Source organism: Streptomyces amritsarensis (genome assembly GCF_001953875.1).
GTDB lineage: Bacteria > Actinomycetota > Actinomycetes > Streptomycetales > Streptomycetaceae > Streptomyces > Streptomyces amritsarensis.
The window spans coordinates 1-56,837 of record NZ_MQUR01000039.1 but is presented as its reverse complement, the minus strand read 5'-3'; the positions used below and the strand labels follow the sequence as shown (position 1 = coordinate 56,837).

Annotated in this window: 48 protein-coding genes and 3 pseudogenes (1 of these 51 running past the window's edge); 31 read left to right on the top strand and 20 right to left on the bottom strand. The window is 72.3% G+C overall.

Annotated elements, in window-relative coordinates; genetic code table 11:
* On the top strand, positions 1 to 865 hold the 3' portion of the coding sequence (locus AVW11_RS18085; RefSeq protein ID WP_076044720.1) for an MFS transporter. It extends 461 nt beyond the left edge of the window; only the last 865 of its 1,326 coding nucleotides appear in the window; its start codon lies beyond the left edge, outside the window; its stop codon occupies positions 863 to 865.
* Positions 866 to 873: 8 nt separating this feature from the next.
* Positions 874 to 1,890 carry a TolB family protein gene (locus AVW11_RS18080; RefSeq protein ID WP_076044718.1) on the top strand — a complete coding sequence of 339 codons (1,017 nt, stop codon included), beginning with the start codon at positions 874 to 876 and terminating at the stop codon, positions 1,888 to 1,890.
* Positions 1,891 to 2,043: 153 nt separating this feature from the next.
* Here the strand turns inward: AVW11_RS18080 and AVW11_RS36635 are convergent, their stop codons facing one another.
* The 4 genes from AVW11_RS36635 to AVW11_RS37740 all read right to left on the bottom strand — a co-directional run bounded on the left by AVW11_RS36635 (position 2,044) and on the right by AVW11_RS37740 (position 4,062).
* Positions 2,044 to 2,229, bottom strand: a complete 186-nt coding sequence (locus AVW11_RS36635) for an MDR/zinc-dependent alcohol dehydrogenase-like family protein (RefSeq protein ID WP_076044716.1) — start codon at positions 2,227 to 2,229, stop codon at positions 2,044 to 2,046.
* Positions 2,223 to 2,744 (bottom strand): alcohol dehydrogenase catalytic domain-containing protein, encoded by a 522-nt coding sequence (locus tag AVW11_RS38985; RefSeq protein ID WP_079250666.1) that lies wholly within the window; start codon positions 2,742 to 2,744, stop codon positions 2,223 to 2,225. Before AVW11_RS38985 ends, AVW11_RS36635 begins: the two co-directional genes overlap by 7 nt.
* A gap of 175 nt (positions 2,745 to 2,919) precedes the next feature.
* Positions 2,920 to 3,786: a hypothetical protein gene (locus AVW11_RS18060; RefSeq protein WP_143568862.1), complete on the bottom strand. Its 867-nt coding sequence runs from the start codon at positions 3,784 to 3,786 to the stop codon at positions 2,920 to 2,922.
* Positions 3,787 to 3,951: 165 nt separating this feature from the next.
* Positions 3,952 to 4,062, bottom strand: a complete 111-nt coding sequence (locus AVW11_RS37740) for a helix-turn-helix domain-containing protein (protein WP_338058863.1) — start codon at positions 4,060 to 4,062, stop codon at positions 3,952 to 3,954.
* Between the two features lie 1,483 nt (positions 4,063 to 5,545).
* On the opposite strand from AVW11_RS37740, the gene AVW11_RS18055 reads away from it, so the two are divergent.
* From AVW11_RS18055 to hypE, 15 genes and pseudogenes are all read left to right on the top strand, one after another.
* A complete protein-coding gene (locus AVW11_RS18055) occupies positions 5,546 to 7,333 on the top strand; it encodes an enoyl-CoA hydratase-related protein (protein WP_076044708.1) in 1,788 nt (595 codons plus the stop codon).
* Between the two features lie 78 nt (positions 7,334 to 7,411).
* A complete protein-coding gene (locus AVW11_RS18050) occupies positions 7,412 to 8,467 on the top strand; it encodes an NADH-quinone oxidoreductase subunit B family protein (RefSeq protein ID WP_030851972.1) in 1,056 nt (351 codons plus the stop codon).
* A 78-nt stretch (positions 8,468 to 8,545) separates the two neighbouring features.
* Entirely contained in the window at positions 8,546 to 10,330 is a 1,785-nt protein-coding gene (locus AVW11_RS18045; protein ID WP_030851975.1) for a nickel-dependent hydrogenase large subunit, read from the top strand.
* The gene (locus AVW11_RS18040) at positions 10,327 to 10,854 is read left to right on the top strand and encodes a hypothetical protein (protein WP_060177645.1); all 528 of its coding nucleotides are present in this window, start codon (positions 10,327 to 10,329) and stop codon (positions 10,852 to 10,854) included. Before AVW11_RS18045 ends, AVW11_RS18040 begins: the two co-directional genes overlap by 4 nt.
* Positions 10,851 to 11,513, top strand: coding sequence for a DUF5947 family protein (locus AVW11_RS18035; protein WP_060177646.1), 663 nt, complete (start codon positions 10,851 to 10,853; stop codon positions 11,511 to 11,513). Before AVW11_RS18040 ends, AVW11_RS18035 begins: the two co-directional genes overlap by 4 nt.
* Positions 11,510 to 12,229 carry a DUF6084 family protein gene (locus AVW11_RS18030; protein ID WP_060177647.1) on the top strand — a complete coding sequence of 240 codons (720 nt, stop codon included), beginning with the start codon at positions 11,510 to 11,512 and terminating at the stop codon, positions 12,227 to 12,229. The genes AVW11_RS18035 and AVW11_RS18030 overlap by 4 nt, the downstream gene beginning before the upstream one ends.
* A complete protein-coding gene (locus AVW11_RS18025) occupies positions 12,226 to 13,644 on the top strand; it encodes a hypothetical protein (protein WP_060177648.1) in 1,419 nt (472 codons plus the stop codon). The genes AVW11_RS18030 and AVW11_RS18025 overlap by 4 nt, the downstream gene beginning before the upstream one ends.
* Positions 13,641 to 14,213 (top strand): hydrogenase maturation protease, encoded by a 573-nt coding sequence (locus tag AVW11_RS18020; protein WP_060177649.1) that lies wholly within the window; start codon positions 13,641 to 13,643, stop codon positions 14,211 to 14,213. Before AVW11_RS18025 ends, AVW11_RS18020 begins: the two co-directional genes overlap by 4 nt.
* Positions 14,210 to 14,314, top strand: a complete 105-nt coding sequence (locus tag AVW11_RS39295; protein WP_381788019.1) for a DUF6893 family small protein — start codon at positions 14,210 to 14,212, stop codon at positions 14,312 to 14,314. Before AVW11_RS18020 ends, AVW11_RS39295 begins: the two co-directional genes overlap by 4 nt.
* 115 nt (positions 14,315 to 14,429) lie before the next feature.
* Positions 14,430 to 14,825 carry a hydrogenase maturation nickel metallochaperone HypA/HybF gene (locus AVW11_RS18015; protein ID WP_030851991.1) on the top strand — a complete coding sequence of 132 codons (396 nt, stop codon included), beginning with the start codon at positions 14,430 to 14,432 and terminating at the stop codon, positions 14,823 to 14,825.
* A 2-nt stretch (positions 14,826 to 14,827) separates the two neighbouring features.
* Positions 14,828 to 15,634: pseudogene (hypB, locus tag AVW11_RS18010) on the top strand (hydrogenase nickel incorporation protein HypB); the annotation flags it as partial.
* 233 nt (positions 15,635 to 15,867) lie between these two features.
* Positions 15,868 to 18,285 carry a carbamoyltransferase HypF gene (gene hypF / locus AVW11_RS18005; RefSeq protein ID WP_076044706.1) on the top strand — a complete coding sequence of 806 codons (2,418 nt, stop codon included), beginning with the start codon at positions 15,868 to 15,870 and terminating at the stop codon, positions 18,283 to 18,285.
* Positions 18,254 to 18,634: a HypC/HybG/HupF family hydrogenase formation chaperone gene (locus tag AVW11_RS18000; RefSeq protein WP_051700589.1), complete on the top strand. Its 381-nt coding sequence runs from the start codon at positions 18,254 to 18,256 to the stop codon at positions 18,632 to 18,634. Before hypF ends, AVW11_RS18000 begins: the two co-directional genes overlap by 32 nt.
* The gene (gene hypD, locus AVW11_RS17995) at positions 18,631 to 19,773 is read left to right on the top strand and encodes a hydrogenase formation protein HypD (protein WP_030852004.1); all 1,143 of its coding nucleotides are present in this window, start codon (positions 18,631 to 18,633) and stop codon (positions 19,771 to 19,773) included. Before AVW11_RS18000 ends, hypD begins: the two co-directional genes overlap by 4 nt.
* A gap of 70 nt (positions 19,774 to 19,843) precedes the next feature.
* On the top strand, positions 19,844 to 20,833 hold the full coding sequence (hypE, locus tag AVW11_RS17990; RefSeq protein ID WP_199838166.1) for a hydrogenase expression/formation protein HypE: 990 nt from the start codon (positions 19,844 to 19,846) through the stop codon (positions 20,831 to 20,833).
* Between the two features lie 533 nt (positions 20,834 to 21,366).
* On the opposite strand, the gene AVW11_RS17985 is transcribed toward hypE, so the two are convergent.
* Positions 21,367 to 21,588 carry a hypothetical protein gene (locus AVW11_RS17985; protein WP_076044704.1) on the bottom strand — a complete coding sequence of 74 codons (222 nt, stop codon included), beginning with the start codon at positions 21,586 to 21,588 and terminating at the stop codon, positions 21,367 to 21,369.
* A gap of 187 nt (positions 21,589 to 21,775) precedes the next feature.
* The gene (locus AVW11_RS38030; RefSeq protein WP_206281909.1) at positions 21,776 to 22,360 is read right to left on the bottom strand and encodes a hypothetical protein; all 585 of its coding nucleotides are present in this window, start codon (positions 22,358 to 22,360) and stop codon (positions 21,776 to 21,778) included.
* 136 nt (positions 22,361 to 22,496) lie between these two features.
* On the opposite strand from AVW11_RS38030, the pseudogene AVW11_RS17975 reads away from it, so the two are divergent.
* Positions 22,497 to 23,052 (top strand): annotated as a pseudogene (locus tag AVW11_RS17975) (TIGR03557 family F420-dependent LLM class oxidoreductase); the annotation flags it as partial.
* 54 nt (positions 23,053 to 23,106) lie between these two features.
* Here the strand turns inward: AVW11_RS17975 and AVW11_RS17970 are convergent.
* The gene (locus tag AVW11_RS17970) at positions 23,107 to 24,789 is read right to left on the bottom strand and encodes a M4 family metallopeptidase (RefSeq protein ID WP_076044700.1); all 1,683 of its coding nucleotides are present in this window, start codon (positions 24,787 to 24,789) and stop codon (positions 23,107 to 23,109) included.
* Positions 24,790 to 25,113: 324 nt separating this feature from the next.
* On the opposite strand from AVW11_RS17970, the gene AVW11_RS17965 reads away from it, so the two are divergent.
* Positions 25,114 to 27,051: a M20/M25/M40 family metallo-hydrolase gene (locus AVW11_RS17965; protein ID WP_076044698.1), complete on the top strand. Its 1,938-nt coding sequence runs from the start codon at positions 25,114 to 25,116 to the stop codon at positions 27,049 to 27,051.
* Positions 27,052 to 27,105: 54 nt separating this feature from the next.
* Here AVW11_RS17965 and AVW11_RS17960 read toward each other — a convergent pair whose 3' ends face one another.
* Entirely contained in the window at positions 27,106 to 28,695 is a 1,590-nt protein-coding gene (locus tag AVW11_RS17960; protein WP_060177657.1) for a hypothetical protein, read from the bottom strand.
* A 661-nt stretch (positions 28,696 to 29,356) separates the two neighbouring features.
* A pseudogene (locus AVW11_RS36620) lies at positions 29,357 to 29,464 on the bottom strand (AraC family transcriptional regulator); the annotation flags it as partial.
* Positions 29,465 to 29,567: 103 nt separating this feature from the next.
* On the opposite strand from AVW11_RS36620, the gene AVW11_RS17950 reads away from it, so the two are divergent.
* Both AVW11_RS17950 and AVW11_RS17945 read left to right on the top strand, forming a co-directional pair.
* Positions 29,568 to 29,918, top strand: coding sequence for a hypothetical protein (locus tag AVW11_RS17950; RefSeq protein WP_076044726.1), 351 nt, complete (start codon positions 29,568 to 29,570; stop codon positions 29,916 to 29,918).
* 70 nt (positions 29,919 to 29,988) lie between these two features.
* A complete protein-coding gene (locus AVW11_RS17945; protein WP_076044694.1) occupies positions 29,989 to 30,375 on the top strand; it encodes a DUF6223 family protein in 387 nt (128 codons plus the stop codon).
* Between the two features lie 39 nt (positions 30,376 to 30,414).
* Here AVW11_RS17945 and AVW11_RS17940 read toward each other — a convergent pair whose 3' ends face one another.
* From AVW11_RS17940 to AVW11_RS17920, 5 genes are all read right to left on the bottom strand, one after another.
* On the bottom strand, positions 30,415 to 30,627 hold the full coding sequence (locus AVW11_RS17940) for a hypothetical protein (protein ID WP_060177661.1): 213 nt from the start codon (positions 30,625 to 30,627) through the stop codon (positions 30,415 to 30,417).
* Positions 30,628 to 30,723: 96 nt separating this feature from the next.
* Positions 30,724 to 31,986, bottom strand: a complete 1,263-nt coding sequence (locus AVW11_RS17935; RefSeq protein WP_076044692.1) for a TIGR02679 family protein — start codon at positions 31,984 to 31,986, stop codon at positions 30,724 to 30,726.
* A complete protein-coding gene (locus AVW11_RS17930; protein ID WP_076044690.1) occupies positions 31,983 to 36,236 on the bottom strand; it encodes a TIGR02680 family protein in 4,254 nt (1,417 codons plus the stop codon). The genes AVW11_RS17935 and AVW11_RS17930 overlap by 4 nt, the downstream gene beginning before the upstream one ends.
* On the bottom strand, positions 36,233 to 37,558 hold the full coding sequence (locus tag AVW11_RS17925; protein ID WP_060177664.1) for a TIGR02678 family protein: 1,326 nt from the start codon (positions 37,556 to 37,558) through the stop codon (positions 36,233 to 36,235). Before AVW11_RS17925 ends, AVW11_RS17930 begins: the two co-directional genes overlap by 4 nt.
* Positions 37,555 to 39,180, bottom strand: a complete 1,626-nt coding sequence (locus AVW11_RS17920) for a TIGR02677 family protein (protein ID WP_076044688.1) — start codon at positions 39,178 to 39,180, stop codon at positions 37,555 to 37,557. Before AVW11_RS17920 ends, AVW11_RS17925 begins: the two co-directional genes overlap by 4 nt.
* Before the next feature lie 152 nt (positions 39,181 to 39,332).
* On the opposite strand from AVW11_RS17920, the gene AVW11_RS17915 reads away from it, so the two are divergent.
* The gene (locus AVW11_RS17915; RefSeq protein WP_076044686.1) at positions 39,333 to 40,451 is read left to right on the top strand and encodes a winged helix DNA-binding domain-containing protein; all 1,119 of its coding nucleotides are present in this window, start codon (positions 39,333 to 39,335) and stop codon (positions 40,449 to 40,451) included.
* Between the two features lie 118 nt (positions 40,452 to 40,569).
* On the top strand, positions 40,570 to 42,276 hold the full coding sequence (locus AVW11_RS17910) for an AMP-binding protein (RefSeq protein WP_076044684.1): 1,707 nt from the start codon (positions 40,570 to 40,572) through the stop codon (positions 42,274 to 42,276).
* Positions 42,277 to 42,418: 142 nt separating this feature from the next.
* Here AVW11_RS17910 and AVW11_RS17905 read toward each other — a convergent pair whose 3' ends face one another.
* Positions 42,419 to 42,907, bottom strand: coding sequence for a glutathione peroxidase (locus AVW11_RS17905; RefSeq protein ID WP_030852020.1), 489 nt, complete (start codon positions 42,905 to 42,907; stop codon positions 42,419 to 42,421).
* A gap of 53 nt (positions 42,908 to 42,960) precedes the next feature.
* Positions 42,961 to 43,827, bottom strand: a complete 867-nt coding sequence (locus AVW11_RS17900) for a hypothetical protein (protein ID WP_076044682.1) — start codon at positions 43,825 to 43,827, stop codon at positions 42,961 to 42,963.
* Positions 43,828 to 44,102: 275 nt separating this feature from the next.
* On the opposite strand from AVW11_RS17900, the gene gcl reads away from it, so the two are divergent.
* Positions 44,103 to 45,881 (top strand): glyoxylate carboligase, encoded by a 1,779-nt coding sequence (gene gcl / locus AVW11_RS17895; protein WP_030852025.1) that lies wholly within the window; start codon positions 44,103 to 44,105, stop codon positions 45,879 to 45,881.
* Positions 45,882 to 45,951: 70 nt separating this feature from the next.
* On the opposite strand, the gene AVW11_RS17890 is transcribed toward gcl, so the two are convergent.
* From AVW11_RS17890 to AVW11_RS17875, 4 genes are all read right to left on the bottom strand, one after another.
* On the bottom strand, positions 45,952 to 46,515 hold the full coding sequence (locus AVW11_RS17890) for a hypothetical protein (protein ID WP_076044680.1): 564 nt from the start codon (positions 46,513 to 46,515) through the stop codon (positions 45,952 to 45,954).
* Positions 46,516 to 47,233: 718 nt separating this feature from the next.
* Positions 47,234 to 48,691 carry a catalase gene (locus AVW11_RS17885; RefSeq protein ID WP_030852031.1) on the bottom strand — a complete coding sequence of 486 codons (1,458 nt, stop codon included), beginning with the start codon at positions 48,689 to 48,691 and terminating at the stop codon, positions 47,234 to 47,236.
* Positions 48,692 to 48,927: 236 nt separating this feature from the next.
* Positions 48,928 to 49,827: a 2-hydroxy-3-oxopropionate reductase gene (locus AVW11_RS17880; protein ID WP_060177671.1), complete on the bottom strand. Its 900-nt coding sequence runs from the start codon at positions 49,825 to 49,827 to the stop codon at positions 48,928 to 48,930.
* A gap of 74 nt (positions 49,828 to 49,901) precedes the next feature.
* Positions 49,902 to 50,735 carry a TIM barrel protein gene (locus tag AVW11_RS17875; RefSeq protein WP_076044678.1) on the bottom strand — a complete coding sequence of 278 codons (834 nt, stop codon included), beginning with the start codon at positions 50,733 to 50,735 and terminating at the stop codon, positions 49,902 to 49,904.
* Between the two features lie 125 nt (positions 50,736 to 50,860).
* On the opposite strand from AVW11_RS17875, the gene AVW11_RS17870 reads away from it, so the two are divergent.
* The 7 genes from AVW11_RS17870 (at position 50,861) to AVW11_RS17840 (ending at position 56,777) form a co-directional block, all read left to right on the top strand.
* On the top strand, positions 50,861 to 51,112 hold the full coding sequence (locus tag AVW11_RS17870; protein WP_076044676.1) for a thiamine-binding protein: 252 nt from the start codon (positions 50,861 to 50,863) through the stop codon (positions 51,110 to 51,112).
* Positions 51,109 to 51,492, top strand: coding sequence for a helix-turn-helix domain-containing protein (locus tag AVW11_RS17865; protein WP_060177672.1), 384 nt, complete (start codon positions 51,109 to 51,111; stop codon positions 51,490 to 51,492). The genes AVW11_RS17870 and AVW11_RS17865 overlap by 4 nt, the downstream gene beginning before the upstream one ends.
* A gap of 154 nt (positions 51,493 to 51,646) precedes the next feature.
* Positions 51,647 to 52,153, top strand: coding sequence for a 2-oxo-4-hydroxy-4-carboxy-5-ureidoimidazoline decarboxylase (uraD, locus tag AVW11_RS17860; protein WP_060177673.1), 507 nt, complete (start codon positions 51,647 to 51,649; stop codon positions 52,151 to 52,153).
* An 8-nt stretch (positions 52,154 to 52,161) separates the two neighbouring features.
* Positions 52,162 to 52,551, top strand: a complete 390-nt coding sequence (gene uraH / locus AVW11_RS17855; RefSeq protein ID WP_030852044.1) for a hydroxyisourate hydrolase — start codon at positions 52,162 to 52,164, stop codon at positions 52,549 to 52,551.
* Between the two features lies 1 nt (position 52,552).
* Positions 52,553 to 53,476 carry a factor-independent urate hydroxylase gene (gene pucL, locus AVW11_RS17850; protein WP_030852046.1) on the top strand — a complete coding sequence of 308 codons (924 nt, stop codon included), beginning with the start codon at positions 52,553 to 52,555 and terminating at the stop codon, positions 53,474 to 53,476.
* Positions 53,477 to 53,671: 195 nt separating this feature from the next.
* Complete coding sequence (locus AVW11_RS17845; protein WP_060177674.1) at positions 53,672 to 55,072, top strand: 8-oxoguanine deaminase; 1,401 nt, start codon at positions 53,672 to 53,674, stop codon at positions 55,070 to 55,072.
* Positions 55,073 to 55,385: 313 nt separating this feature from the next.
* Entirely contained in the window at positions 55,386 to 56,777 is a 1,392-nt protein-coding gene (locus AVW11_RS17840) for a nucleobase:cation symporter-2 family protein (protein WP_076044674.1), read from the top strand.
* Positions 56,778 to 56,837: the final 60 nt, after the last annotated feature.

The following is a 56,837-nucleotide window of genomic DNA, read 5'->3' as shown; positions in this document are numbered from 1 at the left end:
CCGGGCCTTCGGCGTCCACCGGGCCATGGACACCACGGGGGCGCTGCTGGGCCCGCTCGCCGCCTTCCTCATCCTCGGCGTCGCCGTCGACGGCTACGACGCCGTCTTCGGCGTCAGCGCCTGCGTCGCCGTGCTCGGCGTCGTGGTGCTCGTGCTGTTCGTCCCCTCCGGGGCGGGCGAGACCCCGCCCCGGCCGGCCGCGGCCCCGCCCGCCGCCCGCCCCACCCCCGTGCGCCTGCGCGACGCGGCGGCCCTGCTCCGCCTCCCGCGGCTGCGGGCCCTGGCGCTCTGCGCGGTCCTGCTCGGCCTCACCACCGTCAGCGACGCCTTCGTCTACCTGCTGCTCCAGCGCCGGACCGGCCTCGACGACCAGTGGTTCCCGCTGCTGCCGCTGGGGACCGCCGCCGTGTTCCTGCTGCTGGCCGTCCCGGCCGGCGCCCTCGCCGACCGGATCGGGCGCCGCACCGTCTTCCTGACGGGGCACGCCCTCCTGCTCGCCGCCTACGGGCTGCTGCTGTGGGCCCCCGCCTGGCCCGCGCTGCCCTACCTCGTGCTCGCCCTGCACGGCATGTTCTACGCCGCCACCGACGGGGTGCTGCCCGCCGCCGTCGCCGCGACCGTCCCCGAGTCCCTGCGCGCCACCGGCCTGGCCGTGGTCGGCACCGGCCAGGCGCTGGCCCGCTTCGGCTGCTCGCTGGCCTTCGGCGGGGCGTGGACCCTCTGGGGCACCGGCCCGGCACTCGCCGCGGCCGCGGCCGGCCTGCTCTGCTGCGCGGCCGTCGCCGGCTACGTGCTGCGGCCCTTGCCGCCCCCGGGCGCGGCACCTGCCGCACCCGCTCCGCCCGACCCGGCCCGACACCCGTGAGGAACCCGATGACACGCTCCCGCCGTCTGCTCGTCCTCGCGGTGGCGGTCCTGCTGCTCGGCGGCGCCGGCGCCACCCTGGTGCTGCGCGCCGCCGCCCGAGCCGACCGGCCGCAGACGGGTGGCCCGCAGACGAGCGCGGGGCCCGTCACCCTGACGGCCGGCCGGGACACACTGACCTTCCTCGGCAGCGGGCAGGGCCCGCACCGCGGGGCCCTCGCCTCCGTCCCGGCCGACGCGCCCGCGGGCACCCGTACGGTCTCCGACCTCACCTGCCAGCGCTTCCACGCCGCCGCGGGGACCGGCGTCTGCCTGCGCTCCAGCCCCGGCGCGCTCGCCCAGGACAACAAGGCGGTCATCGTCGACGCCGCGTTGCGCCAGGTGCGCAGCTTCCCCCTGGCGGGCACGCCCAGCCGGGCCCGCGTCTCGCCCAGCGGCCGCTTCGCCGCCTGGACGGTGTTCGTCTCCGGCGAGTCCTACGGCGCGGCCTTCTTCTCCACCCGCACCGCGATCCTGGACACCAGGACCTGGAAACTCGACGCCAACCTGGAGGAGTTCGCCATTTCCATGGACGGGCGGGACTACCGCGCCCAGGACGTGAACTTCTGGGGCGTGACCTTCGCCAAGGACGACGACACCTTCTACGCCACGCTCGCCACCGCCGGCGAGACCCACCTGGTCAAGGGCTCCGTCTCCCGGCGCTCCGTCACCACCCTCGCCAAGAACGTCGAATGCCCCTCCCTGTCCCCGGACGAGACGCGCATCGCCTACAAGAAACGGGTGCGTGCCGGGGCCTCGCTGTGGCGCGAACACGTCATGGATCTGGGGACGTTGCGGGACCACGCCCTCGCGGAGAGGCGCAGTGTGGACGACCAGGCCGCCTGGCTCGACGACGGCACGCTGGCCTACGGCCTGCCCGGCGACGGCGCCGCCGACCGCACGGACCTGTGGACCGTGCCCGCCGACGGCTCCGGCACCCCCCGGCTGCTGACCTCCGGGGCCTCCTCCCCGGCCCGTCTGGGCTGACGGACGACCGGGGAGGGGGTCAGGTCCGGTCCGCGAAGCTCCGTACCCGCTCGACGAGCGCGGCACTGTCCCGGATCCAGGCGCGGGCGGGGCCATGGCGTCGCCCTTGATGGCAACCGAGAGGACCGGCAGTTCCAGCTCCGCCAGCGCGGCCTATAGATGCTCCAGCTGGGCCTCCGTGCTCGCCGTGCCGAACACCGTGGCGCCGTGGTGCAGGGCCAGCTGCACGCACGCCGTGCCGGTCGCGCCGGCCGCGGCCTGGACGAGCACCCGGTCGCCCGGGTGCACCCGCGCCTGTCGTTCCAGGCAGGCGATGGCGGTGAGACCGCTGATCAGCACGGCGACCGCGTCGGCGGCGCCGCCCCCCCGGACAGCGGGGCCACCGTGTACGCGGCCGTCGTCACACGGGCCGCGTAACCCCCCTGCGGGGTCAGCGCGATGACCGCGTCGCCGGGCCGGAGGTGCTCCACCCCGTCGCCCACCGCGTGGACGACGCCGGCCACCTCGTGCCCGGGGACGAACGGGGGAGCCGACAGGAACGGATGGAAACCGGTGGTCGCCAGTACGTCGATGAAGTTCACGCCGACGGCCTGTACGTCGATGACCACCTCGCCCGGAGCGGGCCTGCGCACGGGCACCTCCCCGAACCGCGTGTCGAGCCCGGACGGGCCCCGGGCGATCGTGTGGCCGGGGACGGTGCTGTGCCGCTCCGCCTCCGCCAGCACGACCTCCTGCGCGCCGATCACGGGCGCCTCGGGGCGCGCGGCCGGCCCCTCCTGTCCCTCTTGTTCCTCGGGCCCCAGCAGAGCGTCCAGGTGCAGCCCCACCGCGTCCACCGTGCGGTGGTCGTACACCCACCCGCGCGCCCGCTGGGCGGCGGGCGGGGGTTTGTGGAGGATGCCGGGAACAACCTCGGTCGGGGCGATGTCCTCGACGTGGACAAGCTGTACGGTGCCGGGTTCATGGGTAGTCAGGATTGACGCGGAGGGGCACTTTGCTGCCAGGCGCGGGCGCAGTGCGGCAGCTGCGTCATCGGGGGGTCATGGCGTCGTCGTACTCGCCCAGGAACGTGCCGACCGCGAGGGCCACGGCCAGGGCCAGGATTGCGAGTCCGAACAGCAGGACGCCCAGGCCGAAGACCGTGTCCCAGAGCTTGCGTCCCCAGGAGTGGCAGACGACCGCGGTGGCCGGCTTCGCCGGGTGGTAGGCGATCGGAACCGTATCGGCGCTGCCCTTCACGTATATCCGGTGGCTGGTCCCGCTGGTGTCCATGTACGTGTGGTTCCCGGACCTGCCGAGCAGGTCGCTGGTGTCCGAGACACGGACCGCCTCGACGGTGATGCCGTAGCGCGGCAGGTACCAGGCCAGGTACGTCAGCCACAGTCCGCCGGCACCGACCGCGGCGACGGCCGTGCCGAAGGGGCCCGTGAGCAGCACCATCACCCCCAGGAACCAGGTGGCTGCGTTACCGCCGATGATGCCCATGGCCACGGCGAGCGCGGCGAACCCGAGGACGACGGCGATCGCCCCGCGCCTGGCCCGGCGCGCGCGCCGCTCGCGCACCGATTCGGCGACCGCTTCGACAGTGACCAGCGCCGAGCCGTCCACGGCCTCGGCGCCCTGCGGATGCCGGGGCAGGACGCTGGTGACGGCGGACGCGAAGACGCTCGCGGAGGCGGCGCTCACGCCGTCCAGCCGGTGCACGGCGGGCACCGCGCCCCCGGGAGCGGTGAGTTCCACAGCGACGGCCCGCCCCTCCGCGCGGATCCGTGCGATCGCCGCGAAGGGGATCCGCACCTCCTCGGCGCTCCCCCTCAGCACGAGGGTGTCGCCGTCACGCTGGAGGAGAGTGCCTCGGCTGCCCCGCAGGACCGGAAGGGGAGAGGAGTTGGGCATGCCCATGATCGTAGAGGCAGGAGCGAAGACGGTCCATGGCCGAAACCGGGGACGTGCGCCTGTGGCACGGACCTCGGGTCGGCGTGCGCACGCTGCGGCGAACCCGGACCGCGTGGGGGTGGTCCGGGGATGTGGCTGCCGTGTGTGTCAGCCCCGGCGATGCCGTCAGGGGTGAACATGCGGGGACGGGCCTCCCGCCCACTGAGGGTCCAGGCAGACCAGACCGATCTCGTTGAACCGGTGGATCACATCGCGGACGGTGTCGGACTTCGTCATCCGGACAGCCATCACCCACCTCGCCAAGCTCGGCCAGCCTTCGACACGCTGGTCGATACGCAAACTTGCCGCCTACCTGCGGAAAGTACGCAGGCGCGTCATCCGTACCGGTCCTGAGGCCTTACGCTGCCTGCTCCGGCGCCGCGGCATGACCTTCCAGCGCACCAAGACCTGGAAGGAATCCCCCGACCCCCACCGCGAAACCAAGCTCAACCGCATCGAGCAGGTGTTGGACCGCTTCCCCGACCGGGTCTTCGCCTTGGACGAGTTCGGCTCACCGGGGTTGCCGGTGCTCCGCGGTACCGCTGCGCTGGCTCGGAGGTGTGGACGGGGCTTCGGCGGCCGGGTGTGGGGCGGTGCTGATCGGCTCCCGCCGGGGTTGCTGGGGCTCTGCCCCGGATCCCGCTCCTCAATCGCCGGCGGGTCTGGTTCGGCTGCGCGTGCTCGGTGGTGCGGGGTGCGGCGATGCCGCTGGTCGGTGGTGTGGGGTGTGGTGCGGTGCCCCGCCGGAGTGTCTCCTCGGCTCGGCGCGTGCGGCCTTGTCGCGGCCAGGCGGCCTGGGTTGCGCGCTCGTCCTGCGGGGACACTCCGCCGTGTCCCCACCCCACGCCCCCGCTTCGACAAGCCCACGGCCCAGCGGTGCCGGCACCGCGAGGCCACGGCCCGGCCCGGACGCCCCCCGGAACCGGGCTCGCGCCTGGAGTGGGGACGGGGAGGGGTGTCCCCGCAGGACGAGCGCGCTACCACCGCTCACGGCCGTGACACCTCGCGGGCGCCGAGCCGAGGAGATACCCCTGCGGCACCGCGACCCGCCCGCACCGAGCCCGTATCCCGCCCGGCAGGCCGACCCGGGCCGGCCGGAGCATCGGCCTCGGGGCGACCCCGTCTCGCCCGCACCGTGAGGTCGCGGTCCGGCCGGGACGGCTCCCGGAACCGGGCTCGTACTGCTGGAGTGGGGACGGGGAGGGGTGTCCCCGCAGGACGAGCGCGCAACCACCGCTCACAACCGAGACACCTCGCGCGCGCCGAGCCGAGGAGATACCCCTGCCCGGCGCCGCGACCCGCCCGCACCGTGCCCGTATCCCGCCCGGCGGCACGACCCGGTCAGGCCGGAGCTTCGGCCTCGGGGCGGCCCCGCCCGGGCACGTATCCCGCCCCGCCCCGCCGCGCCGCGCCGCGCCGCGCCGCGCCCCGCCCCGCGACCGGCCCGCCCCGAGCCCGGATCCTGCCCCTGCGGCGAGGACGAGGGCCGGCCCGGCCGGGGTGCGGCCCCGGAGCAGGATCCCGCACCGCCCGGCCAGGGCAAGGGTGGGCCGAGCGGCCGTGCCCCCCTGCGCTTTCGGGTGACATCACCGCTCCGCTTCGGCCACCCCCCGCCCCGCGGGGACGAGCATCGCAGGCGGCCGGTCGTGCTCCGGTCACCAGCCGCCCAACAGGCCGGGCACCGGGACGCGGTGCCTGCGCGCCGCCGCCGGGAGACCACGTGTACGTCCTGCTCGTCGCGAGCGCGTTCAACAGCCTCACCCAGCGGGTCCACGCCGAGCTGCGCGACCACGGCCACCGGGTGGCGGTCGAACTGGCCCTGCCCGACGTCCCCCTGGCCGACACCGTGCGGCGCCACGACCCCGACCTCGTCCTCGCACCGATGCTCCGCACCGCCCTCCCCGAGGAGGTGTGGGCCGCGTACACCTGCCTCGTCGTCCACCCGGGACCGGTCGGCGACCGCGGTCCCTCCTCCCTCGACCACGCCGTCCAGGACGGCGAGACCCGCTGGGGGGTCACGGTCCTCCAGGCCAACGCCGAGATGGACGCCGGGGACGTCTGGGCCGCCGCCGAATGCCCGGTACCGCCCGTCGGCAAGAGCGACCTCTACCGCGGCGAGATCGCCGACGCGGCGCTGGAGGCCGTCCTGCTCGCCGTGGAGCGCTTCGCCTCCGGTACGTACGTCCCGCGCCCCCAGACCGGCGGCCGGGCCCGGCCGCTCGTGCGGCAGGGCGAGCGCCGGATCGACTGGCAGGCGGACGGCACCGAGCGCGTCCTGCGCGTCCTGCGCGCCGCCGACTCGCAGCCCGGCGTACGCGACCACCTGCTCGGCGCCGACTGGTTTCTGCACGGCGGACACCGCGAGGACAACCTGCGCGGCCGCCCCGGCGAACTCCTCGCCACCCGGGCCGGCGCGGTCTGCCGGGCCACGGCGGACGGGGCCGTGTGGATCCCCGAGCTGCGTGCCCCCCGGGTGCCGGGCGGGCCCGCCACGCCCCGGCTGCCCGCGACGCTCGCCCTCGCGAACCGGCCCGACCAGCCCGACCGGCCCGACTGGCTCGACCGGTCCGACCGACTGCCCCCGCTCCCGGAACTGCCCGCACCGCCCGACGCCGGCCCGTACCGCCCCGCCTGGTCCGACATCGGCTACCACGAGGAGGGCCAGGCCGGCTTCCTGTCGTTCTCCTTCCCCGGCGGCGCCATGAGCACCGCCCACTGCCGCCGCCTGCTCGACGCCTACCGGACGGCCTGCACCCGCCCCACCTCCGTCCTGGTCCTGGGCGGATGCCGCGACTTCTTCTCCAACGGCATCCACCTGGGCGTCATCGAGGCGGCCGCGGACCCCGCCGAGGAGTCCTGGGCCAACATCAACGCCATGGACGACCTCGTCGAGGCGGTGCTGACGACCACCGACCGCCTCGTGGTCGGGGCCCTCGGCGGCAACGCCGCCGCCGGCGGCGCCATGCTCGCCCTCGCCGCCGACGAGGTCTGGTGCCGCTCCGGCGTCGTCCTCAACCCCCACTACCGCCTGATGGGCCTGTACGGCTCGGAGTACTGGACGTACACCCTGCCCCGACGCGTCGGCCGCGCCCTCGCGGAGCGCCTCACCACCGAGGCCCTGCCCCTGAGTGCCGCCGCCGCGCAGCGGATCGGACTGGTCGACCGTACGGTGCCCGCCACGCCCGCGGACTTCCCCCGCGAGGCGCAGCGCCTCGCGGCCCGGCTCGCCGCCCTCCCGGCCACCGCGTCCCGGATCGCCGCGAAGAAGGCCGCACGCGAGCGCGACGAGGCGCGGCGCCCGCTGGCCGCCCACCGGGAGGCCGAGCTGGCGCGGATGCGGCGGACCTTCTTCGACCCGCACGCCCCCTACCACGCCCTGCGCCGCGCCTTCGTCCGCAAGGAACGCCCGGCCGCGACTGCGCCGCACCTGGCCCGCGCGGCCGCGGACCGGCGCGGCGTCACTGGACTGGCCGTACCAGACGAGGCGCCCGGCCCCGGCAGCTGTTAGCAAGAAATGTGGAGCCGAGGCAGACCGCCTCCACCGCCCCACCCCTCTCACCCGATCCCCTCCCCGAGGAGGCAGCGCATGGCCGCAGTGACGAAGGACCCGGTCGACGACCCCGTGATCCACATCCTCTGGATCAACGCGGGTCTGAGCTGCGACGGCGACTCCGTGTCCCTGACGGCGGCGATGCAGCCGAGCATCGAGGAGATCGTCACCGGCACCCTGCCGGGCCTCCCCAAAATCGCCGTGCACTGGCCCCTGATCGACTTCGAATGCGGTCCGGTCGGCGGCGCGGACACCTTCATCGAGTGGTTCTTCAAGGGCGAGCGCGGCGAGATCGACCCGTTCGTCCTCGTCGTGGAGGGCTCGATCCCCAACGAGTCGATCAAGCCCGAGGGCTACTGGTGCGGGTTCGGCGACGACCCGGAGACCGGGCAGCCCATCACCACCAGCGAGTGGATCGACCGGCTGGCGCCCAAGGCCCTCGCCGTCGTCGCCATCGGCACCTGCGCCACGTACGGCGGCATCCACGCCATGGAAGGCAACCCGACGGGCGCCATGGGCGTGCCCGACTACCTGGGCTGGGACTGGACCTCGCAGGCCGGCATCCCCATCGTGTGCGTGCCGGGCTGTCCGATCCAGCCGGACAACTTCTCGGAGACCCTGACCTACCTGCTCTACCAGGCGGCCGGCTCGGCCCCGATGATCCCCCTCGACGACAAGCTGCGCCCCACCTGGCTGTTCGGGGCGACCGTGCACGAGGGCTGCGACCGCGCCGGCTACTACGAGCAGGGCCAGTTCGCCAACACCTACGACTCCCCGAAGTGCCTGGTCAAGCTGGGCTGCTGGGGTCCCGTCGTGAAGTGCAACGTCCCCAAGCGCGGCTGGATGAACGGCATCGGCGGCTGCCCCAACGTCGGCGGCATCTGCATCGCCTGCACCATGCCCGGCTTCCCCGACAAGTTCATGCCCTTCATGGACGAGCCCCCCGGCGCGAAGGTCTCCGTCACCGCGAGCGGGGCGTACGGGGCGCTGATCCGCAAGCTCCGCTCGGTCACCGCCCACACCGTGGACGAGGAGCCGAAGTGGCGCCGGGCCGGCCGGAGCCTGACCACGGGCTACCGCCCGCCCTGGTGACGGCCCGCTCCGCCCGCACACCCGCAGACAACGCCCCGCACGCCCCGCACGTACCGAAGAAGGGTCACGGCAGCAACGATGGCACCGAACACGAAGACGGCCGGCGACGGCAGCGGCCTGGTGGAGATGGCCTGGGATCCGATCACCAGGATCGTGGGCAGCCTCGGCATCCACACGAAGATCGACTTCAAGCAGAAGCGGGTCGCGGAGTGCTACAGCACCTCGTCGGTCTTCCGCGGCTACAGCGTCTTCATGCGCGGCAAGGACCCCCGCGACGCACACTTCATCACCAGCCGCATCTGCGGGATCTGCGGTGACAACCACGCCACCTGCTCCGTCTACGCGCAGAACATGGCCTACGGGGTGAAGCCGCCGCACCTCGGCGAGTGGATCATCAACCTGGGCGAGTCCGCGGAGTACATGTTCGACCACAACATCTTCCAGGAGAACCTGGTCGGGGTCGACTACTGCGAGAAGATGGTCCGCGAGACCAACCCCGGCGTCCTGGAGCTGGCCGAGCGCACCGAGGCCCCGCACGCGGGCGAGCACGGCTACCGCACCATCGCGGACATCATGCGCTCCCTCAACCCCATCGAGGGCGAGTTCTACCGCGAGGCCCTCCAGGTCAGCCGCTACACGCGGGAGATGTTCTGCCTGATGGAGGGGCGGCACGTACACCCCTCAACGCTCTACCCGGGCGGCGTCGGCACCATCGCCTCCGTCCAGCTCTTCACGGACTACATGAGTCGCCTCATGCGCTATGTCGAGTTCATGAAGCGCGTCGTCCCGCTCCACGACGACCTCTTCGACTTCTTCTACGAGGCCCTGCCCGGCTACGAGGAGGTCGGCCGCCGCCGGGTGCTGCTGGGCTGCTGGGGCGCCCTCAACGACCCCGAGCACTGCGACTTCACCTACGCCAACATGACCGACTGGGGACGGAAGATGTTCGTCACCCCGGGCGTCGTCGTGGACGGCAAACTCGTCACCAACGACCTCACCGAGATCAACCTCGGCATCCGCATCCTGCTCGGCAGCTCGTACTACGACGACTGGGAGGGCAAGGAGCAGTTCGTCACGCACGACCCGCTCGGCAACCCGGTCGACCCCCGCCACCCGTGGAACCAGCACACCATCCCGGCCCCGCAGAAGCGCAACTTCGACGACAAGTACAGCTGGGTGATGTCGCCCCGCTGGTTCGACGGCAAGGACCACCTCGCCCTCGACACCGGCGGCGGCCCCATCGCCCGCCTGTGGTCCACGGCCCTGTCCGGCCTCGTCGACGTCGGCTACGTCAAGGCCACCGGGCACAGCGTCGTCATCAACCTGCCCCGCACGATGACCAAGCCCGAGACCCGCTTCGAGTGGAAGATCCCGAAGTGGAGCAACGCGCTGGAACGCAACCGCGCCCGCACCTACTTCCAGGCGTACGCCGCCGCCATCGCCCTGCACTGCGCCGAGAAGGGCCTCGCCGAGGTCCGCGCCGGACGCACCCAGACCTGGGAGAAGTTCGAGGTGCCCGACGAGTCCATCGGCGTCGGCTTCACCGAGGCCGTCCGCGGCGTCCTCTCGCACCACATGGTCATCCGCGACGGCAAGATCGCCAACTACCACCCCTACCCGCCGACGCCGTGGAACGCCAGCACCCGCGACACCTTCGGCACGCCCGGACCGTACGAGGACGCCGTGCAGAACACCCCGATCTTCGAGGAGAACACCCCGGAGAACTTCAAGGGCATCGACATCATGCGCGCCGTGCGCAGCTTCGACCCCTGCCTGCCCTGCGGCGTCCACATGTACGTCGGCGGCGGCAGGACCGTGAAGACGATGCACGTCCCCACCGGCCTGAGCGGACTGGGCGGATGAGCGCGGCGCTCGACGCCCGGGAGGCGGGCCGCCGCGTCGAGGAGGTCCTCGACCGGCTGGCCGCCACCGGCGACCGCGAGGCGTGCGAGGCCGCCGAGGAACTGGTGCGGGTGCTCATGGAGTTCTACGGCGCCGGGCTCGCCCGGATCGCGCAGAAGCTGGGCGACGGCCCGCTGGCCGCGGCCGCGGACGACGAGCTCGTGGCGAGCCTGCTCTCCCTGCACGGCCTGCACCCCGAGGACGTGCACACCCGGATCGGCCGCGCCCTGGCCGGCGCCCCCGACCCGGTGGAGCTGCTCGGCTTCGACGAGGCCACCGGTGTCCTGCGGCTGCGCCCCGCGGCCGCCCCCACCGGCTGCGGCTGCGGCCCCGGCGGAGCGGAAACCGCCCGGCGGACCCTGGAGGACGCCCTGACCTGCTTCGCCCCCGAGGTGACGAGCGTGGAGATGGAGCCCGCACCGGCTCAGCAGCCCGCGCTCCTGCAGATCGGCACCCGGCCGCACAGCCCGGCGCGGGTCTCGTGAGCGGGCCAGCCCTGCGCACGGGAGGCCCGCGCGGGCTGCGCCGGTTCGCCGGCCCGCGCCCGCCGAAGCCCGAGACCTGCGAGCTGTGCGGGGTGGCGGTGCCCCCGGACGGGCACCGCCACCTGGTGGAGACCGAGAAGCGGACACTGGTCTGCGCCTGCACCGCCTGCTCGCTGCTGTTCGACCGGCCCGGCACCCGGACCGGCCGCTACCGGGCGGTCCCCGACCGCTACCTGACCGACCCGGACCACCGGCTCGACGCCGGCGTGTGGGAACGGCTCCAGATCCCCGTCGGCGTCGCCTTCTTCTTCCGCAACGCCGCACTGGACCGGCTGGTCGCCCTCTACCCCAGCCCGGCCGGCGCGACCGAGAGCGAACTCGATCCGCAGACCTGGCAGCAGGTACTCGACGCCGGCCCGCTGGCCGCCCTGCTCGAACCCGACACCGAAGCCCTGCTCGTGCACCGCTGGGAAGGCCGCTCCGGCTGCTACCTCGTGCCGATCGACGCCTGCTACGAACTGGTCGGCCGGATGCGGATGCTGTGGCAGGGCTTCGACGGAGGAGCCGAGGCCCGGGCCGCGCTCGGCGCCTTCTTCGACGACGTCGAACGGCGGGCCCGGCCCGTGGCCCCCGCAGCACCCGCGGAGGACCGGTCATGACGGGCTTCGGCTTCACCTGCACCGGGGTGCGGGCCGACCCGTACGCCGCCGGCCCCACCCTCGTCTTCCGGCTCCGCGTGACCGCCGACCCGGACACCCGCGTGCACGCCCTGGCGCTGCGCTGCCAGATCCGCATCGAACCGGCCCGGCGCGGCTACGGCCCCGCCGAGGCGGCAGGCCTCGCCGACCTGTTCGGGGAACGCTCCCGCTGGGGCACCAGCCTCCAGCCCGTGCAGTTCGCCCAGGTGGCGGTCATGGTGCCCGGCTTCACCGGGGAGACCGAGACCGACCTGGTCGTACCCTGCACCTACGACATGGACATCGCCGCGACCCGGTACTTCGAGGCCCTCCAGGCCGGCGAAGTACCCCTGCTGATGCTGTTCTCCGGCACCGCCTTCACCGGCGACGCCGGCTTCCGCGTCGAGCCGGTGCCGTGGGACCGCGAAGCCGCGTACCGGATGCCCGTGGCGGTCTGGCGCGAGATGGTCGAGCAGCACTTCCCCGGCTGCGGCTGGCTCCGGCTGCCCCGCGACACCATGGCCGAGCTGCTCGCCTACCGCTCCCGCCACGCGCTCGCCTCCTGGGAGGCGACCGTACGCGCCCTGCTGGACTCCTCGGACTCCTCGGACGCGTCGGATGCGGCGCGGCCCGCCCCGCCCGGAGCCGTCCGGCCGGGTGCGCTGCGTCCGCGCCTCACCGAGAGGACGGCCCCGTGACCACGAGCACCGCCGCGGACGCCCGTTTCGCCGCCGCCCGGCAGGTGGCCGACGCCGTCCTCCTCGAGGGCTACGTGCTCTACCCGTACCGCGCCTCCGCCGCGAAGAACCGGATGCGCTGGCAGTTCGGGGTCCTCGTACCCCCGGCGTGGGGCCCGGCCCACGGCGAGCACGCCTTCCAGCGGACCGAGGTCCTGATGGAGCCGAAGGGCGACGCGACGCTCGCCCTGGAGCTGCGGTTCCTGCACGCGCAGCGGCGCACGGTCCAGCAGGCCCTGGCGGGCGGCGGGTTCACCGACGTCGACGAGCTGCACCTCTGCGACCGGGTCCTCGTCCCCTGGGACGAGGGAGCGGAGGAGCGGGTCGAACTGAGCGTCCCCGTCAGCGGGTTGGCCGGTGACGGCATCCGCGTGCCGTTCGCCCGCCCCGCCCGCGACGACGTCGAGGACGTCCTGGGCGCCGACGGGCGCACGGCGGGCCGCCTGGTGCGGCGCACCGAGGCGATCGAGGGCGTCCTGCGGCTGCGTGCCGTGGAACTCGACGGCGCCTACCGGGTGTTCCGGCTCACGGCGGTCGTGGAGAACACCAGCCCGTGGACCCCCGCGGACGGATCCGGCGCCGACCGGGAGGCGGCCCTGCCCCGCTCGCTGGTCGCCGCCCACCTCCTGCTGGGACTCGACTCCGGTTCCTTCCTGTCGATGACCGACCCGCCCGAATGGGCCCGGGAGGCCGTCGCCGCCTGCGAGAACCGCCACACCTGGCCGGTGCTCGCCGGCGAGGCCGGCCGCGCCGACGTGGTCCTGTCCTCCCCGATCATCCTGGAGGACCACCCGGCCATCGCCCCCGAGAGCGCGGGCGCCATGTACGACGCCACCGAGATCGACGAGATCCTCGCCCTGCGGACGGCGGCCCTGACCGATCAGGAGAAGCGCGAGGCGCGGGGCACCGACGCCCGGGCGGCAGCCGTCATCGACCTCGCCGACTCCCTGCCCCCCGAGGTGCTGGAACGGCTGCACGGCGCGGTGCGCTCCCTGCGGGAGGCCACCGGCCCGGACGGCCCGCGGGAGATCTCCGAGATCCCCGACGAGGAGGCGGTGTTCAGGCCGGACACCCCGTGGTGGGATCCGGCCGGCACCGCCGACCCGGCCCGCGACCGCGACCGCGTCACCGTCGACGGCGCCCCCGTGGGCCCCGGCAGCCGGGTCGTGCTCCGACCCGGACCGCGCCGCACCGACGCCCAGGACCTCTTCCTCCACGGCCGCACCGCGCACGTCGAGGCCGTCCTGCACGACGTCGACGGGGGAGTGCACCTCGCCGTCACCGTGGAGGACGACCCCGGCGCGGACATCCGCCGGGAACAGGGCCGCTTCCTCTACTTCCAGCCCGACGAGGTCACCCTGCCGGAGGACGCGTGAGCCCCAAGGTCCTGATCGCGGGCATCGGCAACGTCTTCCTCGGCGACGACGGCTTCGGCGTGGAGACCGTACGCGCCCTGTCCGCGCAGCCGCTGCCCGACGGGGTCGAGGTGGTCGACTTCGGCGTGCGCGGGGTCCACCTCGCCTACCAGCTCCTCGACGGCTACGACACGCTCGTCCTGGTCGACGCCACCGCCCGGGGCGGCGAACCGGGCACGCTCTACCTCATCGAGGCGGAAGCGGCAGCCGGCGCGGGTGCGGGTGCGTGCGCCGATGCCGGTACGCAGGCCGCCGGACCCGGCGAGGGGCCCGTACTCGACGGCCACCACATGTCGCCCGACACCGTCCTCGCCCTGCTGGACACCCTGTGCGCCGGAACGGGCGCCACCCCTCCGCGGCGCACGCTGGTCCTCGGCTGCGAACCGGCCTGCGTCGAGGAGGGCATCGGGCTGAGCGCGCCCGTGGCCGCCGCCGTCCCGGAGGCCGTGCGCATGGCCCTCGACCTGCTCGACCGCCCCTCTTCCGACGAAGTCGGCTCACCCGGCCGTGAACTGAGGAGAACCCCATGAAGAAGGCCGTCATCAGCGGGGCCGCGGTCGCCGCCCTCGCCGCCGTCGTGCTCCAGGTCTTTCCCGACCTCAGGCGCTACCTGCGCATGCGCAGGATGTGACGCCGCACGGCGCCGCGCCCCCGCCGAACGGCGTACGGGGGTGCGGCGCACCGGCGTGCCCGACCGCCCCGCCTCCGCCCCGCCGGTGTAATGAGCCCCGGCAGGAAGGAGTCCGATGCACGAGATGTCGATCGCCATGGCCGTCGTGGGCCAGGTGGAAGAAGCCGCCGGGGCGGCCGGCGCGCACGCCGTCACGTCCGTACGGCTCCGGGTGGGCGAGTTGGCGGGGGTGGTTCCCGACGCGCTGGCCTTCTGCTTCGAACTGGCCTGTGCCGGAACGGTTCTCGACGGAGCCGAGCTCGTCACCGAATCCGTGGCGGCCCGCGCCCGCTGCGCGACCTGCCCCGACACCTGGGCCGTGGGGATGCCCCCCGAGCTGTGCTGCCCCGGATGCGGCAGGGCCACGGACGTGGAACTGCTGTCGGGCCGCGAGCTGGAGATCCTCAGCGTCCGCTGGGAGGACGGCCCCGCCGGTGCCCGTACCCGCGAACCGATGCCCGAGGAGGCCTGAACATGTGCCGAGTGGTCGATCTGCGGCAGGCGGTACTCGCCAAGAACGACGACGCCGCCCGGGCCCTGCGCGCCGGACTCACCGCCCGCGGTACGACGGTGGTCAACCTGCTCTCCAGCCCCGGCAGCGGCAAGACGGCGCTCCTGGAGCGCGAACTGCTCCTGGCACGCGGCCGGTCGGTGCCGGTCGCCGCCCTCACCGCCGACCTGGCCACCGAGAACGACGCGCTGCGGCTGGCCCGTTCGGGCGTACCGGTCAAGCAGGTCCTCACGGACGGGCTGTGCCACCTGGAGGCCGCGATGCTCGGCCGGCACCTGGACGGCTGGCTGCCCGAGGACACCCGGATCCTCTTCGTGGAGAACGTGGGGAACCTGGTCTGCCCGGCAGGTTACGACCTGGGGGAGTCGCTGCGGGTGGTGCTCGCCTCGGTGACCGAGGGCGAGGACAAGCCGCTGAAGTACCCGACCGCCTTCGGGCTGGCGCAGCTGGTGGTCGTCACCAAGACCGACATCGCGCAGGCCGTCGAGTTCGACGAGGCGGCCTTCCGCGCCAACGTCGAACGGGTCAATCCCGGTGTGGAGATCGTCATGACCTCGGCCCGCGGGGGCGAGGGCCTCGGGATCCTGCTGGACCGGGCGCTGGCGGCCGGGAACGGGGCGGTGACGCACACCCCGGTGATGGCCGGCGGGCGGCAGCACGCGCAGAGCCACGACCACGACCACGGGCACGGCCACGACCACGGGCACGGCCACGACCACGGGCACGGCCACGACCACGGGCACGGCCACGGGCACGGCCACGGTCACGGGTACGGCCACGACCACGGGCACGGCCACGACCACGGGCACGGCCACGGGCACGGCCACGGTCACGGGTACGGGTACGGTCATGATCACGGGTCCGACCACCATCACCACCACCCCGGGCCCGCCCACCCCCACCGCCCCGACCGGGCTCCCGGCTCCGATCACGCCGACCACGCTCCCGGTCCGGACCACGCTCACGAGCCCCCGCACGTCCGGCCCGCCGCGCAGCCCCGCTGATGGGGGCGGTCCAGCGCCGCCGCGTCACCGTCCGCGGCGTGGTCCAGGGCGTCGGCTTCCGCCCCTACCTCTACACGCGTGCGACCGGGCTCGGCCTCGCCGGGCACGTCACCAACACCCCCGAGGGCGTCGTCGCCGAGGTCGAGGGCGCCCCGGCCGCCGTCTCCCGGTTCTGCGAGCACCTCGCGGCGGACGCACCCCCGCTGGCCGTCGTGGACGCCGTCGACCACCACGAGGTGCCCGTCGCGGGCGGCACCGGCTTCACCATCGTCGCCTCCCGGACCGGCGGCCCCGCGCGGACGCTCGTCTCCCCGGACGTGGCCACCTGCGCCGACTGCCTCGCCGAACTCGCCGACCCCGCCGACCGGCGACACCGGCACCCGTTCATCACCTGCACCCACTGCGGGCCGCGGTTCACCATCGTCACCGGGCTGCCCTACGACCGCGCCCACACCACCATGGCCCGCTTCCCCATGTGCCCCGACTGCGCCCGCGAGTACGGCGATCCCGCCGACCGCCGCTTCCACGCCCAGCCGGTCGCCTGCCCGGCCTGCGGCCCCCGGCTGGCGCTGCTCACCGGGCGGCCCCCCTGTGCCGCCCCGGACGGGGACCCGATCGCCGGAGCCCGCCGGCTCCTGGCGGCCGGGGCGATCCTCGCCGTCAAGGGCCTCGGCGGCTACCACCTCGCCTGCGACGCCACCCACCCCGGTGCCGTCGCCGAGCTGCGCCGCCGCAAGGCCCGCGGCGACAAGCCCTTCGCCCTGATGGCCCGGGACCTCGCGGACGCCGAACAGTACGCGCACATCGGCCCCGAGGAGCGCGCCCTCCTGGAGGGCGGTGTACGGCCCATCGTGCTGCTGCGCCGCCGTGCCGCCGCGGACTCCGCGGACCTCGCGGGCGTGCCGGGCGTACTCGCCGACGGTGTCGCCCCGCGCTGTCCCGACCTCGGCGTGATGCTCCCGTACACCCCCGTCCACCACCTGCTGCTCGGCCTGCCCGGTGACCCGCCGGGCCCGCGGCTGCTGGTCATGACCAGCGGCAACCTCGCCGGGGAACCCATCGTCACCGACGACGGCGAGGCCCTGGAGCGGCTCGCCGGCCTCGCCGACGCCTGGCTCACCCACGACCGCCCCATCCACGTGCCGTGCGACGACTCCGTGGTGCGGGTCTGCGACGGCGAGACGCTGACCGTACGACGCGCCCGCGGCTACGCCCCGCTCCCGATGGCCCTGCCCCTGCCCGTTCCCGCGACCCTCGCCGCCGGCGGCGACCTGAAGAACACCTTCTGCCTCGGCGAGGGACGCCGGGCCTGGCTGTCCGCCCACATCGGCGACATGGACGACCTCGCCACCCAGTACGCCCTCGAACGCGCCGAGCGGCAACTGGAGTCCATCACCGGCGTCACGCCCGCGCTCCTCGCGGCGGACCGGCACCCGGGCTACCGCTCCACCGGGTGGGCGCGGCGCACCGCCGGATCCCGGCCGCTGGTCCGCGTGCAGCACCACCACGCGCACATCGCCTCCGCCCTCGCGGAACACGGCCTGGACGGCGCGCACCCGGTGATCGGAGTCGCCTTCGACGGCACCGGCTACGGCGACGACGGCGCCGTGTGGGGCGGCGAGGTCCTCCTCGCCGACTACGCGCGCTACACCCGCTTCGCCCACCTCGGCTACGTCCCGCTGCCCGGCGGTGACGCGGCCGTGCACCGCCCGTACCGGATGGCCCTGGCCCACCTGTGGGCCGCCGGCCTGGCCCGCACCCCGGACCTGCCGTGCGTCGCCGCCTGCCCGCCCGACGAACTGCGCGTACTGGAACGCCAGCTGGAGCGCGGCCTGAACTGCGTCCCGACCTCCAGCATGGGGCGGCTCTTCGACGCCGTCTCCTCCCTCTCCGGCGTCTGCCACCACGCCGGCTACGAGGCGCAGGCCGCGATCGAGCTGGAGGCCGCCGCCCTCGGCGCAGCCGCGGCCGGCCCCGACTACGCCTTCGGGCTGCGCGTCCCCCGGCACCCCGCCACCGGCCCGGTGGTCGCCGACCCGGCGCCGCTGCTGGCGGCCGTGGCGGCCGACGTCCGCGCGGGCACGGACCCGGGGCTGATCGCCGCCGGCTTCCACGCCGGCGTCACCGACCTCGTCGTGCGGCTCTGCGCACTCGCCCGCGAACGGCACGGCCTGGACACCGTCGCGCTGACCGGCGGCGTCTTCGCCAACACCCTGCTGTCCTCGGCGTGCGCCCGCACCCTGCGGGCCGGCGGGTTCACCGTCCTGCGCCACGGCCGGGTCCCCCCGAACGACGGCGGCCTGTCCCTCGGCCAGCTCATGGTGGCGGCCGCCACCCCGGATCAGCACCCGCACCACCCGCGCCACCCACAGCAAGGAGAAGCCCATGTGCCTGGCGGTACCCGGCAGAGTGCTTGACATCGGGGAGAAGGACGGCACCCGCATGGCCACCGTCGACTTCGGCGGGGTGCAGAAGGAGGTCTGCCTGGAGTACCTGCCGGACCTCCGGGTGGGCGAGTACGCCATCGTCCACGTGGGGTTCGCCCTCCAGCGCCTCGACGAGGAGTCGGCCCGCCAGACCCTGGCGCTCTTCGAGGAACTCGGCATGCTCCAGGAGGAGTTCGGCGACCCGTGGGAGCAGGCGGCCGCCCAGGCCGGCGCGGACTCGCCCTGGCCCTTCGCCGACGGGCCGTACGCGGGCGAGGCCGCCGCGGCGCAGCGCGTCCAGGACCCGTACCCGTACGCCCAGGAGGAAGGCCGGCCGTGAAGTACATCGAAGAGTTCCAGGACCCGGCCCTCGCGCGCCGGCTGCTCGACGACATCCACGCCACCGTGACCCGCCCCTGGGCCCTCATGGAGGTCTGCGGCGGCCAGACCCACACCATCATCCGGCACGGCATCGACCAACTCCTCCCCGAACAGGTGGAGTTGATCCACGGGCCGGGCTGTCCGGTGTGCGTCACCCCGCTCGAGGTCATCGACAAGGCCCTGGAGATCGCCTCCCGCCCAGACGTGATCTTCTGCTCCTTCGGGGACATGCTCCGGGTGCCCGGCACCGGCCGCGACCTGTTCCAGGTGCGCAGCGAGGGCGGCGACGTACGCGTCGTCTACTCCCCGCTCGACGCCCTGCGCGTCGCCCGGGAGAACCCGCAGCGCCAGGTGGTGTTCTTCGGCATCGGCTTCGAGACCACCGCCCCGCCCAACGCGATGACGGTCCACCAGGCGAAGAAGCTCGGCATCCGCAACTTCAGCCTCCTGGTCTCCCACGTCCGGGTGCCCCCGGCCATCGAGGCGATCATGCGGTCGCCGAGCTGCCGCGTCCAGGGCTTCCTGGCCGCCGGCCACGTGTGCAGCGTCATGGGTGTCGGCGAGTACCCCGAGCTGGCCGCGCGCCACCGCGTACCCATCGTGGTGACGGGATTCGAGCCGCTGGACATCCTGGAGGGCGTACGCCGGGCCGTGCGGCAGCTGGAACGCGGCGAACACACCGTCGACAACGCCTACGCGCGCGCCGTCCGCCCGGAGGGCAACCCGGCGGCCCTCGCCATGCTGGAGGACGTCTTCGAGGTCACCGACCGGGCCTGGCGCGGCATCGGCGTGATCCCGGACAGCGGGTGGCGGCTGTCCGACCGCTACCGCGACTTCGACGCCGAACACCGCTTCGCGGTCAGCGGCATCGACACCCGGGAGCCGGCCGAGTGCCGCAGCGGCGAGGTGCTCCAGGGACTGCTGAAACCACACGAGTGCGAGGCCTTCGGCACCCTGTGCACCCCGCGCAGCCCGCTCGGCGCCACGATGGTCTCCAGCGAGGGGGCCTGCGCCGCGTACTACCTCTACCGGCGGCTGGAGCTGGGGCCCGCCCCCTCCGCCGCGACCACCCCGCTGGAGGCGAGCCCCGTTGTCTGACGCCGCTACCACCCTCGACATCACCGGCTGGACCTGCCCGGCCCCGCTGCGCGACCGCCCCCGCGTGGTGATGGGCCACGGCGGCGGCGGCGCGCTCTCCGCGGAGCTGGTCCAGCACCTCTTCGCCCCCGCCTTCGGCGGTGACGTGCTGGCCCAGCTGGGTGACTCCGCGGCCGTCTCCCTCGGCGGCGTCCGCCTGGCCTTCTCCACCGACTCCTACGTGGTGCGTCCGCTCTTCTTCCCCGGCGGCTCGATCGGGGACCTCGCGGTCAACGGCACCGTGAACGACCTGGCCATGAGCGGGGCGCAGGCGGCATACCTGTCCTGCGGCTTCATCCTGGAGGAGGGGGTGGAGATGTCCGTGGTGGCGCGTGTCGCCGAGGCCATGGGCGCCGCGGCGCGCGCGGCGGGCGTGGAGGTCGCCACCGGCGACACCAAGGTCGTCGAGGCGGGCCACGGCGACGGCGTGTACGTCAACACCGCGGGCATCGGGATCATCCCCGACGGCGTGGACCTGCGTCCGCAGCGGGTCGTACCGGGCGACGTGGTGATCGTCAGCGGCGGGATCGGCCTCCACGGGGTGGCGATCATGAGTGTCCGCGAAGGCCTGGAGTTCGGCGTGGACGTCGAGAGCGACTGCGCCGCCCTCGGCGGTCTTGTCCAGAGCATGCTCGCCGTCACCCCTGACCTGCACGTGCTGCGCGATCCCACCCGGGGCGGCCTGGCCGCCTCCCTGAACGAGATCGCGGCCGCCTCGGGTACCGGTGTCGTGATCCACGAGCGCAGCGTCCCGGTGCCCGCGGCCGTCGCCAACGCGTGCGCGATCCTCGGCCTCGACCCGCTGTACGTGGCGAACGAGGGCAAGCTCGTGGCCTTCGTGCCGCGGGAGCACGCCGAGGCCGTACTGGACGCGATGCGCGCCCACCCGCTGGGCCGCGGCGCGGCGGTGGTCGGCGAGGCCGTGGACGCCCACCCGGGCCTGGTCGTGGCCCGTACCGCCCTCGGCGGCACCCGCGTGGTCGACCTCCCGATCGGCGAGCAACTGCCGCGCATCTGCTGACGCCCCGCCCGCCCGCCTCCGGGCAGTAGGCCGGCCGATCCCCCGCGCCTCGCCGACGCCGCCGGGGTCCGGGCCGGGCTGGGCCGACCTGGTCGCGGGCCTGCCCGGCGCTGGTCACGGGCCCGCGCGGCTCTGGGCAACAGGCCGATTCTCCGTCTGTCGCCGTCGCCGCCGGGGCCCGGCCGAGCCGGGCCGACCTGGTCACGTGCCCGCCCGGTGCCGGCGCCGCCGGGGTCCGGCCGAGCCGGGCCGACCTGGTCACGTGCCCGCCCGGTGCCGGCGCCGCCGGGGTCCGGCCGGGCTGGGCTGGTCTGGGTACGGCCTGCCCGGGGCTGGTCACGAGCCCGTCCGGCTCCGGGCAAAAGGCCGATCCTCCGCCCGTCGCGGGTCCGGCCGCTGGGCTGGCCTGGGCACGGGCCTGGCCGGCGCTGGTCTGCCCGGCGGCGGCTCCCCGGCCACGGGCGCGGCCTGCCTCGGTCCCCGCCGGGCGGCAAGGGCGTGGCCGGGCGGGAGCCGGGGTGGTTTCCCGTCGGTCAGCGGTCGTCGCGCAGATCGTCGAGGTCCTGTTCGTCCAGGTCCCGCATTACGTCCCGCATCGTCGCGTCCTCGCGACCCCGTTCGTGCGCGATCTCGTCCGGGGTGCGCGGGCGGCCGCCCGTCTTCATCCGGTCCGGATTCGGGGACCGCCCCCGGATCCGCTCCTCGCGCCCGCTGCCCGGCGTACGGCTGCTCTTCTCGCCCCTGTCGCCATGCATGACCGCTCACACCCCTTCCGTGCGCGCAGGTCCCCAAGCTGCGGCTACCCCTCCGCCGCCGCCCAAACCCGGGCGCGGCGCAGACACCGCCGACCCGGGAGGACCGTTCGAGCTGCCGACGGGCATGGGTGGCTCCTCCTCGCCCCTGCGGAGCCCCTGAGCCCCTGAGCCACAGGGCGGCAGGGTGTCAGCTCCTGGCGCCCGGAGTTCCCGGGACGACGTGGTCGCGGCGTACGCGGTCCGCGTTGGCCCGCTCCACCCGCTCCGCGTCGAGCGGCGGCCGCCCCGCGTCGCTGCCCGTCCGGGACGGGACCCCCGGCTGCCGGCCGTGGTCGTCCGCCGTGCCGCCCTCGTGCCGGAGCGCTGGCCTGGGCGACGCGTCCCGGGGACCCGGCCCGGTCCCGTGTTCGGGCCCGGGGTCCTGCGGCATCACCTCGCGCACCGCGCGCTCGGCCCGTGCCGCATCGGGGACCGAGACGGCCACCCGCCGGAACGGCGCGCCCTCGGCCAGTTCCAGGCAGAGCACCGTGCTCTGTGCCTTCACCGCGATGAAGTCCTTGCCGTCGGGCCGGTTGCGGACCCCGCTGCACCGCCCCGGCGACCACGTTCCGGAACCGGCCCGGCCGCGCAGGACGCGCCACCAGCTCCGCTCGACGTGCACCTCGCGCAGGGCCGACACCGGTACCCGTATCTGTCGCCGCCGCGCGGCCAGGCCCTCGCGCAGCCCCAGCCGCACGACGACCTCGCCCCCTTTCACCGTCACATGTGCCATGGCAGCCACCGCCTTCCTACGGTGCGGCTCCCCTCCGAACACCGTACCCACGCCTGGCCGCCACCGAGCGCGCAGAGCGGTCCGAGCGCCCCGGGCCCGGAGGTTTCGACGCGGCGGCAGTGGCAAGGCGCCTGGCATGGTGCGCATCGGATACACGATGATGACCGAGCGGGCCAGCCCCCGGGACCTGGTGGACCACGTGGTGGGGGCCGAGCGGGCGGGCTTTGACTTCTCGGTGGCCTCCGACCACTACTTCTCCTGGCTGGACTCCCAGGGCCACGCCCCCTACGTATGGAGCGTCCTGGGTGCCGCCGCGCAGGCCACCACCTCGGATCCCGCTCATGACGTACGTGACCTGTCCGGCCTTCTGCTACCACCCCGCGGTGGTCGCGCAGAAGGCCGCCACGATGCAGATCCTGTCGCAGGGCCGCTTCAGGCTCGGGCTCGGCTCGGGCGAGAACCTGAACGAGCACGTCGTCGGCCCGGGCTGGCCGGCCGCCCACGTGCGTCTGGAGCGGCTCGAAGAGGCGGTGGGGATCGTGCGCTCCCTCCTGGACGGTGACCTCGTCAGCCATCACGGCACCCACTTCGACGTCGAGGACGCCAGACTGTGGGACCTCCCCGACGTACCGCCGCCGATCGGGATCGCGGCCTCCGGCCCGGCCTCCTGCGCGCTCGCGGGGCGGACCGCGCGGCCCGGCTGCGCCGGTCGGACCGGTTCGGACCGGTCGGGGCGGTCGGGGCGGTCAGGCGGTGATGCCCACCTTGTCGTACGCCTGGTCGATCGCCGCCTGCGCGGCGCTCTGCAGCTCGGGGTTCCCGAAGAGGTACGTGCCGGTGACGTCCCGCAGGGCGCGCCGCATGTCCGAGAAGTCCGACTCCCTCAGCAGCCGCACCAGGGCGAGGTAGATCAGCAGCGCCCACTCCTCGACCTTGAGGACCGGCCGGCCCTCATCGTCCACCGAGGTGAGCAGGTTGAACATGGCCTTGTTGTGGATGTTGCTGTTGGTGTGTACACCGCCGTTGTCGCTCGACGTGACCAGGAAGTCGTCCATGTGGTCGGGATCGCCCGTCCGGGTGGGATCGCTCATGTCGCGCAGCGGTTTCCCGTTGCCGCCCAACCCGGCTCCGATCTCCCAGCTCCAGGTGCCGACGTCGCTGCGGTCCGGCGCCTCGTACCAGTTGGCGATGAGGACGCCCATCGTGTCCGACAGCGACTCGTTCAGGGCGCCGGACTGGTCCTGGTAGATCAGGTCGCTGGAGGTCTCGATCACCCCGTGGGTCATCTCGTGTGCGATGACGTCGAGATGCTTGGCCAGGCTGACCAGCCGGCCTCCCTCCGACACCTGGCCGTACCACATCCGCCTGTCGAACCAGACCGCGTTGAACCACTCGGGCCCAGGGCCGTCCAGGCGGTAGGTGCAGTTGACCAGGGAGACCAGGTCCATGTCGGCATCGTCGATACCGTTGCGGAAGAGCTGGTCGCGGTAGTACCTCTCCACCCGCTCGGCATTGACGTGCGCCGAGACCCCGGCCCGGTGGCCGGCGCCGAAGTCCGCCTGCGGCGAGCCGATCGCCGCGGTCGGCGGCGGGGCGGTGTCGATGTCCGCGAATTCCATGTCGTAGGTGACGATCTGCCGCCACTTGTCGTGCAGGAGGAAGGAGCCGTTCTGCCGGCTGCCGTGGAACCGCTGCCGGGCGCTGACCTCGTCCTCGCCCTCCAGCCTGATCGGTACGGTGATCGTGGGGGACATCCCGTAGGACTTGAGGATCTCGCCGGAGTGCGCGTCGACGAGGTATCCGGTGAGCGGGAATGCCTCGCGCGGCGACGCCCCGAGGCCATGACCGCGCTGGCCTGCCTCCCGGCGGTTCTCCGGCAGTTGGGCCGGTACCTCGCGCAGGTGCCACTGGTCGTTGCGGTTGACGTACGTCAGGGTGGGCGGCGGCAGCGCCGAGGCGTCGACCGTGGTGCCGGTCGCCGTCCTGACGCGTTCCAGAGCTTCCGTGCCCGACAGTTCCGGCACGGAGTCGACGCCCACGACCTCGCCGAGTCTGCCGTCCACCGACACCAGCCGCTGGTTCTCGTCGAGCTCGACCAGCACCTCGGCGCCGAAGACGGGGATCTCCTGCCGGGTCTGCTCGAAGCGGACGAGGGTGGTGCCGGTACCGGCCTGGCGGCGTTCCGTGCTCAGTACGAGATCGGGCACCCGCTCGGGCCGGTCCTCGCGAACGGCCTCACGCAGCGCCGGTGCCTCCTCCACGGCGAGCTTCTCCGCCAGGTAGAAGCGTGCGGCGGACTCGGCCGAGTTGAAACTCCGTTCGTCGACGCCCTCCGGGGCGCCCACACCGCGTACCGACTCGGGCCCGGGAGGCGCGTCCGCCTGTGGGTCGTCGGTGAAGTGATAGCGGAATCTTTCCAGCTGTGACATGACTGATCACACGACCCTCCGTGATCGCCCCCGGCTGCTGCTGCCCCGCCCCTCGCGCGCGCGTTCTCTTCACGTGCTCACTTCAAACGTCACATCAGGTGACACCGGTGGCAAGCGGACGGCCCCGCCGGGATGCACGGTGCACCCGGACCCGTGTTCGCTTCAACTGTGCGACGTTCAACGGCATTCGCAGGGTATTGCGCGGGCCCGGCCGCAGGACCACGATGGAGTGGTCGGGAGCCTGTCCTCGGAGCAGCGTGCCCGGCCACCGGCCGGGCACGTGGCCGCCGGCCCCCCGGGCTTCCGGGTCACGGAGGACTTCAGATGCCTGTGTTCCACTTCGACATAGGGGGAAATCTGGCGGATCCCCGCCTGGAGGGGGACTCGCTGACGCTCCACCCCCTGCCGCGTGTCATGGCGGCCCTCGACTCCCTCGGCGACGCTCCCAAGGGCATCCTCTCCAACCCCGGCCCGCTGGGAGAGGCCACCGTGGCGGAGGCCCTGCACCAGGCGTTCCCCGGCCGCTTCACCGACGACGATCTCGTGCACTGGGGGCCGAAGGACAGCCGGACGCTCTTCGACCGGGCGGTCGCGAGCGCACAGGCGCGGGGGGTCGAGCCCGGCGCGTGCGTCTACGTGGGCGAGGACCCCCAGGAGCGCGCCTTCGCCCGGGAAGCGGGGATGCGCACGGCGCCCCACCCGGTGTTCGCCCTCGCGGCCCTCGAGAACCGTCCCGTCCTGTGGGCCCGGATCGGGCTGCCGGAGGGCCGGGACCTGTCCGGCCTGGAGGCCGTCGTGAACGGCGCCGAGGTCGTTCCGGTGCACGTCGCCTCCGCACGGCTCGTACTCGCCATGGCCAGCACCAGCGGGGTGCAAGCACTCCAGCAAGCTGGCTACGCAGTCGACTTGCAGGGCAGCGTCGAGGACACGGTGGCCTTCCTCGTCCGCGACAACCGTCCGCTCCCGCCCGTCGAGGGGCTCGCGGACGCGCCGGCCGCGAGCCGGACGGACGCCGAAGCGGCACTGCGCGCCACGACCGTCTTCGCCTTCGTCGCAGGCGAACTGGCAGCCCTCGGAGCCCCGTCGGCCGTTCCGCTGGGGCCCGCGCCCGGCGGTGTCTACCTCGCCGCGCCGGCCGGAGCCCCGGTCGAGGAGGTCCACCTGCCCGGCGCGAAACCGGGACACACCGAACGGCTGCTGCCGGACCCGGCGCTCCTCGCCCGTCCTGCCGAGGGCCCGCCCGCAGGGCTCGTGGAGGCCTTCGACGACACCGTGCCCTCCCCGCAGACGATCGCCGCGGTCCGTGAGGCCGTGACGGCCGACGCGCTGAGCGGGTACGTGGCGCGTATCTCCGGCATCAAACCGCTGGAGGGCGACGGGTCGTTGAAGGTGCGCAGCCGGGACGCGGCGGCCGCGGACAACGCGCTGGTCGTCGAGGCGCTGGCGCGCCGCTTCGAGGAGCTGCGGCTGACCGTCCGCCTGCACCCGTTCCTGTGGCGCGGCCACCGGCTGCTGAACGTGGAGGCCGAGTACGCGGCCCCGGGCGCGGACTCCACCGTGCTCATCAGCGCGCACATGGACTCCACCGCCGCGAACGGCTTCTTCTTCGACGCGGACGGCGATCCGCGTCCCTACGATCCGGCGGTGGACCCCGCGCCGGGCGCCGACGACGACGGCAGCGGCACGGCCGCCGTCATGGCTGCGGCCGAATGCCTCAGGAAGATCCTCGACAGCCGGCGGAAGCCCACCCGGAACGTGCGCTTCGTGCTGTTCAACGCCGAGGAACAGGGGCTGGTCGGCAGCAAGTACTACGCACGCGCCGCCGCGGCGGCGGGCGACCGCATCGCCGGCGTCTTCCAGATGGACATGATCGCGGGCCGGCAGCCGGGGAGCACCCCCATCGTCGAGATCCACGCCGGCTCCCTCGTGTCGGGCCCGGTCGTGAGCGCGTCCGACGCGCTGGGCGAGCGTGTCGCCCGTACGGTGCCGGTCATCGACTCCGAGGCGAAGGTCCAGCAGCTGACGGGCCTCGACGACCCGGCGGCGGGACGCAGCGACCACGCGAGCTTCCACGAGCGCGGGTGGGCGGCCATAGCCGTCTCCGAGGACCTGTTCTCCACGCCCGACGGAGACCCGGGGACCGGCACACGGCAGTACCACACCCCGGGTGACACCCTCGTCGACCAGGACCACGACACGGAGTTCGCGGCAGCCGTCGCCCGCTCCGTCATCGCGGCGGCCCTGACGTTCGCCGGTCTGTGAGGACGGTGCCCGCCGGGCCCGGGGCGGCCGCCGGGGCCCGCGCCGGGGCCCTCGTCAGCTCCTGCCGGCGAGGGCCCCGACGGCCAGGTCGATGGCCGCCGCGGCATTGGGTACGAGGTAACTCGGGTTCAGCCGGAGCCCGTTCGCCGGACGCAGGTTCGCGTCGAGCCGCAGGCTCCAGTGGTCCGGCTGGCCGGTGGCACGGTGGCGGATCGTCTGAGGCGTCTGCGCGTACTCCCAGCCGAACCGGAAGGGCCGCCGCTCCCTCATTTCCCGGCGGAGCCATTCCATGTCGTCGATGACGAGGAGGAGGCAGATCTCGGGGCGCAGAGTCAGCAGGTTGACGGAGACTCCGGTGTAGTACAACTGCGCCTGCGCGCCGAGCATGGCCTTGAGGCGGAGCACCTCCGGTTCGCCCTCCGGATCCGGCGGCCCGACGAACCGGGGGCGCTCGTGCTCGTCGGCCGCGTAGAGTTCCTCGACCCACTCCCGGTAGAAGTTCCGCTTCACCGAGAATTCCGTGGCGGGCGGAAAAGGCTCCTCCGTCTGGGGCGCGAAGATGCCGGAGGGGGCGATGTGGTTGAAGTGGCTGTGCGTGGCCACGTGTTCGGAGCGGTGGGGCAGCAGTACGTCGTACGTGCCGTCGCCCGCCCTCAGCATGACGACCGTTGCGTGGGAGACGGCGGCGGAGTGGTGCCGCCCGTCGACCACCGGGTCGGCGACGTGGTCGTGCAGCCAGCGCCGCCTCTTCAAACGCTCCAGGGTGACCGGTCGGCCGGGGTCGTCGGCGAGCGCGTTCATCAGTTCGTCGTCGAGGTCTTCGGACGTGGCCAGTGAGGTGAAGTAGCGGCCGAGCTTGCAGTCGAGCCGGGGGCCGGTGGCCCCACCCAGGTCCAGTTCGTGCAGGGCGTAGGTGGGGCCGGAGAAGAACGCCCGGCGTTCGGCTTCCGTCATGGCGCCGTACTTCGCCACGTAACGGTCGAACGCCTCACGGCCCTCGTGAGGGTCGAACTCCTCGTCGTACTCGGTCCAATGGGGCAGTGCCGCACCGTGGAGACGTCCGAGCACCGCTTCGAGCTCCGTGGTCGCAGCAGCCGGGTAGGCGCAGATCGGCATGGTCTGACCCCACAGCTCGACCATGCAATGCCGCGGGTAGAGGGCGCGTAACGTCTCCACCATCCCCACATCGGACAGGATCTCGGACCGTGTCCGGGCTCGCTGCGCCCTCGCGGCCCTTGCCTTCGCGGACGGAGCCGGCGCCTTGTCCGGAGGACTGGGCATGGTGAACGGCAGATCGACGATCTCACCGCGCTCGGCGCGGTGATGCAGGCCGCGCCAGACCGCGACGCTGCCCAGGTCGGTGAGCCCGTTCGCCCGGGCGGGGGAATCCGACGTCCGGGCCTGTTCGAGGCAGGCGACGACGAACGGGCGGCAGAACCTGTTCCAGTCGGGGAACTGGGCTGGCTGTCCTCCGTAGTTGGCGAAGAAGGCACTCCGTCCGACCGTGTCGCTTCCGGTCGGGGCGGCGGCCCGGGTCGCCCTGTACAGCTCTTCCGTCGTACGGAATCCGGCCATGTCCTGCAACTCGCGAAGCATCCCGAGGAAGTTGGACTTGGCGTCCCTCTCAAGGTTCTCGTCCGCCATCGCGCGGCCCTCCCGTCATCGCCGGGGACCGATTCTCGCGCAGCGGAGCCGCGCGGGTACGGCAAACGCCGGAACCGTGACCCGGACTCGGTGGACGGTCCGGATCCGTCCGGTGTGATCCGGGACGGTCCGGGAACCGTCATCCGGGCCCGTCGGCCGGGGATCGTCGGAGGCACAACAGCCACGACGAAGGGATCCGCGGTCATGGGAGAGAACTCGCAGCAGCGCCGCCCTTGCCGCCCACGCCGCATCCGCGCCACCGCGGTGGTGAGCGGGCTGGCGGTGGCGGTGGCAGCACTCGCCGCACTCGTGCTGGCCGTCCTCCAGCCCGAGCTGGCCCAGGCCGTGGGCTTCGCCCTCGCGGTCTTCGCGATCGCGGCGCAGCTGCGCGAGCGGCACCATCGCGCCCGGGGCCGACGCCGGCCGGGCGCGGGACCCCGAAGGCGACGGGACGGTATGACCGCGGTTCCCCGTGCGCGCCGGGGCCGGGCCGCCGTGCAGGACCTCGACTGCAGGGGAGAGCGGATCACCGCTACCCGAGCCGGACGAGGACCTCGGCAGCGGTGTCGCCCGGCAGGGCGGTCCCGGTCCCGGTCCCGGTCCCGGTCCCGGTCCCGGTCCCGGTCCCGGTCCCGGTCCCGGTCCCGGTCCTGGTACGGCCACGGGTACGGGTACGGAAGGTGCGGCGGTAGGTGTCCGGCGGGACGCCGACCGTCCGGGCGAAGTGACGGCGCAGGGTGGTGGCGGTGCCCATACCGGTGGCCGTCGCGCCTGCCACCCCGCACCACCGCACACGACCGGAGAGGCCGAACCACACCGTGACCGGACAGACGACCGCGGCGCCGCGCGGCGGCACCTTCCTCAAGACCGCGATGATCCTGCAGACCCTCGCGCTCTTCTTCCAGGCCTCCACCGCGGGCCTCCTGCTGACCTCGTCCCGCGCCTACATGCTGCACGACTACGGATCGAAGGTGATGTACGGGGCCGCCATGCTGTACGTCCTCGCCACGGTCCTCGCCTGGCGCCCGGGCGGCGGATCCCCGCGCCCCATCCTGCACTCCACCGGCTTCCTCGTCCTCGCCTCGGCCCAGGTCGCGCTGGGCGTCGCGCACGTGGCCTCGCTGCACGTCCCCCTGGGCGTGGTGATGTTCGCCCTCAGCACCCTGGCCCTGGTCGGATCGCTGTCCCCGCGCCCGCTGCTGCGCCCGCCCGCCCGTTCCTAGAGGGTGTCCCGCGGCGCCACCCGCACGGCAACGCCCCGTCCGGACCACCTTCCGAAAGGCAGGACCACCCATGTCCCTCCCATCCGTACTCTCCGTCGCCGCCACCGACGCCACCCTCCACACGGTCGCCGCAGACGTGTACACCGTGAGCCTCGGCCGGATCGGAGCCATTGTGTCGGCGCTGACCGGCCTCCTCGGCTCGGTGGGCGGCGGCCTCGCGCTGGCCCGTACCACCGGCCGAGGACGCGTCCTCACCTGGGCCCGGCGGAACGGAGCGGTCACCGCGCTCGTGGCGGGGTCGCTCGCGGTGGCCATCGGTGCCGCGGTCGCAGCCACCGCCGAAGGCGGCCTCGGCACCGCGAACGGCCTCGGGGGCGCCTACGTCGCGATCCTCCTCGGCAGCCTCGCCCGCTCCCGCTCCCGCTCCCGCACCCGTACCCGTACCCGTACGGCGTGATCACCGAGGACGGTGGTCGACCCGCGCGTGATCCTCGCCCTACAGCGGTTCGAACGGGCTGATGTCCGGTACGAGCACGGCGAAGAGTTCGGCTGTGATCCACTGGCCCGAGGCGGTCTGTTCCGCTCCCACGCTGATGGGATGGAGCAGCATGTCCGTGGCGCCCGGCACCGCCAGCACGGCGTTGCGGGAGCCGACGGCCGGCGCCAGCCGCCGGTGGAGCGCCAGGAGTCTGCCCGCCTCCCTGGCCACGATTCTCCCGTCGAACCACTCCCCGTCGAACCACTCCCCGTCGCTCTGCGCCCGCGCACCGTCGGTCGACCGCTCCCGCTCGTACCCGCTTCGCCCTCACGCCAGGTCCGCCACGAGGAGGTCGAGTGTGGCTTCCTCGTGGAGGGCCATGCCGAGAGCGGCCATGGCTGGGGCGAGGCCCGGGTCCCAGTCCGCGGTGGTGGGTGGGCCGGTCAGCGGGTGCTGGGGGACGTTGCGGGCCTGGGTGCGGGCGGCGAGCTGTTCGTAGTCCTCGGAGCCCATCCGCCATGGTTCGGCGCCGTAGCGGTGGACCACACGGTTGGCCAGGGCTATGCCCGGCCAGTCGAAGTCGCCGTGGTAGGCGAAGCGGCAGCCGGTGGCGGCGAGGGCGTCGAGGAGGGTGAGGACCACAGTCGCTGCACTCCCCGAGGTGCACACCAGCGGTTGTGAGCAGGCGGCGTCCGCTGCCGCCTCCACCACACGGGGGTTCTCGCAGATACGGATCAGCGTTCCCGTGGGCAGCGAGAGCCGCAGGGCGTGCAGGTCGCGCAGGGTGAGATGGGTTTCCGTATGGTGGACCGCTCGTTCGTACAGGGAGCGTTCCCGCCAGCCTCCGCCGTCGGGGCGCAGACCGTAGGCGAGCACCGTGCTGGAGACCTCGTCCGGCGTGACGGATGCCAGCCGCCACAAGGTGCGGCGGCCGGCCGCGTCATCGGGGAGTTCGGTGTCGTGGGCGAGGGCTATGCCCCGCTGGACAAGACGCGCCAGCCAGGTCCCGTCGTCCAGGCCGTGCGCCGATCCGGTGGCCTCGGCGGCGAGTTCGCCCCGCCCCCACGCGCCGGCCCGCCCGGGACCGAAGAGCAGAGTGAGGACGTGGACGGCCTGCTGGAGGGTACGCACCGCTGTCGCGGGCGCTACACCGTTGGGTACGCCCGTGCGGCGCAGCCCGTCGTACCACCGCCAGGCCCACTCCTCCTCGCCGAGTCGGCAGCCTTCCAGCGACGAGGCGAGCGAGGACCACACCCGGTCACGCCGTGCCCGGGCCTCCGTCCGAGCGGCGCGGCGATCACTGAGCGGCGGGCCGAGCTCCTGGAGTACGTCCCTGAGACCGAGGCCGGCGGCCGAGGACCGCAAACGGGTGTCGAGCGCGTCGAGCCGCACCGTCGCGGCGGCCCCCGTGATCGGACTGCCGAGCAGGAGCGACAGGTCGTTCCTCTCCTGCACAGCCAGCCCCGCCAGCCGCACCGAGCCGGTGGCCCGGAGCCCGTTGCCCTCAAGGCGCTTGCGCGCCGATTCCCAGAGCCGGACGAGACCGGGGCCGGCCAGCCAGTCGCGTGTGGCGGCGGGGAGGCGGCTCATACGGACACCAGGCGCCGGTGCCGGCCGTTCCAGGTGTAGTGCAAAGTGGCGACCCCGCGTACGTGCGGATCGCGGAGGCACTCGTAGATGTGCAGGGAGGGCACCTCGGGCCAGTTGCCCATGAGCCTCTCGCTGGTGAGTACGAAGTCGAGGTCGAGGTCGACGAGGATGCGCCCGAGCCGGCCATGGGTGGGCTCGTCGACCTTGGCGAAGGCGTCGTCCAGGAGGATCAGCCGGGGAGCGTGCGGCGCGGATTCGCCGAGGGTCGTGAAATGGGCGGCCGCCGCGGCGAAGAGAACGAGGTAGGAAAGCACCCGCTGTTCCCCCTGGCTGAGCCCGGTGCGCCCGGTGAGCCTGCGTTTACGGCCGGGGGCGGCATCCTCGACGACGAAGGTGTGGAAGCCGAACCAGTCCCGATAGTCCAGCGCCGTGCGCAGATGGGCGGCGTACCCGGCGGACGGATCGGTGCGCCGGGCGTCCTCGATCCGGCGCTGCAGCACCTCGCGCAGCCGATCGCCCTGCTCACGGGTGCGCAGGCTCGAAGGGCTGCGGAGGAGTTCAACGGCTGCCCGCACGTCCGCGTCGACGTCCTCATCCAGCTTCCACTGCAGTTCGACGCCGAGCCCGTGCGAGGTCCGCACGGTCTTGAGCGTGTCGTTCAGTGCGGAGACGAGGTTGGCGGCGGTGACGACCTGTGCCGACAAGTGGTCACCGAGTTCGCCGGTGAGGAAGCGTTGGAAGACCTCGCTCTCACGCTCGGTGAGGCGACCGCGGTCTTCGGCGGCCCGGGCGGCGATACGTTCTCCGACGACGGCGACGTCGTGCGGACCGTGGTCATCGACCAGGCGGCAGACCTTGATCCCGGCGAGTTCCTCCAGGTGCGCGTCGAATCCGCCGGCCAACTGGTCACGCAGGGCCGTGTGGCTCTTGAGGAGCGTGCTGTCCGAAACCTCCTTCCGCACCTCCTTCCTCGCATTCCGCGAACGGTCGAGCCCGTCCCGTACCGCTTCGGCCAGCTCGCGCAGAGACCGGATGCGGTCACGGACCTCTGCGCCGGGGTCGTCCAACAGCACTTCGGGCAGGAAGGAACGGTCCAGGCCGGCGCCACGGAGCACCTCCGGACGACCGACTGCACCGCGGAGGGTGCCTCCCGCGGTGATGACGGCCGTCTGCTGCTCCAGCAGCTGTTCGCGAGCCCGCTTCTCGTCCTCCTCCGCGCGGACCCTTCGGTCATGGAGGTCGTCGTGCTCCCGTTGGGCCCCCGGCAGTGCCCGGGCGGCCGCTGCGACACGCTGCTTCGCTTCTTCCTCGCGGGTGAGGATCTCTTCCTCGGAGGCGCCGACGGCTTCCTCGCGGGTGCGGAGATCCTGCTGGGCCCTGTGCAGTTCACCCAGTCGGAGAGCGTGGCTTTCCGCCGCTTCCAGGCGGTCACGGCGAGCCTGCGCGTACCGGGTGTGATCGACCCGATGCCTGTCCAGCCCGTCGGCCACACCCCGGATGGCCCGGCACATGCCTCCGATGCCGCCGAGGAGGGTCGCGAGGGCGATACGTACCCTTTCCAGGGCGTCGGCGCCGGTGGGGAGGTCGTGAGCCGTCGCGGTCGCCTCCGCTTCACCCCGAGCTGCCACGGACTGCGCGCGCTCCTCCTCCGCCCGCCGCGCTGCCTTGGTGGCCTTGGCGGTCAGATCGCGCAGGTCCCTCTCCCCGGCTTCGAGCCCGTGCCAGGCGAGGGTGAGGGACTGCGGCCGGGGGAAGTCGCGTTCCGCCGAGGCCAGGTCCCGGCGTACGGTGTCGAGCCCGTCGAGTTGTGCGCGGCCCTCGGACAGCAGCCTTTCGGCCTGCGCCCGTCGTGCTTCGAGTTCGGCGAGCTTACGGCGTCGTGTCTCGGCGCGTACGGCGGCGCCCACGTATTCGGCGCCGTCCTTGGAGTGGTGTCCGCGGAGGGGACCGAGGCGCCAGCTGCCGTCGTAGTACACCGAGCCGGTGGCGGCGCCCTCCTGGGCCGGTACGAGGGCGATCGCGGACAGGAGGTGTCGGACCCGTTCGGGGGCGATGCCGCTGTCCGGCTGCGCGGTAGGGCGCAGTGCGGTGTCCAGAGTCGGGACGCCGGGCGGCGCGGCCCCGGGCTGGAGCAGTACGTCTCGCGTCAGGGGATCGAGGAGCGTTCCGTCCGAGATCACCCAGGCGTCCAGGATCCCGCTCGCTTCGAGCGCCGCCTCCAGGCCCGCCCGGTCGGTGGGGGACAGGCCGTCGGAGAAGTCCACCAGCCGGTAGAACGGCGCTCCGGTGCTTGGATCGCGTTCGGCGGCGCGGTGGTGGGGGACCGGCGGCTCCGGATCGGTTCGCCGCTCCCATTCTTCCTTCTTCCTGGTCAGAAGGTTGTGTTCCTCGGTGAGCCGGGCGAGGCGCAGCGCGAGGGTGTCCCGCCGGTGGGTCAGCTGGAGGCCGTAGGGCTCCAGTACCGTCCTGGCGAGCTGTTCCGCCTGCGTATCGATGTCGGGATGCAGCACCCGCTCCGCGAAGGGGGCCTCTGCCGAGGTCTCGCAGGTGACCACCGCACGGACGGCATCCAACGGGGGGCAGTCGGGGCCGGTCACGGCCTGGACGTGGTCCAGCCACGCCGCTGTCCGACGGGCGTAGCTTCCGCTCTCCTCGGCCACCTTCTCCCGATGGCTTTCGAGGCGGCTAGCAGCATCCTCCGCCTCCCCTTCGAGTCGCTCACGCTCGGCGTCCGCGCCGGCTGCCCGCCTCTGTGCCTCGGCAGCCCGGGCGACCAGGCCGACGACGTCCTGGACCATGCGCGTTCGGTGCTTCACCACCTTGCCGGCGTCCTCGAGCTGCCCTTCCCAGGACCGCAGGGCGGAGTCCGCCGCGGTGGGGTCCACAGCGATCACCCGTTGGTGCCGCACGAGGTGGATCCGTGCGTCGGGTCCCGTCAGTTCCGTTTCCGAAGCTCCGGCCACATCCGTGCGAGGCAGGCCGACAGCCTCGCCGAGATGGCCGGTGGGGAGTCCCGCCTTCTCGGACTGCACCACGAGCTCGCGATGCTCCGTACCCAGTTCGCCGAGGCGCCGGCCCAGATGGGCGATGCCCTCGGCCAGGCGGTCCGCCGCGCCCTCCTCGGCGTCGTGCGCCTTGGTGAGCGCGGTGAAGGAGGTCTCTGCCGCAGTGTCCAGGGCCCCGACCGTGGCACGGCGCTCGGACAGCTCTGCCAGGCTGCGGTATGCGCTACTGGCACGGAGCGCGTCGAGTTCCGTGCGAGCGGCCTGCTCGTCCTCGCGCAAGGCGCGCAGGGCTGCTCGGGCCTCGGCTTCCTGCGCCTTCAGGCCGCTGGTCCTCTTCGCCGCTTCGCCGGCCCCCAGGCGTCGCTTTGCCAGGGTGTCCAGTTCGTCGTCCACCTTCCTCGCCGACCTGAGCAGCACTCCGGACAGATAGCTGCGGTAGTCGCCCAGGAACGCGCCGAGGGCCCGGTCGGTACGTTCCAGGCGGCCGAGCTCCTGTCGTACGGCGTCGAGGTCGTGGAGGTTGCGTGCCACCTTCTCGACCACGTCGTCGTCGAGCCCCGGCAGCGTCTCGCTGAGCAGGGAGGCGAGCCCGCCGGACTCGATCCGGTCCCCCACGGTGGGACGCCGCAGGCGGTGGAGGAGCTGGGTGAGGTTGCGGTACCGCGTCGCGTCGGTGATGCCGAACAGCTCGCGGGCGACCCGTGAGCGGTGCTGGACGGAACGGTCCGTGACGTTCTCCGCGCCGACGGCCTCCCTGAGGCGGTCGACCGGCAGGGGCACGCCCGCCTCGGCCAGGCGGAAGTCCTCGCCGACCCGGAGCGGGGTGGCGAAGAAGACCGGCACGGCCTTCTTCGTCGACTTCGATGCCCGGATGGACGCTCCGAGGGTGAGGTAGCGGTCATCGCCCTCGTCCGTCGTCCGCCGGAATTCGACCCAGAGGTATCCCAGGCGGTTCGTCTGCTCGAACCCGTCCAGCATCAGCCAGACCAGGCTCGTCCGGCCCGTCCCCGTGGCGTCCAGGGCGCGGGAGTCGCCGTCCAGGAGGTAGGGGAGCAGCATCTCCAGGGCCTTGGACTTGCCGGCCCCGTTCTTGCCGCGCAGCAGCAGTCGCCCGTCACCGAAGTCGAATTCCTGTTCGTCGTACTGCCAGACGTTGAGGATGCCGGCGCGGTGCAGGCGGAAGCGCGTGCCGGCCGCTGTACCGGATCGCTGAAGGGGGATGGGGCCGTTCGCACCCGGAGTCATAGCGGTAGCTCCTGCTGTGTGTCGATGCCGGGTGCCGCTCCCGCGGGCCGGCGTTCGGTGACATGGGTGGCGTAGCGCGCGGCTGCGGCGAGGAGGACCCAGCCGGTGCCGGCAGAGCGAGCGCCCAGCACGTCGGTCACGGATCGGCCCTCCGGGACCGTGTCGTCGTAGCCCTCGGGTATCCCGTGGCCCGCGGAACGAAGAGGGCCGACGGGCGTCACCATCCGCATCCGGCTCAGCAGGTCCAGAACCGCCCTCCGCAACGACGAGGGATCTTCGACGTAGGTGCGCTGCCAGTTCCCGCGCTGCCCGTATTCGGTGATGAGCCGGCCGAGCAGCTCGTCCACCAGGCCGTCCGGAACAGCCACCCCGATGACGAGCCGCCCTCCTGTCGCCGGGTGTCCCGGATCAGCGGGCCGCAACCGTTCCACGAGGCGCTCCAGCAGGAGCAGCGAAGCCTGGGCGACGGTTCCGGTCCCGGGCAGGTGCAGGTCCGTGAGCTCCTCCTCAGGGTCCACCAGTGCCACACCCTCACCGCGGATCTCGGCCTCCAGGCCCAGGAGTTCGGAGAACGCCTGGGCCTCGCGGCGTTGCCGGGTACGCAGCCAGTCCCGCTCAGCGGCGGTCAGCTCGTCCAGGTACACGACGGGCGTTTCCACGAGCCTGCGGCGCACATAGGTGCGGGGACCGCCGAACCCCGGGTCGGCCGCCCGCCTCACCAGGTCCGCCCCGTCCAGGCTCTGCGTGAGGGGCCCGGAAACGATGATCCGGGCGATCTCCCGGTCCACCGTGATCAGTGCCTCGCCGCCTTCCTCCTGCACGAGCGAGCCCACACTGCCGTCCCTCTCCGTCAGGACTCCCCAGTCGATCAACTGGCGGAGGGCGGCGACCAGAGTCCGTTTCTCCACGGCCCGGCTCGTGTCCTCCAGCCTCACACCCGCGTCGGCCGCCGCGGCCTTGATGTCGGCGACCAACTGGGACAGCAGCACCTGTTCCGGGGCGGTCACCAGCACGGACAGCGCCAGCGCGAGACAGGAGTAGGTACGCGGCGTGAAGGCGGTGCCGGTGGATCGCTCCAGCCGGTGCCCTGCGCCGGCACCCAGTCCGGCCTTGAACAGCCGGGCGTAGGAGGTGTCGACCAGGAGCCGGTAGCCGAGCACCTGCTGGAACCGCTTGCCCAACCAGTCGGCGTGCCGGCGGATCAAGGGGAACAAGTCCGCGTGCGGGCCGGTCGACGTCACCAGGGGGTGGGCGAGCAACAGCCGCCCTGCGGCGCGGCGCTCGGTGGCCAGAGCCACGTCGTGTGCCGAAGGGAGCGTCACGACGCACTCACCTCGGCCCCGTGTCCGGCCGAGTCCGCCGCACGTCCGATCTCAAGCTCCAGGTCGTCCAGTTCGACGACGCCGTCCGCGGAGTGCAGCACCGACCTGACGCCGGAGGAACGACGAACGGTGAGCCGGATGCCGAGCTCGGCGTCCTCGCTCTGCGCGGACTCCAGGCTGAACTCACCTGCGGTGCCGGGCATGTCGGCATGCGTCCGCCGCAGCTGGGCGTTTCCGAGTGCTGTCGCCAGCAGTTCCAGAAGCAGGCCGAGGGCCGCCGCGGTGAGGCGCACCTCTGCGAAGCGCCCGGCAGCGCTGCGCAGCTCGTCCGCGGCCGCCCTCCTGGCCTCCGCCCGGGCCCGGGCGGCCTCCTGGAGGTGACGCTTCTGCGGCGCGTGGTTCTCCATGGACGATGCCCGCCCCCGCTGCGCGCGACTGCCCCGCTCACGCAGGGCCACCGGTACCTCCACCACCGGGCCGTTCCACCAACTGGTGTACGCGGGAACCGCGTCGTCGGAGGCGGGGGGAACACCCAGGTGGCGGGCGCCGTAGAGGCCGAAGGCGGCGACCGCCATGTCGTGCGCGTCCTCCGGATCCGCCTCGTCGAACCATCGGGCGAGCCGAAGGAGGTCCTTGCGCCTCGACATCTCGCCGGAGGCCGAGCGCAGCATCCGTTTGGCGTTGGTCAGCAGAGACTGCAGGGCCCGCATGGTGGCGTCACGCAGCTGATCGACCTGACTTCCCTGCCCGTCGACGTCGGTGAACCAGCCTCGCAGCCCCTCCCAGTCGGCCATCTCCCGGCCGCGGCTGCGCTGCACCCGGACCTCGGACCGGCCGCCGGCCGCGCCGGCAACCCCCGACAGACCGCGGGCGTGAGCGTCGAGGCGGTCCAGAAGGCCGGGGAGGTGCGGCCACAGCAGGTCGAGTACCGATGCGATGCGGGGAGCGCGGAAGGCGACGTCCTCCCTGATCGCCTCGACGTAGTCCAGCAGCAGTTCCTTGAAGCCCTGGTACTCGGCGCCGTCCAGGTCGTAGCGCGCCAACACCTGCCCGAGGTAGGCGTAGAAGTCCCGCACGGAGTCCGCGAACTCGGTGAACTGGACGAAGAGGGTGCTGACTCGCTCCAGCGTGTCCTGCGGCCCGGCCTCTTCCGGCTTCTGGAGCAGGTCGTTCAGTTCGCCCAGTCCGCGCTCGACCAGCGCCAGCAGCTCGCTGCTGACCTCACGAGCCGCGTCCGCGCCCGCCAGGACCTCGTCGGCGTCCCGCTGCACGCGCTCGCCCAGCTTCGACAGCTGGTAGCGGGACCGAGAGCGCTGGTACTCGGTGATGCTCGCGGCATTCACCGAGCGACTGCTCCGCAGCAGGGCGCCCCAGTCCACCAGCTGTTCCAGCCGGGCGGTGAGCGTGTCGGCGCTCGGAGCCCCTGCCGGCCCGTCGGCCTCCGCCAGTTTCGCCCGTACGTCCGGCACCGATAGGTCGGTGAGGAGGGTGCCGCAGAAGACTCTCATCACGGCTACGTACTCAAGCCGCTCCGGTGCGCTGAGGTACGCGTACGCCTGTAGCCGCTGCCATGTGTCGTCGCGGTCGGCCGCCGGTAAGGAATCCCTGGTGTGCTCCCCCATGGCGTCGAGATTACGCAGTGGTACCTGCCGTTTCCGGCGGTTCAAAGATGTTCCGCCGGAATATTCACCTACTGCTCGGCGGTGGCCACGGGGTCTGTGGAGTTGCGGAGTTGCTGACTGAAGGTGTCCGCAAGGGCGGATAGTTTGCTGTCATGGCCTCCAGGACGACACATCCCGTACTCGACACCCGCGCGCTGAACCGTGCCACGCTCGCCCGCCAGCTGCTGCTGGGCCGGGCCGAGATGTCCGCGCGGGACGCCGTCGCCCACCTCCTCGGGCTGCAGGCGCAGAACGTCAAGCCGCCCTACTTCCAACTGCACGCCCGCCTGGCCGGCTTCGACCCCGCCGAACTGGCCGGCCTGATGGAGTCCCGCGAGGTGGTCCGGATGGTCACCATGCGCTCCACCATCCACACCCACACCGCCTACGACGCCCTCACCCTGCGCCCCCTCGTCCAGCCCGCCCGCGACCGAGAGGTCGACTACTTCCGCAAGGGCCTCGCCGGAGTGGACCTGGACCGGCTGGCCGACCGGGCCCGTGCCCTCGTCGACGAGGCGCCGCGCACCATGGCCGAGATCCGCGAGGACCTGCTGAAGGAGTGGCCCGACGCCGACCCGCAGGCCCTGTCCGTCGCGGCCCGCTGCCGGCTGCCGCTGGTGCAGGTGACGCCCCGCGGGGTGTGGGGCCGTAGCGGGCAGGTGCGGCTGACCACGGTCGAGAACTGGCTCGGCGAGCCCGCCGGCGCGGCGCAGCCCGTGGACGACGTCGTCCTGCGCTACCTCGCCGCGTTCGGGCCCGCCTCCGTCAAGGACATGCAGACCTGGGCCGGCCTGACCCGGCTGCGCGAGGCCTTCGAGCGGCTGCGGCCCCGGCTGCTCGCCTTCCGTGACGAGAAGGGCGGGGAGCTCTTCGACCTGCCCGACGCGCCCCGACCGGACGCAGCGACACCGGCGCCGCCCCGCTTCCTCCCGGAGTTCGACAACCTCCTGCTCTCGCACGCCGACCGGACCCGCGTGGTCGCCCCCGAGGTCAAGGGGCGCAGCTGGACCGGGAACCAGGCCCACTGCACCCTGCTCGTCGACGGGTTCCTCGCCGGCCTGTGGAGGATGGAGGGCACGGTGCTCACCGTCGAACTGTTCGACCGGGTGTCGACGGCGGCCGAGGAGGAGATCGTCGCCGAGGGGGAGAAGCTGATCGCCGACCTGGGTGGTGTGCCCGGCGGGCCCGAGCGGCCCGCCCCGTCCGTACGGTTCGCGCCGATCCGCCGCTGACCGCCGACCGCTGACCGCTGCCGGCGCCGCCGAAGTGACGCCCCACCGGCGCAAGCGGTCAACTCACGGCTGACGCCGCCCTGGTGGTCCGTACACCGAACGCGGCACGATACCTGCCATGACGACCGACAGTGCCCGGAACAGCGCCGTTGCCGAGTTCCTCGCCGCGCGGGACTTCCTGCTGGAACGCCGCGGCGACTACGAAGCCGCCCACACCGGATTCACCTGGCCCCGCCCCCACCGCTTCAACTGGGCCCTCGACTGGTTCGACCACATCGCCGCCGGCAACGACGCCGAGGCCCTGCGCATCGCCGAGAAGGACGGCTCCGGCGAGGCCCTCTCCTTCGCGCAGCTCGCCGCCCGGTCCGACGCCACCGCCAACTGGCTGCGCGCCCGAGGCGTCGAGCCCGGCGACCGGATCCTCGTCATGCTCGGCAACCAGCGCGAGCTGTGGGAGGTGATGCTCGGCGCGATGAAGCTCCGCGCCGTCGTCATCCCCGCCACCCCGCTCCTCGGACCGGCAGACCTGCGCGACCGGGTCGAGCGCGGCCACGTGCGCCACGTCGTCGCCCGCGCCGAGGACACGGCCAAGTTCGACGACGTGCCGGGCGGCTACACCCGGATCGCCGCCGGCCGCGAGGCGGAGGTCCCCGCCGGCTGGCTGCGTCTCGCCGACGCCGCCCACGCACCGGAGGCCGCAGGCGGCTTCGTCCCCGACGGGGAGACCCTCGCCACCGACCCCCTGATGCTTTACTTCACCTCCGGCACCACCGACCGCCCCAAGCTCGTCGAGCACACCCACGCCTCGTACCCCATCGGGCACCTCTCCACCATGTACTGGCTCGGACTGCGCCCCGGCGACGTGCACCTCAACATCGCCTCGCCCGGCTGGGCCAAGCACGCCTGGTCCAACCTCTTCGCCCCCTGGAACGCCGGCGCGACCGTCTTCGTCCACAACTACACCCGCTTCGACCCCGAACGCCTGATGGCCGAGATGGACCGGCACGGCGTCACCACCTTCTGCGCCCCGCCCACCGTGTGGCGGATGCTGATCCAGTCCGACCTCACCCGGCTCGCCCGGCCCCCGCGCGAGGCCGTCGCCGCCGGCGAGCCGCTCAACCCCGAGGTCATCGAGAAGGTGCGCGAGGCCTGGGGCGTCACCATCCGCGACGGCTTCGGCCAGACCGAGACCACCCTCCAGGTCGGCAACTTCCCCGGCGTCCCCGTCAAGCCCGGCTCCATGGGCCGCCCGGCACCCGGCTACGAGATCGTCCTGCTGGACCCCGTCACCGGCAAGGAGTCCGCCGACGAGGGCGAGCTCTGCGTGGACCTGCGCGTACGGCCCGCCGGGGTGATGACCGGCTACCGGGACGACCCGCAGCGCACCGCCGAGGCCATGGCGGACGGGCTCTACCGGACCGGCGACATCGCCGCCCGGGACGCCGACGGCTACCTCACCTATGTCGGGCGCTCCGACGACGTCTTCAAGGCCTCCGACTACAAGATCAGCCCGTTCGAGCTGGAGAGCGCACTGCTGGAGCACGAGGCGGTCGCCGAGGCCGCCGTCGTCCCCGCCCCCGACGAGCTGCGGCTGGCGGTCCCGAAGGCCTACGTCACGCTCGCCGGCGGGTGGGAGCCCGGGCCGGAGACCGCCCGGCTGCTGTTCGAGCACTCGCGCGCCGTGCTGTCCCCGTACAAGAGGATCCGGTGCATCGAGTTCGGCGAGCTCCCGAAGACCGTGTCCGGCAAGATCCGGCGGGTGGAGCTGCGGGACCTCACGGCCGCGGGCTCGGCGGCGGAGTACCGCGAGGCGGACCTGGGCTGAGCCGGGGCCCCGGCGGCCGGCACCCGTCGGACGGCACGGCGGCGGGGCGGCGGACCGGTCAGGCGGCGGGGCGTTCAGGCGGCGGGGCGGCGACCGGTCGGGCGGCGGGGCGGTGCGGCGCCCCCGGGCCCCGCGTACGCGCCTACGCGGGCAGGTGCGCCTCGATCGCGGCGATGACCTCGGCGGCCTCCGGCTCGGTCCGCGGGCGGAAGCGCGCCACGACCTCACCGGCGGGGGAGATCAGGAACTTCTCGAAGTTCCACTGGATGTCCCCCGCCTCGCCGTCCGCGTCCGGGGTCTTCACCAGCTCCTGGTAGAGCGGGTGCCGGTTCTCGCCGTTGACCTCGGACTTCTCCAGCATCGGGAAGGTGACCCCGAAACCGGCCGCGCAGAAGGTCTGGATGTCCTCGGCATTGCCGGGCTCCTGCCCGCCGAACTGGTTGCAGGGCACGCCGATGACCGTGAAGCCCTTCTCCTCGTACCTGAACTGCAGGCGGGCCAGTCCCGAGTACTGCGGGGTGAGACCGCACTGCGACGCGGTGTTCACCAGGAGGATCGCCTTGCCCTTGTGCGCGGCCAGGCTGGTGGGCTCGTCGGACAGGGTGGTCAGCGGGATGTCGTACAGGCTCACAGGACTCTCCTCGACAGTCGGCGGTCAACGCCACGAGCCTAAGGGGTGGGCCGCTACGCGCCCCATCCGACCAGCGCGTCCGCCGGGTCGTTGACCGGCTGCGGCATGCCGGTGAGGTCCATGACGAACAGCGGTATCCCGAGATCGTCCGCCCGGCTGCGGGCGTCCGCCGTGTACCCGGCGAGCGAGAAGTAGACGCTGGTCGCCGAAGCCGTGAGGCCGTTCAGCCAGACGCACTCCACCGCCCGCAGCCCGGCCGGCGCGGTGGTCGGGTCCACCTGCGCCACCAGCCCCGGTGCCCGCAGATCCACCGCCGCCGAGGGGATGGGGCGCCCGTCGGGCTGCCGTACGTCCTGGAAGCCGAGCCAGCGCAGGTACAGCGCGGCGGTGGCCACCGCGTCCCTGGCCGTACGGATGGTCACCGGCCGGAACGCGGGCCGCGGCACCGCCGCCGGCCGCGACAGCGGTATGTGCGCCGGGTCCGGGCCGGGGCGCGCCGGGCCTTCCGCCGCCATACCGCCGGCGGCCTCGCCGCGCGGGTCCGGCGGGGCCGCCGCGCGGCCCGCCCCCGTACCACCCGCAACCGCGGGGTCCGCCGCCGCGGGGTCCGCGGTGGATCCCGGGCCCGCCGTGGACCTGGGCCCCGCACCCGCTTCCGGCGGATGTACCGGAAGGCGCACCACCGTGCCGCATGATCCGCAGCCCACCTCGGGATGCGGCCACTCGCTCTCCCGCCCGCACGCCGTGCAGCGCACCGTCACCCAGCTGTCCGACCAGGTGCGGTGGGTCAGCAGCAGCGGCGGCGCGGACAGGTCCAGCGGGGGATTGACCGGGCTCCCGCAGGCGCAGGGGAAGACCGGCGCGGTGTAGCCGTTCTCGCGCAGGCACGCCGGGCAGCGCACCGGTACCGCTTCCGCCATGACACCTGGCCCCCTCCGTCGCCGTGCGTGGGTCCATGCTCCACCACCGGCGACCACCGGGGCGAGCATGCGCGCCATTTCCGCCCCGTTCCCGCCGGCGGATCAGTGATTTGTACAAGTCGTCGAGCGAGATGCGGCTTTTGGTGGTTTCCGGGGTCCCTCACCGCCTTGACGCCGAAGAAGACGCCGCTTAGCTTGTTCCGTATAGCAGAACAAAACTTCCGGATTACGGAAAAGCCTGACCGCCAGACCCGCAGGAGAACCTGATGCCTCGTATGACAGCCGCCGCTGCTGCAGTTGAGATCCTCAAGCTCGAGGGTGTCGAACAAGCGTTCGGTGTCCCCGGTGCTGCGATCAACCCCTTCTACCGCGAGCTGAAGAACGTGGGCGGCATCAACCACACGCTCGCCCGCCACGTCGAGGGCGCCTCGCACATGGCGGAGGGGTACACGCGCGCCAAGGCGGGCAACATCGGCGTCTGCATCGGTACATCGGGCCCGGCCGGCACCGACATGATCACCGGCCTGTACTCCGCCATCGCGGACTCCATCCCGATCCTGTGCATCACCGGTCAGGCCCCGGTCTCGAAGCTCCACAAGGAGGACTTCCAGGCCGTCGACATCGCCTCGATCGCCAAGCCGGTCACCAAGGCCGCCACGACGGTCCTGGAGGCCGCGCAGGTCCCCGGCGTCTTCCAGCAGGCGTTCCACCTGATGCGCTCCGGCCGTCCCGGCCCGGTCCTCATCGACCTGCCGATCGACGTCCAGTTGACGGAGATCGAGTTCGACCCGGCGACCTACCAGCCGCTGCCGGTCTACAAGCCGCAGGCCAGCCGCGCCCAGGCCGAGAAGGCCCTGGGCTTCCTGCTGGAGTCCGAGCGTCCGCTGATCGTCGCCGGCGGCGGCATCATCAACGCCGACGCCTCCGACCTGCTGGTCGAGTTCGCCGAGCTGACCAACATCCCGGTCATCTCCACCCTCATGGGCTGGGGCGTCATCCCGGACGACCACGAGCTGGCGGCCGGCATGGTCGGCGTCCAGACCTCGCACCGCTACGGCAACGCGACCTTCCTGGAGTCGGACGTCGTCCTCGGCATCGGCAACCGCTGGGCCAACCGCCACACCGGTTACAACCTGGACGCGTACCTGGGCGACCGCAAGTTCGTCCACGTCGACATCGAGCCCACCCAGATCGGCAAGATCTTCGCCCCGGACTTCGGCATCGCCTCCGACGCCAAGGCCGCGCTGGAGCTCTTCATCGAGGTCGCCAAGGAGCTCAAGGCCGAGGGCAGGCTGCCGGACTTCTCCGCCTGGGCCGCCTCCGCCCAGGAGCGCAAGGCCACCCTGCAGCGCCGCACGCACTTCGACAACATCCCCATGAAGCCGCAGCGCGTCTACGAGGAGATGAACAAGGCGTTCGGCCCCGAGACCCGCTACGTCACCACCATCGGCCTCTCCCAGATCGCCGGCGCGCAGATGCTGCACGTCTACAAGCCGCGCCACTGGATCAACTGCGGCCAGGCCGGCCCGCTGGGCTGGACCATCCCGGCCGCCATCGGTGCCGCCACCGCGGACCCGGAGACCCCGATCGTCGCGCTCTCGGGCGACTACGACTTCCAGTTCATGATCGAGGAGCTGGCGGTCGCCGCCCAGCACAAGGTCCCCTACGTCCACGTCCTCGTGAACAACGCCTACCTCGGCCTGATCCGTCAGGCGCAGGGCGGTCTCGGCATCAACTTCGAGGTCAACCTGGAGTTCGAGAACATCAACACCCCGGAGATCGGCGTCTACGGCGTCGACCACGTCAAGGTCGCCGAGGGCCTGGGCGTCAAGGCCATCCGCGTCACCGACCCGAACGAGCTGGGCGCCGCCTTCGAGCAGGCCAAGAAGCTGGCCCAGGAGTTCCAGGTCCCGGTCGTCGTCGAGGCCATCCTGGAGCGCGTCACCAACATCTCGATGAGCAAGACCGTCGACATGAGCGACGTCACCGAGTTCGAGGAGCTCGCGACCGAGCCCGGTCACGCCCCGACCGCCATCAAGGCCCTGCAGGTCTGACCGCCCCGCACCGCAGAGCGGCCCCCGCCCCTCCACCAGGAGGGACGGGGGCCGCTCGCGTCACGTCACCTCACCCCGCGGTCACGGGTACGGCCGTCAGGGTCACCGGGCCGGCCGCCGCCGTGACGGCGAACTCCACGGCCGTGCGGGGCGCCCGAGGCGCCTCGGAAGACCGGGGCGGCGGCACAGCCGCGTCCCGCACCTCCGTGACGTCGTACGCCGTGGCGAAGGGCGTCCACCGAAGCTCGTCGGACGTCAGGAGGGTGCCGCCGCCCTCCAGGGGGCCGCCGGCGATGTTCTCGGCCACCTCGGCCACCAGGCCCGCGTGGACCACGGCCGGGTCCGGCCGGTAGAGGTACCGGCCCAGGGGCCGCACGGCCGGCTCGGGCAGGCCACGTGCGGTGAGCGAGGCACCGGCGGGCAGCAGCGTGGCCCGGCGCACGATGGCATCGCCCGGCCTTCCCCCCGGGCCCAGGCCGAACCACAGGACCAGCTCCTGGACCTCCCCGTCGTACGAGATCCACTCGGCCTCGTCGGCCCGCCCGAGGTCCGGTACGGCTCCGGGGGCGAGGCCGGGCGGCAGCCTGATCGAGCCGCAGCCGGTCGTGCGCACCTGCTCCAGGGCCCAGGACAACGGCGGTCCGTACGACTCGGGTCGTGGCCCCCGTCCGGCCCCGGAGGCCGCATCATCATCGGCTCGACCAGCACCACACCCATCCCGAGCACGCGGTCCAGCTTGTATTCGGCCACGGCCAGGTGGGAGGACAGCTCGACCATGTCCGGGTGAAGTACATCGTGGAGGCGTACGCCCCGAACTTCGCGGCCGCGAGCCCCCGCAGCCGCACCTGCTCCTCGGCCGGCCGCGCGCCCTCCAGGGCAGCCAGCAGGCTCTGCCCTTCATCCGTCAACAGGGCGCGAAACACGCTGAGGGCCCGGATACGACAAAGCGCCGAGTCACGGGACCGTCCGTGGCTCGGCGCTCTGGTTGTTACCGCCCGACGGTGCGAGGCTGGCGCGACAGGACGTTCGCACCGCCGGGCGGAGTATCGGGGAGGAGGTCTCCGCTCCTCACAGGGGGCTCTGTGCGCAGCCCCTGTGAGAAGAGGAGTGGCTGGGACCGTGGCGGGCGGGCGACGAGAACTCCGGCACCGTCTCCCTCAGGTCAAGAGACGGGCCTCGGAACCCATTACCACCGCACTGGCTCGCACGCCCGCCACGGTCCTCACGCGGCGCCAGCCGCATCGCTGGCGCGGTCTGCCCTCACCGCGTACCACCCCTCATCCGGGTCCACGGGTCGGGCTCAGCACCCGGGGCCTGACCTCCCGTCAGGCCCCCGGTACATCCATGTCGGCTCAGGCGTCGCGCAGGGCGCGCACGGCCTCCTCGACGCGACGGCCGTAGTCGGCGTCCGCGGCGTGGAAGTGAGCCAGGTTCTTCTCGATGACGTCCTCGAGGGTGACCTGGGAGAGGCCCCCGGCGATGTTCGCCACCAGGCGCTGCTTCTCGGCCTCCGACATCAGGCGGTAGAGCTCACCGGCCTGGAAGAAGTCGTCGTCCTTCGTGTGGGCCGGGGCCTCGTGGGTGCCCGTGTAGCCGGAGACGGCCTTCGGGGCGCCCAGCGCCAGACCGGTCTCGGCCGGGCCCTGGTAGGAGTTGGGCTCGTAGTTCTTGTCGTGGCGCGAGCCGTTGCGCAGCGCCATCACGCCGTCGCGGCCGTAGTTGTCGGCCTTCGTCGCCTTCGGGGCGTTGACCGGCAGCTGGGTGTGGTTCACACCGAGGCGGTAGCGCTGGGCGTCGGCGTAGGCGAACAGGCGGCCCTGGAGCATCTTGTCCGGCGAGGCGGTGATGCCCGGGACGAAGTTGTTCGGGGAGAAGGCGGACTGCTCGACCTCGGCGAAGACGTTGTCCGGGTTGCGGTCGAGGACCAGGCGGCCCACGCGCTGCAGCGGGTAGTCGGCGTGCGGCCACACCTTGGTGAGGTCGAACGGGTTGAAGCGGTAGTCCGCGGCCTCGGCGGCCGGCATGATCTGGACGTAGAGGGTCCAGCTCGGGTTCACACCGCGCTCGATCGCCTGGAGCAGGTCGGTCTGGTGCGAGTTGGGGTCCTTGCCGACGAGCTCGGCGGCCTGCTCGCCGGAGAGGCAGCGGATTCCCTGGTTCGTCTTGAAGTGGTACTTGACGAAGAAGGCCTCGCCCTGCTCGTTCGTCCACTGGTAGGTGTGGGAGCCGTAGCCGTTCATGTGGCGGTACGACGCCGGGATGCCGCGGTCACCCATCAGCCAGGTGATCTGGTGCGTGGCCTCGGGGGCGTGCGCCCAGAAGTCCCAGACGTTGTCCGGCTCCTGCTTGCCCGTGAAGGGGTCGCGCTTCTGGGAGTGGATGAAGTCGGGGAACTTGATCGGGTCCTTGATGAAGAACACCGGGGTGTTGTTGCCGACGAGGTCGTAGTTGCCCTCTTCGGTGTAGAACTTCAGGGCGAAACCGCGGGGGTCGCGCACCGCGTCCGCACCGCCGAGGGAGTCGGCGACGGTGGAGAACCGCAGGAAGGTCTCGGTCTTCTTGCCGACCGTGTTCAGGAAGGCGGCGCTGGTGTACGCGGTGACGTCGTCGGTCACCTCGAAGTAGCCGTACGCGGCCGAGCCGCGGGCGTGCACCACACGCTCCGGGATGCGCTCACGGTTGAAGCGGGCGAGCTTCTCCAGGAGCTGCTGGTCCTGGATCAGGAGCGGGCCACCGACGCCGGCGGTGGCGGAGTTCTGATTGTCGGCGACCGGGGCGCCGGACTCGGTCGTCAGCGTGCGCTTCGACATGGTGACCTTCCGTACGGGTAACTGCTGACGGAAAGCGTCTTCCGTCATGCGGAACAGCCTAAATTCGGCGAGAACTAAACGTCAACAGTTTGTTGAACGAAGTTGTGGGGAGAGGTGACCCGGACGGTGCCGGCGCTTGGGCGCGACAGGACAGGTGTCAGCACCGGCACCGTCCGGAGACTCGGTGCCCCCTGGATGAGGGGGCGGTCCGGGCCCCGTGGGGCCCGGCGGGGACCTCAGACCTGGGCGCCGGAGAGGCGCTCGACGGCGCGCAGCAGGGCCGAGTGGTCCAGGCCGCCGTCGCCCTGGGCGCGCAGCGAGGCGACCAGCTGGGCGACGACCGCGCCGACCGGGAGGGCCGCACCGACGTTGCGGGCGGCGTCGGTGACGATGCCCATGTCCTTGTGGTGCAGGTCGATCCGGAAGCCGGGCTTGAAGTCGCGGTTGAGGAAGTTGTCCTTCTTGCGGGTCAGGACCGTGGAGCCGGCCAGACCGCCGTTGAGAACGTCCAGGGCGGCGGTGAGGTTCACGCCCGACTTCTCCAGGAAGACGACGGCCTCGGCGCACGCCTGGATGTTCACCGCGACGATGAGCTGGTTGGCGGCCTTCACCGTCTGGCCGGAGCCGTGCGGGCCGCACAGGACGATGGTCTTGCCGAGGGCCTCGAGGATCGGGAGGGCCGCGTCGAAGTCGGCCTGCTCGCCACCCACCATGATCGACAGGACGGCCTCGATGGCGCCGGCCTCGCCGCCGGACACCGGGGCGTCGATGACGCGGATGCCCTTCTCGGCGGCGTTCTTCGCCAGGTCGATCGAGGTCTGCGGGGTGATCGACGACATGTCGATGATCAGCGCGCCCGGCCTGGCGTTCTCGAGGATGCCCTCGGGGCCGTAGTTGATGGCCTCGACCTGCGGGGAGGCGGGCACCATCGTGATGATCACGTCGGCGTCCTTGACGGCCTCGGCGATCGAGCCGGCCGCGGTGCCGCCGGCGGCGGCCAGGCGCTCCAGCTTGTCCTGTTCGAGGGTGAAGCCGGTGACCGGGTAGCCGGCCTTCAGCAGGTTCTCGGACATGGGGGAGCCCATGATGCCGAGACCGATCCAGGCGATCGACGGGAGCGCGGCGGGGTTGCTCATGATGGGGTCCTTCTCTTGGTGCTGTGTACGAAAAGTGCGTGAGGTGCCTGGCGGATCGCCCGGACTTCGTCCCCCTACGCGGCGGCGCGGGCCTCGGCCGGCAGCCAGGCGAAGGAGGCGGCGGCGTCGGCGGCCTTGTACTCAAGGCCTACGTAGCCCTGGTATCCGGCCTTCTTCAGCTGGTCGAGCAGCTCCTCGAGGGGCAGCTCGCCGGTGCCCGGAGCACCTCGGCCCGGCTTGTCCGCGATCTGGACGTGCCCGGTCTTGGCGGCGTACTTTTCGATGACCTCGCCGAGGTCCTCATCGTTCATCGCCAGGTGGTACAGGTCGAGCAGGAACTTGGCGTTGCCGAGGCCGGTGGCCTCGTTCACCTTGTCCACCACCTCGATGCCGGCCGGGGCGCTCACCAGCGGGTAGAGCGGCGACTCGGGCTTGTTGAGGGTCTCGATCAGGAGGATCGCGCCCACCCGGTCAGCGGCCTGCGCCGCCACGACCAGGTTCTTCAGGGCCAGCTCGTCCTGGACGGCCGGGTCCACGCCTTCGACGCGGTTGCCGTACAGGGCGTTGAGCGCCTTGCAGCCGACCGAGGCGGCGAAGTCCGCGGCCACGTTGATGTTGGCGTTGAAGCGGTCCGACTCCTCACCGGGTACCGAGACCGCGCCGCGGTCCGGGCCCGGCAGTCGGCCGGCGTAGAAGTTCAGGCCCACCAGCTGGGTGCCGGCGTCCTCAAGAGCCCTCTTGAGGGCGTCGAGCTCCTCCTGGGCGGGGGTGGGGGTCTCGATCCAGGGCCACCACAGCTCGACCGCCGTGAAGCCCGCCGCGGCGGCGGCCGCGGGGCGCTCCAGGAGCGGGAGTTCCGTGAAGAGGATCGACAGGTTCACATCGAAGCGCTGGTCCGTGTATCCCATGAGGGGTGTGCGCTCCTTCCGTATTGCGGAAGTTATTTTCTGTCTGATGGAAGATTGCATGGGCTCCCGCGCGGATGTCAAGTGCGGACTGCCGAAAAAACGAGACCGCGCGGTAGCTTGACGGCGTGCGATTGAGAGTGGAGTTCACGACCGAGCCCTTCGACCTCGAAGAGGCCCCCGACCATGCCGTGGCGGCCCGCGAGGTCATCCAGAAGGCCCAGCTGGAGGCGGTGGACGTCGGCCCGTTCGGCAACACCGCGGAGGGCGAGGCCGACCGGGTGCTGTCCGCCGTGGGCGCGCTGCTGCGCGACTCCCTGGAGGCCGGGGCCACGCGTGTCACCCTCCAGGTCAACGTGATCGGCGAGGAGACGCCATGACCGAGCCCCGCGACCACCCGTTCGTCGCGGCGGTCAAGCCGCTCGTGGACGCCATGGGCGGCGAGCTGATGGACCCGGCCCAGGCCACGCCCGACGACGTCGTGCTCACCTGGGAGGGTCGGGAGCTGCTCGCCGTGCGCCTGCCCCAGCTCTCGGACTCGCTGGACCACATCCTGGCCGCGCTGGAGCGCCGGCACGGCGTGCCGTTGTCCCAGCTCGACCGGAAGTCCAAGCAGGACGTCGTGCGGATACTGGAGGCGCGCGGCGCCTTCTCCGTGCGGCACGGCGTGGAAACGGTCGCGGGCGCGCTGGGCGTGAGCCGCTTCACGGTCTACAACTACTTGAACAGGGAAAACCCCAACAAGAACAGCCAAGCGTGAACGACTTCTGACGCACGGTGACGAGCCGCCGCCCGATTCACCCGGGCGGCGGCTTTTGTGTACGGGAAGTTTCAACAAAGTGTTGACGCCGTGTTGTGGAGGGCGTTAGCTATGCGCAGCCCGTCAAAGCAACAACAGGCCACGGAGGCCTACCGTGACTTCGAGTCCGACCCCGGGTCTCACCCGGATCAACACCTTGGACGACAGTGCGGCCGCGGCCGAGCTGCACGAGGTGTGCGCCAGCTCGGCGTGGGGGAGCAAGATGCTCGCCCAGCGCCCCTTCGCCACCGCCGAGTCCCTGTTCGCCGCCAACGAGGCCGCCATGGCGGAGCTCACTGCGGAGGACCTCGCCGAGGCGATGGGCGGCCACGCGCCGATCGGCCGGCCGAAGCCGGGAGACCCGACCTCCGCCCGCGAGCAGCGCGGCATGGCTGGTGCCTCCGAGGAGCTGAAGAACGAGCTCCTCGAACTGAACCTGGCCTACCAGGAGAAGTTCGGCCACGTCTTCCTCATCTGCGCCACCGGTGCGACCGGTGAGTTCATGCGGGACTCGGTCAAGGTACGGATCGACAACTCGCCGGAGCAGGAGCGGGAAATCGCCCGCGGCGAGCTCGTCAAGATCAACCGGATCCGCCTGACCCGCCTCGTAGAAGGAGAGTGAGTCCGACCATGAGCACCGAGACCACCGCGTCGGTGTCCACGCACATCCTGGACACCAGCATCGGCAGGCCCGCCGAGGGCGTCGCCATCTCCCTGTCGGCCCGTACGGGACGGGACGGCGCGTGGGCGGCCCTGGGCGGATCCGCCACCGATGCGGACGGGCGCTGCAAGGACCTGCCGGCGCTGCCGGAGGGCACCACCCACGTACGTCTGGACTTCGAGACCGAGACGTACTTCGCAAAGAAGCAAGCCGAGGCGCAGCAGGACGCCCCCCGCGTAAGGGACAGCGCTACGTTCTTCCCCGAGGTCACCATCACCTTCGCGGTGCACCCGGGCGAGCACTACCACGTACCGCTGCTGCTCAACCCGTTCGGCTACTCCGTTTACCGAGGGAGCTAGCATGGCCACGATTCTGGGCCAGAACCAGTACGGCAAAGCAGAGAACCGCGTCGTCAAGATCACGCGGGACGGCGACACCCACCACATCAAGGACCTGAACGTCTCGGTCGCCCTCTCCGGCGACATGGACGACGTCCACTACTCCGGCTCGAACGCCAACGTCCTGCCGACGGACACCACCAAGAACACGGTGTACGCCTTCGCCAAGGAATACGGCATCGAGTCCGCCGAGCAGTTCGGCATCCACCTGGCGCGCTGGTTCGTGAACAGCCAGGAGCCGATCCAGCGTGCGCGCATCCGGATCGAGGAGTACGCCTGGGACCGGATCGCCACGTCCGACGCCAACTCCAAGTTCATCGGCGCCGACGAGGTCAAGCACTCCTTCGTCCGCCAGGGCCAGGAGACCCGCGTCACCCAGATCACCTACGACGGCCAGAACTGGGAGGTCATCTCCGGCCTCAAGGACCTGGTCGTCATGAACTCCACGAACTCCGAGTTCTGGGGTTACGTGAAGGACAAGTACACGACCCTGCAGGAGGCGTACGACCGCATCCTGGCCACCCAGGTGTCGAGCCGCTGGCGCTTCAACTGGTCGGACGACGAGCAGCGGATGCCCAACTGGGAGAAGTCCTACGCCGAGACCCGCAAGCACATGCTGCAGGCCTTCGCGGAGACCTACTCCCTCTCGCTGCAGCAGACCCTCTACCAGATGGGTTCGCGCATCATCAACCACCGGTCGGAGATCGACGAGGTCCGCTTCTCGCTCCCGAACAAGCACCACTTCCTCGTCGACCTCGAGCCCTTCGGCCTGAAGAACGACAACGAGGTGTACTTCGCCGCGGACCGTCCGTACGGTCTCATCGAGGCCACGATCCTGCGGGACGGCGCCGACGCGCGCATCCCGGTGGACATGACCAACCTCTAAGAGCGCGGCACGCGCGTCCCGGGGCTCTCCGCAGTGGCCCCGGGACCGCGCGACACGAACCCCACTTCCTGAATCGGCACCCGGACGCACCCCGTGGGGCGGCAGTACTGTCAGCTGCCAAGGCCCCGGCTCCGGCACTCAAATCCCCTGGGTCCTGCCGTGCCCGCACCGCCACTGAAAGCACGAGGAAGTCCCATGGCAGCATCGGCAGCCCCTGACAGCGCCGTCCAGCGCATCGTCATCGAGAACTGTGCGATCGCGACCGTCGACGCCCATGACACCGAGTACGCCTCGGGCCACATCGTCGTCGCGGGCAACAGGATCGAGTTCATCGGTGCGGGCAAGGCCCCCGAGAACCTCGAGAACGTGGTCCGCCGGATCGACGGCACCGGGCACCTCGTGACCCCCGGTCTGGTCAACACGCACCACCACTTCTACCAGTGGATCACGCGTGGCCTGGCCACCGACCACAACCTCTTCAACTGGCTCGTCGCGCTGTACCCGACGTGGGCGCGCATCGACGAGCAGATGACGTACACGGCCGCGCAGGGCTCCCTGGCCGCGATGGCCAAGGGCGGTGTCACCACCGCGATGGACCACCACTACGTCTTCCCCAAGGGCTCCGGCGACCTGTCCGGCTCGATCATCCGCGCCGCCTCCGAGATGGGTGTCCGCTTCACCCTCGCCCGCGGCTCCATGGACCGCAGCGAGAAGGACGGCGGCCTGCCGCCGGACCACGCCGTGGAGACCCTCGAAGGCGCGCTGGCCGACACCGAGGCGACCGTCAAGAAGTTCCACGACGCGTCCTTCGACTCGATGACCCAGGTCGCTGTCGCCCCCTGCTCCCCCTTCTCCGTCTCCACCGAGCTGCTCAAGCAGGGCGCCGAGCTGGCCCGCCGCCTCGGCGTGCGCATGCACACGCACGGCAGCGAGACGGTCGAGGAGGAGAAGTTCTGCCACGAGCTCTTCGGCATGGGCCCGACCGACTACTTCGAGTCGACCGGCTGGCTCGGCGAGGACGTGTGGATGGCGCACAGCGTCCACATGAACGACTCCGACATCGCCGCCTTCGCCCGTACGAAGACCGGTGTCGCGCACTGCCCGTCCTCCAACGCCCGTCTGGCCGCCGGCATCGCCCGCGTCCCGGACATGCTCGCCGCCGGCGTCCCGGTCGGCCTCGGCGTGGACGGCACCGCCTCCAACGAGTCCGGTGAGCTGCACACCGAGCTGCGCAACGCGCTGCTGATCAACCGCCTGAACCCGGTCCACCGCGAGCGAGCGCTGGGCGCCCGCCAGGCCCTGCGCCTGGGCACCTACGGCGGCGCGCAGGTCCTCGGACGTGCCGACAACATCGGTTCGCTGGAGGTCGGCAAGTGCGCCGACCTGGTCCTGTGGAACCTCAGCACCTTCCTGCACTCCTCGATCGCCGACCCGGTGACCGCCCTGGTCTTCGGTGCGGCCGCCCCGGTGACGGCCTCGTTCGTCAACGGCAAGCAGATCGTCGAGAACAACCGGCTGCTCTTCGCCGACGAGGACGCCATCGCGGTGTCCACGCGGGAAGAGGCCCAGCGCCTCGCGCGGATCGCGCAGGCCTGATCCCCCGGAGTCCGGCCGGGGGGGACGGCCCCCGGCCGGCCGCCGCGGACCCGAGCGGGGTCCGTCGGCAGCCGTTCCCGGGAGGCGCCCGAGGAGATCCGAAGGCGTCCCCGGGAGCGGTGACTCGTGCCACCACCGCCATGGCGCATCGCGGACGCGACGATCGGGCGAATCGTTTCTGCACCCCTGGCGGCAAGAAGTGGCTCCACCGGCTCCACCCACAACTTCACCAGCGCGCTCGACTCGCACACCTTTCGCACCACCTCCATGACACCCACGTCCCTGCCGACGTGTTACCCGACCGGAGGAAGCCGTGGCCCAACCGCCCAGGTTTCGCAAAGACGCAGTCGCAGTACCGGAGGAGAAGCACCCGGTCGACGAGACCCTCCCTCCGCTGAAAATGTTCACGAGCGGCCTGCAGCACGTGGCCGCGATGTACGCGGGTGTCGTGGCCCCGCCCATGATCGTGGGCCCCGCGGTCGGCCTCTCCGCCACCGAGACCGCCTTTCTGATGGGCGCCTCGCTCTTCACCGCCGGGCTCGCCACCCTCCTGCAGACCCTCGGTTTCTGGAAGGTCGGCGCCAAACTCCCCTTCGTCAACGGCGTCTCCTTCGCCGGCGTGACCCCGATGATCGCGATAGGGAAGGGGGAGGGCGCGGACGCCCTCCCCGTGATCTTCGGCGCGATCATCGTCGCCGGGGCCCTCGGCTTCCTCGCCGCCCCCTACTTCGGCAAGCTCGTCCGCTTCTTCCCGCCCGTCGTCACGGGCACCGTCATCACCCTGATCGGCGTCTCGCTCCTGCCCGTGGCCTTCAACTGGTCGCAGGGCGGCAACCCCGCCGCCGCCGACCACGGCTCGATGAAGAACATCGCCATGGCCGCCGTCACCCTGGTGATCGTCCTGCTCCTGCGCAAGTTCCTGCGCGGCTTCCTCCAGCAGATCTCCATCCTGCTCGGCCTGGTCGCGGGCACCCTGGTCGCCCTTCCGCTGGGGATGACCAGCTTCGACGCCGTCAAGAACGCCTCGGTGGTCGGCTTCCCCACCCCGTTCCACTTCGGCGCGCCGCAGTTCCAGGTCGCCGCCATCGTCTCGATGTGCATCGTCATGCTCGTCTGCATGACCGAGTCCACCGCCGACATCCTCGCCCTCGGCAAGATCGTCGGACGGCCCGCGGACGAGAAGGCCATCGCGGGAGGCCTGCGCGCCGACACCCTCGGCAGCGCCGTCAGCCCGCTCTTCAACGGGTTCATGTGCAGCGCCTTCGCCCAGAACATCGGCCTGGTCGCCATGACCAAGGTGCGCAGCCGCTTCGTCGTCGCCGCGGGCGGCGGCATCCTGGTCCTGCTGGGCCTGTGTCCGATGGCGGCCTCCGTCATCGCAGTGGTCCCGCTGCCCGTCCTCGGCGGCGCCGGCATCGTCCTGTTCGGTTCGGTGGCCGCCAGCGGCATCCAGACCCTGGCCGGCGCGGCCATGGAGAAGGGCGAGAACGCCCTGATCGTCGCCGCGTCCGTCGGCATCGGCCTGATCCCGATCGCCGCGCCGGACTTCTACCACGCCTTCCCGAAGGACCTGCTGGTCGTCCTCGACTCCGGCATCAGCACCGGCTGCGTGGTGGCCATCGTGCTGAACCTGGCCTTCAACCACCTCGGCGCCAGGAAGGGCGCGGCCTCGGGGGCCGCACCCGAACCGGTGCCGGTCCACTGACGGGCCGAGCAGGAGCGCGGCGGTGCGCCCGCCACCCACTGCGGGTGTGGCGGGCGCACC

What these genes read in the sequence shown, in the direction of transcription:
- AVW11_RS18080 (WP_076044718.1), top strand. Translation starts at nt 874, where the DNA reads ATGACACGCTCCCGCCGTCTGCTCGTCCTCGCGGTGGCGGTCCTGCTG.
- AVW11_RS18060 (WP_143568862.1), bottom strand. Translation starts at nt 3,786, where the DNA reads ATGCCCAACTCCTCTCCCCTTCCGGTCCTGCGGGGCAGCCGAGGCACT.
- AVW11_RS37740 (WP_338058863.1), bottom strand. Translation starts at nt 4,062, where the DNA reads ATGACGAAGTCCGACACCGTCCGCGATGTGATCCACCGGTTCAACGAG.
- AVW11_RS18050 (WP_030851972.1), top strand. Translation starts at nt 7,412, where the DNA reads ATGGCCGCAGTGACGAAGGACCCGGTCGACGACCCCGTGATCCACATC.
- AVW11_RS18045 (WP_030851975.1), top strand. Translation starts at nt 8,546, where the DNA reads ATGGCACCGAACACGAAGACGGCCGGCGACGGCAGCGGCCTGGTGGAG.
- AVW11_RS18040 (WP_060177645.1), top strand. Translation starts at nt 10,327, where the DNA reads ATGAGCGCGGCGCTCGACGCCCGGGAGGCGGGCCGCCGCGTCGAGGAG.
- AVW11_RS18030 (WP_060177647.1), top strand. Translation starts at nt 11,510, where the DNA reads ATGACGGGCTTCGGCTTCACCTGCACCGGGGTGCGGGCCGACCCGTAC.
- AVW11_RS39295 (WP_381788019.1), top strand. Translation starts at nt 14,210, where the DNA reads ATGAAGAAGGCCGTCATCAGCGGGGCCGCGGTCGCCGCCCTCGCCGCC.
- AVW11_RS18015 (WP_030851991.1), top strand. Translation starts at nt 14,430, where the DNA reads ATGCACGAGATGTCGATCGCCATGGCCGTCGTGGGCCAGGTGGAAGAA.
- hypF (WP_076044706.1), top strand. Translation starts at nt 15,868, where the DNA reads ATGGGGGCGGTCCAGCGCCGCCGCGTCACCGTCCGCGGCGTGGTCCAG.
- AVW11_RS18000 (WP_051700589.1), top strand. Translation starts at nt 18,254, where the DNA reads ATGTGCCTGGCGGTACCCGGCAGAGTGCTTGACATCGGGGAGAAGGAC.
- hypE (WP_199838166.1), top strand. Translation starts at nt 19,844, where the DNA reads ATGGGCCACGGCGGCGGCGGCGCGCTCTCCGCGGAGCTGGTCCAGCAC.
- AVW11_RS17985 (WP_076044704.1), bottom strand. Translation starts at nt 21,588, where the DNA reads ATGCATGGCGACAGGGGCGAGAAGAGCAGCCGTACGCCGGGCAGCGGG.
- AVW11_RS38030 (WP_206281909.1), bottom strand. Translation starts at nt 22,360, where the DNA reads ATGGCACATGTGACGGTGAAAGGGGGCGAGGTCGTCGTGCGGCTGGGG.
- AVW11_RS17970 (WP_076044700.1), bottom strand. Translation starts at nt 24,789, where the DNA reads ATGTCACAGCTGGAAAGATTCCGCTATCACTTCACCGACGACCCACAG.
- AVW11_RS17965 (WP_076044698.1), top strand. Translation starts at nt 25,114, where the DNA reads ATGCCTGTGTTCCACTTCGACATAGGGGGAAATCTGGCGGATCCCCGC.
- AVW11_RS17960 (WP_060177657.1), bottom strand. Translation starts at nt 28,695, where the DNA reads ATGGCGGACGAGAACCTTGAGAGGGACGCCAAGTCCAACTTCCTCGGG.
- AVW11_RS17950 (WP_076044726.1), top strand. Translation starts at nt 29,568, where the DNA reads ATGATCCTGCAGACCCTCGCGCTCTTCTTCCAGGCCTCCACCGCGGGC.
- AVW11_RS17945 (WP_076044694.1), top strand. Translation starts at nt 29,989, where the DNA reads ATGTCCCTCCCATCCGTACTCTCCGTCGCCGCCACCGACGCCACCCTC.
- AVW11_RS17935 (WP_076044692.1), bottom strand. Translation starts at nt 31,986, where the DNA reads ATGAGCCGCCTCCCCGCCGCCACACGCGACTGGCTGGCCGGCCCCGGT.
- AVW11_RS17930 (WP_076044690.1), bottom strand. Translation starts at nt 36,236, where the DNA reads ATGACTCCGGGTGCGAACGGCCCCATCCCCCTTCAGCGATCCGGTACA.
- AVW11_RS17920 (WP_076044688.1), bottom strand. Translation starts at nt 39,180, where the DNA reads ATGGGGGAGCACACCAGGGATTCCTTACCGGCGGCCGACCGCGACGAC.
- AVW11_RS17915 (WP_076044686.1), top strand. Translation starts at nt 39,333, where the DNA reads ATGGCCTCCAGGACGACACATCCCGTACTCGACACCCGCGCGCTGAAC.
- AVW11_RS17910 (WP_076044684.1), top strand. Translation starts at nt 40,570, where the DNA reads ATGACGACCGACAGTGCCCGGAACAGCGCCGTTGCCGAGTTCCTCGCC.
- AVW11_RS17900 (WP_076044682.1), bottom strand. Translation starts at nt 43,827, where the DNA reads ATGGCGGAAGCGGTACCGGTGCGCTGCCCGGCGTGCCTGCGCGAGAAC.
- gcl (WP_030852025.1), top strand. Translation starts at nt 44,103, where the DNA reads ATGACAGCCGCCGCTGCTGCAGTTGAGATCCTCAAGCTCGAGGGTGTC.
- AVW11_RS17885 (WP_030852031.1), bottom strand. Translation starts at nt 48,691, where the DNA reads ATGTCGAAGCGCACGCTGACGACCGAGTCCGGCGCCCCGGTCGCCGAC.
- AVW11_RS17880 (WP_060177671.1), bottom strand. Translation starts at nt 49,827, where the DNA reads ATGAGCAACCCCGCCGCGCTCCCGTCGATCGCCTGGATCGGTCTCGGC.
- AVW11_RS17875 (WP_076044678.1), bottom strand. Translation starts at nt 50,735, where the DNA reads ATGGGATACACGGACCAGCGCTTCGATGTGAACCTGTCGATCCTCTTC.
- AVW11_RS17865 (WP_060177672.1), top strand. Translation starts at nt 51,109, where the DNA reads ATGACCGAGCCCCGCGACCACCCGTTCGTCGCGGCGGTCAAGCCGCTC.
- uraH (WP_030852044.1), top strand. Translation starts at nt 52,162, where the DNA reads ATGAGCACCGAGACCACCGCGTCGGTGTCCACGCACATCCTGGACACC.
- pucL (WP_030852046.1), top strand. Translation starts at nt 52,553, where the DNA reads ATGGCCACGATTCTGGGCCAGAACCAGTACGGCAAAGCAGAGAACCGC.
- AVW11_RS17845 (WP_060177674.1), top strand. Translation starts at nt 53,672, where the DNA reads ATGGCAGCATCGGCAGCCCCTGACAGCGCCGTCCAGCGCATCGTCATC.